Raw genomic sequence first — 57671 nt, 5'->3', positions numbered from 1 at the left:
ATTGTAATGATCCGTCGCCACCCGCCATAACTAATACATCGATGCGCAGTGATTTAAGTTGTTTAGCAATCAACTCATATTCGGGTCGAATCAGTTTCCGCGTGGTGCGTCCTGATTGCATCACAGGAATTGACGTGATGGCGTAATCCACCAAATCACGCTGCGTTATTTCCTGATGGCGATTTTCTAACAAGCCTGGAATACCGCCATTAAATAACACCATATCCGCTTGTGTCATACGTGATATTTGAAACACAAAGTTATTTATTCCGGTTACATCGCCACCGCTGATCACCATGCCAATTCTCATTGTCATCACTCCCTATGCTGCGCGTCTGACACTCATTCTTCCGGTGAACGACTTTTCTATTTGCAATAGAGATCACACTTTTGCCATGAATTTAATAAGCGACAACGTTGACACAGGTATTTATTGGCTATTTTTTGTGATGTACATCACATCTGGTTTCTTTCAGTTAATTATAAAAAACCATATAAATCATTGAGTTATATTTATTTTATACCTCAAATCGTTGTTGTCCCTTTATCGCCATTCCCCCCTTAATTTCTTTCGATCTGAATTGTGATTACCCGCGCATTTTTATCGGTTCAGAGACTTTTTCCCACGATAGATAAAGGGATAATGATTCAGTGCGTTATTTCTGGATGAGTGCCGTGGAATGATTGACGTGGCGCCGTTCAGGCGCTCCAATAACGCGGTAAATAAATGACAAAGAAGAGAAAACATGACCACCTCGCAGGAGATGTTGCGTCAGCTCGCTGGCATAGTGGGCGACAAGCAGGTATTAACTGATGCCGATAATAAAGCTTGGTACACCAAAGGATTTCGTGTTGGACGCGGAGAGGCTTTGGCGGTGCTGCTGCCACAAACCTTGCCGCAGTTGTGGCAAACACTCGAAATATGTGTGGCACATAACGCCATTATTTTGATGCAGGCTTCGAATACCGGCGTGACGGGCGGTTCGACGCCCGATGGCAACGATTACGATCGTGAAGTGGTGATCATCAGTACCCGGCAGCTTAAAGGTGTGCACGTCATCGACCAGGCACGCCAGGTCATCGCCTTCCCTGGCACCACTTTGACCGAACTGGAGCAGACGCTACAACCGCTGGGCCGTGAGCCGCATTCGGTGATCGGTTCCAGCTGTATTGGCGCTTCGGTGGTTGGGGGTATCTGTAATAATTCTGGCGGTTCGCTGATTCGTCGAGGTCCCGCGTTTACCGAGAAATCACTGTTTGCGCGCATTCACGACGACGGGCGCTTAGAGATGGTCAATCATCTTGGCATTGATTTGGGTGACTCACCGGAAGCCATGCTTAAAAATCTTACCGAGCAACAGTATCAAACCGGTGAGCATGTCGATTGGCAGGGAAAAATTTGGGCTGATGATTATGCTGACCGACTGCGTGACATCACGGCTGACTCCCCTTCGCGCTTTAACGGCGATCTGCGTTATCTCCATGACAGCTCCGGCAGCGCAGGCAAGGTAGTGGTCTTCGCGGTACGCTTGCCGACCTTTGAAGCCAGTGCCGGTAGCGACACTTTCTATATTGGCACCCATGATGAACGTGAGTTGGTGGCGCTGCGCCGTTTTCTGCTTAGCCAGATGAGCGAGTTACCTTTACAGGCTGAATATATCCATCGCAATGCCTTTGATCTGACAGTGCGTTACGCCAAACATATGTATTTGGCGATTCGCAAACTCGGGCCGCAGGCGATCCCCAAAATGATGGCCAACAAAGCGAAATGGGATGTACGTGTCAGCCATGTGCCTTTCCTGCCTCGCAATTTTGTTGATCGGACGCTGCAATTCTTTAACCAGCTAAGCCCCAGCTTTGTCGCACCGCGCATCATGGATTACCGCAGCGAGTACGAACATCATTTGATGATTAAAGTCGATGTGCAGCAGACCGGTGAGTTGCAAAGCTTATTGCAGCAATTTTTTGCTGAACACAACGGTGGTTTTTTCCATTGCAATGCTCGCGAAGCCGCTGATGCTTTTCTGGTCCGTTTTGGCGTGGGTGGTTGTACCATCTCCTATTGCGATGCGTTGGGGTATAACCCAAATGAGCGTCTGGTCGCCTTTGATGTCGCGCTTCGCCGTAATGATGATGTTTGGCGTCTGGTGCTTCCCGCAGATTTGGCTGCGCAAGTGCAGGTCGATTCTTGCTGTGGGCATTTCTTCTGCTATGTGAACCATCAGGATTATGTGCTGAAGGAAGGCGTTGATGCGAAGGCGTTTAAGGAAGCCGTGAAAGTTTATCTGGAGCAGCGCGGGGCGAAATATCCCGCTGAGCATAACGTGGGGCATCTGTATCAGGCGTCGTGCGAGCATGTGGAACACTGGAAGCAGTTGGACCCGACGAACAGTTGCAATCCCGGCGTGGGCAAGACCAGCAAGAAGAAGTATTGGGCTTAACGACTGACGTCGGTCGCTGTGAGGGCGTGATGCCGGATGTGAGTTAAGACCTTGCTTGGATGAGGCTGCCATTTTTTCAAAGATGGCGGTCTTTTCTTGTGCACGTTCTAGTGCGGGCCCCAGCACCTCTGCTGCTGCCGGGCCGTTCAGGTAAGGCTACCATTTCTTTTTGCGCGATTGAGCATGTTGGTGCGGGCCGCAGCACCTCTGCTGCTGCCGGGCCGTCCTCGCGCCGCTGCGCGGTGCCTTCGGCTGCAACGTCGTGCCGGACGGACCGTTCGGGTAAGGCATCCAGGCCAACCCGAACTGCCTGTCGCATCCATGCGACAGGCTCCTGGCACAACGTCTCCGCCTCAGCGCTGCGAATAGCCCTTGCAGCATCAGAGGCGCTGTGGCCTCAAACACTGTGCCCTTTGTGGCAGTAAAAGCGCTATCGTCTGAATCATCGCGTCCTTTGTAGCAGTAAAAACGCTATCGCCTGAGCCATCTCGCCCTTTGTAGCATTCAAAACGCTATCGTCTGAGTCATCGCGTCCTTTGTAGCAGTAAAAGCGCTATCGCCTGAGCCATCGCGCCCTTTCCAACAGCGTAAACGGAGATTCGCAAGCAGGCTGGGGCCGCTCTGGGGATGGCATTTCGCAGCGCTGAACGGAATGAGGAAGCCAGGAGAGCCAGCATGGATGCTGGCGAAAGGTGCAGCCGGGACAGGGAAAGTCCCGTCTGCGCCGGTCCGTCAGGCTGACGAGTGAAGTGAAGGTACCGCGTCAGCGGCGCGAGGACCGCCAGCCCCAGAGCGGCACCAGACTGCGTTATTACCTGCACCACCAGTCCATGAGCGGCGCCAGACTGCGTTATTACCTGCACCACCAGTCCATGAGCGGCGCCAGACCAGGTTATCAGCCCCTAAGCGCTGAACCTACGGTTACTGGGTGCAGTTTTATAGGAGATACATTGATGCGCGACATTTAAAACCTATTTCGCGTAAGCCTCAGTCGAAATCGTCAGTGTCACGTCGTCACTGACGGCGGGTACAAACTTATCCAGCTTGAAATCCGAACGCTTAATCACCCCGGTCGCATCAAAACCAATCGCCTGTTTTTTAACCATCGGGTGCATACCCTGTTGATTCAATGTGGCATGCAGGGTGACAGGTTTAGTGATGCCTTTCAGCGTCAGGTTTCCTTCTACATCAAATTTGTTATCACCCTTCGCGACCACTTTGGTGCTATGGAACACAGCTGAAGGATATTTCGCTGTGTCAAAGTACTCAGCACCGAGAAACTCTTGGGTTAGTTTTGGTACATGGCTATCAATCTGGGTGATCGGCAGCGTGACATCAACACGTGATTGTTCTGGGTGATCCTTATCAAAGACGATTGAACCTTTGCTGCTTGGGATATCCGCGGTGGGATGAGAAAAACCAAAATGCGTCCAGGTCACGATCACTGAGGTGTGAGCTGGGTCGAGGTCATAATGCATAGCTGCAGCCTGTGAAGCAGGCGCATACAGAGCGGCAGCAGTCAGTAATGGCAGTACCAAGCGGGTAACGTTTTTCACTCAGAGTTCCTTTTAGAACGGGATAATCTCTTGAGTGTGGCGAATTAGTTGGCTGAGGAATAGTGAAGAGATTTGCGCGTGACTTTCAAATATATTCAAAAATATCAATGAGTCATGATTACGCTTAGTGAAAGTTTCACGACTTTTCTATCGCAACAACGATCCGCCAGCGGCGGCGCTCACGCAGTAGTCTGGTATGAAGCTGCTGAATGCTGGTCAGAGTCAAGGAAGCAACTGCATTACGATTGAGATTCGGCAGCCCTTGTTGCTGACGCAATCCCTGCGTCGCCGCCTCGGCGTTGTCTTTGGGTTCGCATTGTTCGAGCAAGGTCATCTGCCACGCCGCAAGGGTTTGTGGCGTGACCGAAGCCACTTCTGCAACCATCTCTCGCATAAAGCGTTTGCAGTGCCCTAGCAAAACTCGCCAAGGGATTTGCGGCGACTGCAGTGCCAGTAGCAGCCCATCAACATCGGCAACCCGCTGATACCGTGCTGAAACCACATAACCAATTTGTTGATCAACGCGCAACCGCTGGAAAAATCGCGGCTCAAGCAATAACGACAGTGCGCGCAGTGCCGCTAAATTGATGTCATCTGCCTGTGGCAACGGAATAAACAACAGCAGCGCCCGATCGCTCCCTTGGCAGCTAACAGACGTGATGCCGTGTTGTAGCCGAGGCGGTTGAGCGTGGGTGGCCAAACCTGGCGAAAAGTCACTTAACAGATACTCCACTCGCTGATGTAACGGAGTCTGGTCACCGCACCAAGCGGCCAACCAGTCACCATCAGCAACGGGAGCAATGAACTGGGTAGGCAGCGCAGCCAGTAATTGACGAATCACGATGGTTTGAGCAGAAGCCACGGGGTTGAGTTGGCCCTCATCATGCAAAGCCTTCAGCGCCGAATGCACCGTCATTAATGCTGATGTATCACTTACAGGAAGGTTAAGCACCAGTTGCCAGATACCCTGCTTCTGTTGCCAACTACCACTGCCACCCGCATGGCGCAATGCTGCCAACACTGGACGCAGCCGTGCCTGAATCGCCTGCGCATGTTGATCGCTCAAGGTGTGATAAAAACGCCGGGCGCAACAGTAAGGTTTCAACGTGCTGGAGTGCTGAAAAACGTGGCAACGCCATCGCAACAGGTGGCAAAGAAGGCAAATCAACAGATTGCGACAGGGGATAGAAACTGAAAGCCGCCGTTGTCTGGGAGGCTAAGCATTGCGGAATCCCGTTTTTACGTAACAGCGTGAATCCTTGCGTCTCGACGCGTTCTGCATTGAGTAGCTGCTGCTGTGTCAACAAACGCGAGCACGGAACCTGTACTAATCCCGCCACAAACTCCTTGAAATGTGCTGGCACAGACTCTGCTGGCGCAAAGCCCAGCGCGCGGCCGCGCAGTTGTTCCAGCGGGGCCAGTCGTGCAAAGTCTTGCCGTGCCAACTGCGCATAATGCTGTTGTTGAACCGCATTAGATGCCCCTATGGCTTTCAAATGCTGCCAGAAGAGATCTTCAATGCGGCGGGCTTGTTCGGCACTGATTTTCGCTGCGCTGAAACGCAGTGCGAGCCAGCCGTGCTGCGCATCCTGCCACAGCCATTGCCCATGCAGCGTATCGCACAATCCAGCCTCTCGCAGCACTGCCAGCAAGCTTCCAGGTGCTTCATCCAGCCAAAACACACTCAGCAGCGTGACATTGTCACGAAGTAATGACGCATCCCCGGTTAACCTCAGTGAGATCCAAAAACTCTCATCACCCGGCAACTGCAATTGCACGTCGTCTACGAACGAGGTGGGAAATACAGGAGCGGCTAAATCCTTGGAGGGTTCAGGCGAGATAAAACGCTCAGCAATTTGCGCCAACTCATCGAGCGATTGCGGGCCTTGTAGCCACAGCTCAATGCCATTCGCACGATAATAGCGATGATGAAAATGACGCAGTGCCGCCTGCAGTAAAGTGACATTGTCACCAAAAGCAGCGGCATTACCCACCCGGAAACGCTGAAAAGGTTCACCCAACGTATCCACTAAGGCCGCTTCACTTAGCGTATCCGCATGGTGTCGCAGTAATTGAAACTCCGCATCGATTACCGCCACTTCCTGCATGATCGCCTGCTGGCTGAGCAGCGGAGCAGTGATCATGTCGCTCAAGCGCTGCACACCTCCCGCTAACGCCTTCGCCGGCAGTTGGAAAAAGAAGGCACTGGTGCTGAGCTGGGTCGTAGCATTGACTTGCCCGCCTTGCTGCTGCACCCACGGCATTAAGCGATCGTGCTCTTTGAAACGCTCGCTGCCACAAAACAGCAGATGCTCCAGCAAATGCGCCAGACCCGGCCAGCGATCTGGCTCGTCCAGGCTCCCCGCGCGGACGCGGACCAGCGCCGCGGCGTCTCGTGCATCAGGCTGATGATACAAATGGCAGTGTATTCCGTTAGCCAACACAAGACGGCGCGAGGTCATCAAGTCACCCGCTGTTTGAAGATCAGTTCAGAGTTGGTGCGATTACGGAACTGTAGCTGTTCAATTTTGATATCGCTGCAGGTCGCTTCACGTCGCGCTTCCAGGATTTTACCGTGATGCTCGGATTTACTGCAGACGGGATCGGTATTGTCCGCATTCCCTGTCAGCATAAAGGCCTGGCAGCGGCAGCCGCCGAAATCCTTCTCTTTTTCATCGCAAGAACGGCACGGCTCTGGCATCCAGTCATAGCCGCGATAGCGGTTAAAACCAAAGGAGTTGTACCAGATATCCTCCAGGCTATGCTCCAGCACGGATGGGAACGCGATCGGCAGCTGACGTGCACTGTGGCATGGCAGCGCATTGCCTTCTGGCGTCACACTCAGGAAGATTGAACCCCAACCGCCCATGCAGGGCTTTGGACGCTCTTCATAATAATCGGGCGTAACAAACAGCAGATTGGCGAGGTTGCCGCTTTCACTCATGCGCTCGCGATATTGCGCCACCACGGCTTCTGCATTGGCTATCTGTTCCCGCGTCGGCAGTAAGCCCTTGCGATTCACATGCGCCCAGCCATAAAACTGACAGGTCGCCAGCTCAACGTCGTCAGCTTCCAGCTCGATACACAGATCGATAATTTTATCGATCTGGTCGATATTGTGGCGATGCAGGACGAAATTAAGCACCATCGGGTAGCCATGGGCTTTGACCGCTTTTGCCATTTCAAGCTTCTGTTGGAAGGCTTTTTTCGAACCGGCAAGCGCAGCGTTCAGCGTCTCGTCGCTGGCCTGGAAGCTAATTTGAATATGATCGAGCCCTGCGTCCGCAAAAGCATCCAGTTTCTTCGCCGTCAGACCAATACCAGAGGTGATCAGGTTGGTATAGAAACCAAGATCGCGTGCTGCGCGAATCAACTCTGGCAGATCTTTACGAGTCAGAGGTTCGCCGCCAGAAAAGCCCAACTGCACACTGCCCATCGCGCGCGCCTGGCGGAAAACGTCGATCCACTGTTCCGTGGTCAGCTCTTTCTCTTGCTGAGCGAAGTCGAGCGGATTTGAACAGTACGGACACTGCAGCGGACAGCGATAAGTTAATTCAGCCAGCAGCCACAGCGGTGCCGTGGTGGTTTTATTCGGGTTCACGACATTGGATCCATTTCTGTTCAATAGCAGATTGCAGGAACTCTTTCACGTCATCATCCACGCCACCCGCTTCTGGAAAACGGTTGTTGAGGATGGTGATGATGGCGGCCACATCTTGCTTGCCGGTCACCAGTTCCAAAATCGCCGTGGCCGTTTCATTCAGCTTCGCCATGCCTTCAGGATAAAGCACAACATGGCTCTCTTGTGCCGGTTCCCACTGCATACGATAACCACGGCGAAAAGCAGGAATGAGATTATCTTTCATGATGTTATACCAATCTTGTACTGTGCCAGGATACCTGATCGGTAACCGTGTGGTAAGGCGGACGCTGCAAAGTGTAGGCCATGGTCATGGCATCCAGCAGGGTCCAGAGAATATCGAGTTTAAACTGCAGAATCTCCAGCATCCGATTCTGCTGTTCAGCAGTGGTAAACACTTCCAGCGCCAGCGCCAGGCCGTGCTCAACATCGCGATTTGCCTGGCTCAAGCGGCTGCGGAAATAGAAGTAGCCCTCTTCCTTGATCCACGGATAGTGTTGCGGCCAACTATCAAGGCGTGACTGGTGAATCTGCGGTGCAAACAGTTCGGTTAAAGAGCTGCATGCGGCTTCCTGCCAGTTAGCGCGACGCGCAAAATTCACGTAGGCATCCACGGCAAAACGCACGCCAGGCAGCACCAGTTTTTCTGACAACAGCACCTCGCGGTCCAATCCTACCGCTTCTCCCAGCTGCAACCAGGCTTCGATGCCCCCTTCCTGACCGTTGCTGCCGTCGTGGTCAAGAATACGCTGTACCCATTTGCGACGCGTAGCTGGGTCAGGGCAATTTGCCATGATGGCCGCATCTTTCAACGGAATATTGGTCTGGTAATAAAAACGGTTCGCAACCCATCCCTGAATCTGTTCACGGGTCGCTTCACCCTTGTGCATGGCGATGTGGTAAGGATGATGAATATGATAAAACGCGCCTTTGGCACGCAGCGCCTGCTCGAACTCTTGCGGCGATAAGGCTTCGGTAATGATCACGATGCGTTCTCCTGCAACTGAATCGCCATACCGTCCCAGCTCACTTCTATGCCCTGCTGCATCAAATACTGACGCTGCGGCGACTGTTCATTGAGAATCGGATTGGTGTTGTTAATGTGAATCAAGATTTTTCGTTTTGCCGGCAGCGATGCCAGCAAAGCCATCAAACCATGCTCTTCTGCCAGGGCCAGATGCCCCATCGCTTTGCCGGTGTTTTTACCGACACCGGTCGCTAATAATTCGTCGTCCTGCCAGACGGTGCCGTCAATCAGCAGACAATCGGCTTTTTGGAGCCAAGGCATGATCACTGCATCAGGCTCACCTAAGCCTGGCGCATACAACAGCGTTTGCCCGTTCGCCGTGTTCTCAATAAACAGCGCCACGTTATGGCCCGGCAAGGGCCGGTCGCGGTACGGCGAATAAGGTGGCGCATTGCTGAGGATCGGGATGGCAGTAAACTGCAAGTCACGGCACACATCCACGCGGAAAGGCGCTAATGGTGTCAACGCATGATGTTGTAGCCCGCCATTCCAGTGCTGCAACATGGTAAAAATCGGGAAGCCGCTGGTGAGGTCGGCGTGGACCTCTGGTGTGCACCACACTTGATGTGGGCAACCTTCACGTAGGCTGAGTAAACCCGTGGTGTGATCGATCTGGCTGTCGGTCAGAATAATGCTGCCAATTGCCGTGCCGCGCAGCACTCCTTTCTTGATCAGCTCTGGCGTATGAGCAATCTGCTGGCTGATGTCAGGGGAAGCGTTACATAAAACCCAATCTTCGCCATTGTCACTGACAATAATGGAGGATTGCGTGCGCGCTTGTGCCTGGATCGTGCCATTTCGCAGGCCACTGCAATTGGTGCAGTTACAGTTCCACTGCGGAAAGCCGCCACCGGCCGCTGAACCGAGAACTTTAATAAACATGTGAGATAACCAGAAAGTAAAAATAAAATGCCCGCGCGAATGGCGGGCAGAAAGTCTTAGCGGTTGGAGATGTACAGAGTCACTTCCAGGCCCAGACGCAGGTCAACAAACTCAGGTTTTTTCCACATAATATTCTTCCTCTAAACATAAAACGCAGAGCAGGCTCTGCTGGAAATGCTTGCCCAGGGAACGAATTCCCTGACTGCAAGGCACGACGCGGGCTGATGTTGCGCCAATGTAGCAGGCATATCAACCCTGATTCGGTAAGGGAATTGTGCTAATCCTGCCAAATTTGTTGCAGGACTCGCTGCCAATTCCCCCAAGTTATCTGCTCAATCACAGACTGATCATAGCCGAGCGATGCGAGCATCACACACAGCCGAGGTAGCCCGGACACATCTTTCAATTCATCTGGCACGCTGATGCCATCAAAGTCCGAACCAAATGCTACATTTTCGACACCCATTATTTCAATTAAATGTTCCAAATGTTTAACAATTTCGATCAACGGCGTATCGCTGTCGCGCTTACCATCCGCGCGTAAAAAAGCGTTACCAAAATTCACACCTACAATTCCGCCGCTATGACGAATAGCGCGCAGTTGATCGTCGGTGAGATTGCGAGGCTGGGCGCAGAGGACATGTGCGTTAGAGTGACTGGCGACCAGCGGCGCGTTTGAAAGGCGGGCTGTGTCCCAAAAAGCCTTTTCATTCATGTGGGAAACGTCAATCATCATGCAATGATGGTTAGCGGCGACGATGAGTTTTTTACCTGCATCAGTCAGGCCTGCTCCCGTATCTGGAGAGTGAGGAAAACTGCCTTTCACCCCTTCGCCAAAGATGTTGGGCAAGTTCCAGAAGGGGCCAATGCTACGAACGCCTGCCTGATAAAAGGCCGCCAGGGCTTCGCCTTCGGCATCAAATCCATCGGCACCTTCAATGTGCGCCACCATGGCTAACACACCATCACGACGGCAAGCTGCGATATCACTGGCTGACAGGCACAAACGCGCCCGCCCCTCAGACTCTGCCACCAGCGCTTTAAGAATATCGAGCTGTTGCCAGAGGATATCCAAAGGTTTCCACTGCTCATGTGCGCGCTGGGGTGCCACTTCATTGATGTAAGGCTGTGGGGGGACAAACATCGCAAATAGTCCGCCGGCGAAACCACCCTGCTGCATGCGCGGATAATCGAGGTGCCCTTTCTCAATCCCCGCGAAAAAAGCTTCCGCTGGCGCATCACGATGATGCAGCCACAGGTTGAGTAACAGGTCGTTATGACCATCGAAGGTTTTGAATAACATAGACGATTCAGATAAAGACAACATGGGCACTATGCTACGCGCGCCCTGTGGTTAATCCAAACATTGGGGCACAAAGCGTTACTTCTGCGCCACATTCAGGCCTTGGTAAAAGGTGGGTTTCACATCGAGATGCTGCTGAATCAGCCCCTTTTTTTGATAAAAGTCGGCCGTTTCTTGCTGTTGTCCAATCGTAGCATCATCAATGCTTTGCCAGTGGGACTGGCGACGTGAGAAGGATTTCGCCGCCGCTTCTTTCGGAAAACCGATAATCTTCGCCAGCGTGGTGGAGTATTCATCCACATGGCTGTTCGCCCAGCGATCGGCGGCAGCTAATCGATTAACGTAATCCTGAAGCGCAGCACGCTTGCCCGCATCGTTGAGCGCTGCATCCGTTGCCGCGAGGAAACTGTTGCCACTGGAAAGCCCCACGCCATTGACTAAAACACGTCCGGTGTGTGTCACTTCTGCCAATGCGGTATAAGGATCCCAGGTTGACCACGCGTCTACTGAACCGTTTGCCAGTGCAATACGCGCATCCGCCGGCGTCAGGAAGCGCCACTTCACCTCTTTGTCACTGATACCGGCTTTTTCCAGTGCTTTCAGCGCCTCAAAGTGACCGATAGAGCCACGTCCAGTTGCGATATTTTTCCCTTTAAGGTCGGCCACAGTGGTGATCGGTGAATCAGGGCTGACCAGCACCGCCAGGCCTTCGGGGGTGGATTTACTCACCGCCACGGCTTTCACCTGAGAACCGGCTGCCAGTGAAAACAGCAGTGGCGCATCCCCGATAATACCGGCATCGACCGCCCCCGCATTCAGAGCTTCAGCAAGCGGGGCCGCAGCTGGGAACTCTGCCCATTCGATTTTATAGTTGAGGTTGTTTAACTGCTGTGCCGCCTCCATTTCGGCGTGCATATTTCCTTTTTGATCGGCAATACGCAGTGTGATGGTTTCAGCGGCACTGACACCGCTTGCTGACAGAATCAAAATAGCTAAAGCTGCTCTTTTCATTGTGATTTCTCTTCTCGCGCAAAAACCCCAGACTACCTTGTAGCGATCAAAGTCCAGATGCTGATTTCATCTGAGAAATGCCGTTCCATGCATAAGCCCTCCCTCAGCGAGCAAATTGTTATTCTTTTGGTGCAGCGCGACTTATCGCGCTTACCGGATGCGATACGGCTGGCTGATACGTGAAGTATTGCGCCGCCAGCGGCAGGAGCAAGGGGACGTTTTAGCCTCATCTGTCAGTTATGCAGCAAGTGTTGTCAGTTATGCGTGAGCAGAGTACAGCGGCATGGTCCAGACTGAAGGCAGACCTATAAGGAGAACCTCATGCTGAACCAACCTGCTGAAAAATACTGTCCCTATCCGGTGATTGACTTGCCTGAACGTCAGTGGCCTTCACGCCAACTGACCAAAGCCCCACGCTGGCTCTCGACGGACCTGCGTGACGGTAACCAAGCGTTGGCAACACCGATGGACAGTGCCCGCAAGCTGGAGTTTTGGCAGCTGTTACTGCGTTGCGGTTTCAAGGAAATTGAAGTCGCTTTTCCTGCCGCCTCGCAAACCGACTTCGATTTTGTTCGTTTGCTGATTGAACAAAACCACATTCCGCAAGATGTCGCTATTCAGGTACTGACCCAGGCGCGTAGCGACCTGATTGACCGTACCTTTGAGGCACTGCGCGGCGCGCCCCGCGCGATCATTCATATGTACAACGCTACGGCGCCACTGTTCCGTGAACGTGTTTTCCGTCAGAGCAAAGCTGAGATCATTGAGTTAGCCTGTGCCGGTGCGCGACAGATTCGCGCTCAGTGTGAAGCACAAGCGGACACTGCCTGGACCTTCCAGTACTCGCCAGAAACCTTCTGCTTTACTGAACCGGAATTCGCGCTGGAGATTTGCGAAGCGGTAGCGGCCATTTGGCAGCCTGGACCGGAGCGTCCGATGATCATCAATCTGCCCGCTACGGTGGAAGTGAACACGCCGAACGTTTACGCCGACCAAATTGAGTACTTCTGCCGTCATTTTAGCCAGCGATCACAAGTGGCGATTTGTGTACATCCCCACAACGATCGCGGCACGGGCGTTGCCTGCGCGGAGTTGGCGATTCTGGCCGGAGCAGACCGCGTTGAGGGGTGTTTGTTTGGTAACGGTGAACGCACCGGTAATGTCGATATCGTGACGCTGGCGCTGAATTTATATACCCAAGGCGTAGCGCCGGAACTCGATTTCAGTGATATCCAGCAGGTGCTGGAAGTGGTGACGCGTTGTAATCAGTTGCCGGTCCATCCGCGCCATCCGTATGCCGGGGAACTGGTGTTTACTGCCTTCTCCGGTTCGCATCAGGATGCAATACGTAAAGGATTTGCTGAGCGTAATGAGCGCCAGGAAGCCATTTGGCAGATGCCCTATCTGCCGCTTGATCCGTTGGATATCGGTTGCAGCTATGAAGCGGTGATCCGCGTCAATAGCCAATCCGGCAAAGGGGGCGCCGCCTGGCTACTGGAGCAGAATCACGGGCTGCAATTACCGCGTGGATTGCAGCAGGACTTCAGTCGCATCGTGCAGCAGCAAACCGACAGCCATGGTCAGGAGATGACACACCACGCCTTATGGCAGCTTTTCTGTCAGCACTACGGCCTAACGCAACCTTCGCGTCGCCTCCTCGAGGCGGAGAGCCACAGCGATGAGAAAGGTGAAACGCGTTTCAAAGCGCGCCTGCAGGATGGCGGGCAGCAACTGACGCTGGAAGGCAAAGGCAATGGGCTGCTGTCAGCCGCGGTGGCCGCCCTACGCCAACGTTATGACCTGGCGATCACCATCGAGGATTATCACGAACACACGCTGGGTAAGCGCAGTGACAGTCGTTCGGTGACCTACATCAGTTGCCTCAATGCACGCGGCGAGCGGGCCTGGGGGGTGGGAATCGATAACGATGTTACGCGGGCGTCATTGCAGGCATTAGTTAACGCAGCCCACGCTTTTCTGCCGCTGGAAAGTAGTTCGCTGGCGTAACGCCGAGTACGCGACGAAACATCGCACTGAAGGCGCTCGGGCTGTCGTAACCCAAGTCGAGCGCTACTGTCAGCACCGATTCACCCTGGGCTAGCCGCGCGAGTGCCACACTGAGACGTGCGCGGCGCACCCAATCGCTAAACTGTAGCCCGGTCTCGCGTGTGAAATGGCGCGCTAGTGTGCGTTCAGCCACACAGAGATGGCTGGCCGCACGCGCCAGCGTCCACTCTTCGCCCGGTGCCTGCTGAATGCGCTGGCACAGCGTGCGCAACCGCTCGCTCTCTGGCCATGCCAGACCAAACGGCAGCACATCCATCACACGGATTTCATCGAGGATGAGTTCATAAATGCGCTCTGCTCGGCTGCCAGAGCCATACTGTTCGGGCAGCGCCAGCGCACTCACAATCAACTCACGCAGCAAAGGTGAAACCTGCACCACCTGACAGCTGGCGGGCAGATCAGCGCGCGCCAAGGGGTCCACAAACACCGTTCGTGCAGCCACCGTCCCCACAATATGCAGCGCGTGTTGCGTACCCGCCGGCAACCAGACTCCACGGCTGGGTGGGACAATCCAACTTCCTTGTAGCGTTTCTACTCTCACCACTCCGCTCAGGGTATGGATCAGTTGCGCGCAGTCGTGGTGATGCCACGGCTCAGCTTCGCCATGCGCATAATCGTGCGCGTAAGGCACCAGTGGACGATGGCTGAAATCGAAGTTGAGCCGCTTGCTCATTTCAACGTTTCAAATACTGATATACGGCAGCCAGATCTTGTTCACCGTAACCGGCATCCACTGCTTGCTGCCAAACATCGACGATATTTTCCAGCGCAGGTAATTTAGTCTCACCTGCCGCATCCAGCGCCAGTTTTGCGTCTTTCAATGCCCAGACCAGATGCATCTGCGGGGTAAAATCACCGCTAGCAATCATGCCGAGTTTTACTTTGGCATAGGGTGCGGCTAACGGACCGCCATCCAATACTTTCCACAAATCATCGGTGCTGAAACCAAATTGTTCCGCCAGGCGAGTACTCTCTGCCAAGCTCTGCATCAATCCAATCAGCCAACTGTTGACCACCAGCTTCATGCGCGAACTGGCACCGGCTTCGCCCAGCCATTGTGTGCCTTTACCGATCGCCGCAAATACTAGTTCTGCGGCTTGCGCCCTTGTTTGATCACCGCTGGCCATCACCAAAATTTGCGCATTTTCAGCAGGAGCTTTGGTACCGGACACCGGGGCATCAATAAACAGTACGTCAGGACGCGCTTTTTTAAGGTCAGCAATCAATGCATCAGTGGCTTCAACGCCAATGGTGCCCATTTGGCAAACGGTCGCGCCTTGCTTCAATGCGATACTCACCTCGGTCAAGGTCTGGCGCGTGGTGTCGCCGTCAGACAGCATAGCAATCACCACATCGGCACCCTCAACTGCCTGCACTGCGCTGTCGCTCAGTTGCAAACCTGCATCCAGCAAGTCTTCGCCTTTGGCACGTGTACGGTTCCAACCACGCACCACAAAATCTTTTTTCAGTAAATTGGCGGCAAAAGCGTGCCCCATTGCGCCTAATCCCAATACCGCCACTACCGGTTGCTGACTCATATTGACTCCCTTTTATGCATTCAGACAAAACAGTCAGACTGACAGAATTTCCTGCGCGCAGCCAGGCGAGAGGTGCTGCGCCGAAAGACATTTTTTAATCTCACATTGGGCAAGACACGTTGTGAATCAACATGCTTTTAAAACAACACAGGTGAGTTTCAAGCCATGAGGTTTGGATAATGATTCGCCAGGTCAATTTTATCATTGCAGTAATGGCTCAAGACTTCGTATTCATTGCCATTCGATTATTGGGAAAAGTTCGCATATGATAAATGGGAAACTAACACTCTATAAATAATTTCCGATGACATCAGAAAACCAAAGCTTAAAAGTCACTCGAGAGCGTGGAAGACCACGGGTCTTTGATATGGACGAAGTTTTAGATAAGGCAATGATAATATTCAGGAAGAAAGGTTATCACGCTTCATCAATAGCCGATTTGGGCGAAGCCATGAGTTTGACGGCGGGTAGTATATATAAAGCCTTTACTGATAAGCGCACCCTCTTTTTACGGGTCTTTGAACGCTACATTGCCATACGTAATGCCGATTTACGTCAGCGGTTGCAACATTTCCCAGATGGCAAATCGCGGATTGAGGAATTACTGCAATTTTATTTAGACTCGGCAGTTGAGATTGAAGGTCGTAGAGGTTGTTTGGTTGTCGGAAGTACAGTTGAATTGCAAACGCTGGATGAAGAACTGTCAGAATTAGTCAGACAGGCTGTGATGCGCAATCAAAACTTTCTCGTTTCGCTTATTACTGAAGGCCAGAAGGACGGATCTATTTCCTCTGAGTTGGATGCTGAAACAGCGGCCGGTCTATTGCTGTGCGTCGCATTCGGCATGCGTGTGGTGGGCAAAGTTCAAGATGTGACTAATGGGAAAAAACCATTACTATGGTGATGAAGGTTTTGGAGTAATTCATTTACCCTATTAGGAAATAATCATTTCCTAATTAAATTCAATCATTGCCCTTTCCGAATGCCTGAGACCCCTTAGAGGAATTGATATGTGCATCAACGATGTAGCGAAAATTCAAAGAACGGTTATGGAGAATAATGTGCCGACACCTACAGATATTTCAGAAGAGGAAGCCTTGGGACGAATTGTAGGCGAAATTTTGAGCGCAGGAAAAACACTCAGTCGTAAAACGCTTTGTTTTGAGTTGCTAAAAAAACTGGATGAGACTGAAGAATCATCAATTAAAAACCACTATGCAAAAATTTTTAAAAAATTGTTGTCCTGTTAACCTATAAATGAAAACTACATTCGCTTGATTGCTTTTAATCAATCTATTTTAAGCAATCATCTGTTTGTGCACCCGCCCCAATCTTGTATTCGATATAATCATGAACAAATGCTGCCGTTACGCTTATTAACTGCGTTTCTATATAAGAAACATCCCAATCAGTGATGAAACGCAGCAATAGGGAATAATCTGCTTTCCTCGGCGCCGAAAAAAAACAAAATCACCTCTTCATCAGATAAGGATTAATTATGTATTTAATCCATTATTAATGGCATGAGGATAATAAAAGATGAAAGACCCTATACAGCGCCGCATCCCGTCAGATTTGTCTCGCATTGAATTATTTGAACAGTGGCAAATAACTTACTGGACTCTCACTCTGCATACGACCCAAGAAAGGCTTACTCGGGCGTTACGAGAAGCGGGATCAGATACAGAAGATGTTCGTCGATGGCTCAAGGACCATCCTCCAGTCCGACAACCCAAGTCTCCTTGAGCAGATAGTCATCGCCATGACACTGGCAGAATATGCGCAAGAGGACAACATGAGCGCAGTTAGGTCACCATATTGCTTGCCAATATCTTAAGTAGCCACTGCGGTGCTTTGCGTTGTCCCTGAAAAGCCGACTGGCAACAAAATAACCACCAGCCGACCTCGTATGGCGATGAACATGTTATAGCCAGCCTACGCTCGGGGTTATGTAGGTCTAATTAACGCATTTATTTAATATAATGCGTGAAAATGTAATACCATTTATCGACAAAACTATTAACATATGCGCGATTAATGTTCCCTTTGGTTCATTCCACGTCTTTTATACGGTCTTTCATAATGAAAATTGCTTTACTGCGACAGGCACCGTTGCTGATGCTGCCTGCATTATTCCCCCTGCATTTGATGGCAGCGGATAATGCCAGCAATACCATGGTGGTGAGCGCCGCACCTGCTGGTTCCGGCTTGTCTGAGTTGGATACACCTGCGGCGGTCAGCGTAGTCTCCGGTGATGATATGCGCCATGCTGCGCCACGCGTGAATCTTTCCGAGAACCTGACCAGCGTACCGGGATTGCAGATCCAGAACCGCCAGAACTACGCCCAGGATCTGCAAATTTCCGTACGCGGCTTCGGCTCGCGATCGACCTTTGGCCTGCGCGGTATACGCATGTATGTGGACGGCATTCCTGCCACCATGCCTGATGGACAGGGACAAACCTCGAATATTGATATCGGCTCCATCGATCATATCGAAGTGCTGCGCGGTCCATTTTCGGCGCTGTATGGCAACTCTTCTGGCGGCGTGATTAACGTCGACACCCAAACCGGTCAACAGCCGACTACCCTGGAAGCCAGTACCTGGTACGGCAGCTTTGGCAGCTGGCGAAATAGCGTCAAGGCCAGCGGTGCGACCGGTGACGGTACGCATGCGGGTGACGTAAATTACACGGTATCTGCTTCACGCTTCACGACGCATGGCTATCGCGACCACAGTTCCGCGCAGAAAAACCTCGGCAACGCCAAGCTGGGCGTGCGTATTGATGATGTCAGTACCCTGACACTGCTGTTCAACAGCGTGCATGTCGATGCGCAAGATCCCGGTGGATTGACGGAAGCTCAGTGGAAAGATAATCCGCGTCAGGTTGCCAGTAACGTGACGCTGTATAACGCGCGCAAGACCGTTGACCAAACGCAGGCTGGCTTACATTATCAGCGCCAGATGAGTGAGAACGATGACCTCAGCGTGATGCTGTACGCCGGTGAACGCGAAACGACGCAGTACCAATCCATTCCAAGGGCAACGCAGCTCGCTGCGGGTTATCCCGGTGGTGTGATTTCTCTGGCGCGTCATTATCAAGGCATTGACTCGCGCTGGACCCATCGCGATACCCTGTTCACCCTCCCTGTAACGCTCACTGCCGGTCTCGACTATGAAACTATGACCGAGAAGCGTAAGGGCTATCAGAACTTTACCACCAGCAACGGTGTGACGGATTACGGCGTGCAGGGGGATATGCGTCGTAATGAACGCAACCTGATGTGGAACCTCGATCCTTATCTGCAAACCGCTTGGCAGTTCACCGATAAATGGTCACTGGATGCGGGCGTGCGTTTGAGCACGGTGAATTTCGATTCCAACGATTATTATGTGACGGCCACCGATCCTGACGACAGTGGCAATCGCCGCTATCACCGTTGGTTGCCTGCCGCATCACTGAAATATGCTATTGATAACAGCTGGAATGCCTATGTTTCTGCTGGTCGTGGCTTCGAAACACCGACCCTCAATGAGTTGTCCTATCGCTCAGCAGATCAGGCGGGCCTCAACCTGAACCTGAAACCCGCCACCAGCGATACCGTGGAACTGGGCACGAAAAAACGTATTGGCAACGGCCTGATTACCGCCGCGCTATTCCAGACCGATACCAAAAACGAAATCGTCTCCGACAGCAGCTTTGAAGGCCGCACCAGCTACAAAAATGCCGGTGAAACGCGTCGTCGTGGGTTGGAGCTGGGCTTGGATCAAGACTTCGGTTATGACTGGCACCTGAAAGCAGCCTGGACATTGCTGGACGCGCGCTTTCGTTCCAATGCCTGCGGTACCGAGAGCTGCGATGGCAACCGCATCCCTGGCATCGCGCGCAACATGGCGTATGCCGGATTAGCTTATGCGCCGGAACAAGGCTGGTATGCGGGCGGCGATGTGCGCTATATGAGTGATATCGCAGCGGACGATGAAAATGATGTCAAAGCGCCGTCTTACACGGTATTTGGTCTGAACTCCGGCTATAAGTGGCTGGTGCAGAACTGGACGCTGGATCTGTTCGGACGCGTCGACAACCTGTTTGATCGTAACTATGTGGGTTCCGTGATCGTGAATGAAAGCAACGGGCGCTATTACGAACCGGCACCGGGACGGAATTACAGCGTAGGGTTAACCGTAAGTTATGCATTTCAATAACTGACATCCCCCCAATAAAAAAGCCCTGCAAATCTCATCAGATTGCAGGGCTTTTTTTCAGCGCCGTTTAGGCATTGCGCACGCTAACCGCGCACGCCTTAAAGTCAAAATGACTTCAGCAGTGCCAGAACGTCTGCCGTTGAGCCGGTTTCACCCAAGCGTGGGAAGATGCGCTCAATGCTGTTTTTGTGCGTTTCTGCATTAAGGCAAGTCATTGCATCAGTTGCTAGCGTGACGTTGTAACCTAATTCGTAGGCTTGACGCGCAGTGGATTCCACCCCAATAGAGGTTGCGATTCCGCACACCACGACCTGAGTCACTCCGCGCTCTTGCAGTTGCGCATGCAAATCGGTGTTGTGGAAGCCACCCCATGTGGTTTTCGTCGCCGCGATTTCACCCGCTTTTAACGCCATTTCCGGTACCAGCACCGCCCAGTCGGCAGGCAGTTCACCACTGTGACGCGCTTGCTCATTACGACCCGGAGCGCCACCTGCCACGTTGACTTTGACAACCGGCAGGTTTTTAGCGTGAAACGCGTCAACCAGCTGTGCACAACGTTCAACAACAACATCCGCTGCTAATGGCGTCACAGGAAGACGGACAATCCCGTGCTGCAGGTCAATCACAATCAGGGCGGTTTTTGCGTCTAAGGTGGTTAAAGCCATGTTGATTCCTCTCAGGATTATTGGTCGGCAATACGTTGCAGTAAGGGAAGAGCGGCCAGTAAGATCTTTTGTTCTGCTGGATTGAGCGTAGTCGCCATGCTCTGTAGCAACCAGTCATCACGTTGTGCACGGTTCGCCGCAATCAGCGTGAGACAACTCTCTGTCGGCAAATAGCGAGTTTTGCGGCCATCCAGCGGGTCGGCTTCACCGATGACTAAACCCTGCGCCTGCAAACTGGCCACGGTCGCGCCCATTGATTGGCTGCGTACGCCTTCCAGATCGGCCAATTCGGTGACCGTCATGGCACCATCGCGCACAAGATAACCCAATACCGAGACTTGCGGCCAGGTCAGATCGGCAGGCGGAGCCGATTCCCGTAGGCGGCGCGCCAGTTTGCCATTGATGCTGCGTAAGGTCGCAGCCGCGCTATTCAGGTCACTCATGGCACCCTCTCCTTACTGATGAAGCGCGAGTATATAAATACGAAGGTAAACTGTGTAGTTTACCTTCGTATCAATTTGTAATTTTAGTGCAGTAGATAAGGTCAAACGCGCTGTAGGTAATGGATTAAACTGTGAAAACGCAGCGGCGTACTGAGGGGATTACGGTAACTGTGCGGTTTATCCGCCGCGAACTGATGGGCCTCACCCACTTGTAAGCGGCGCCAGGTGCCTTCTACGTTCAATAGCAGTTCCCCTTCCAACACCACCACTTGTTCGATCACACCATCTTCATGGGCTGAGGAATCACTTTGCGCCCCTCCCGCCAGAATCACTTCCAGTAAATCAAAACGTAATTGCGCATCGTAAGGGAGCAGCGGTTTAACCTGCATTTGCGCATTAGGCTGGCGAAAAGTTGCTGCAACACCAGGGGGCTGATCGCTCCCCTGGACAAAGAATGAGAAAGGCACGTTAAAACCGGTGGCGATCTTCCACAACGTGGCCACGGTAGGGCTCGACTCACCCCGCTCAATCTGACCGAGCATCGCTTTGCTGACGCCGGTGCGATCAGCCGCTAACGTCAGACTCCAGCCGTTAGCCTGGCGCAGCTGTTTCAGCGCTTGGCTCAGGTGTTGATGCAGATTTTCCATGGTGTCTCCTGACTAAGTCGCGCGCAGTGTACCACTTGTGCGTTATAACACACTCGTGCAATAGTGTGCGCTATAACGCACAAGCAGGATGTGACCTGATGATGACCGCCACTTCGCGTAGCGCTTTCTCCTTCCCTATGCTGGTCTCCGGCTTTATTGCCGTGCTGGTCGGCTACAGCAGCACCGCTGCACTGATATTCCAGGCCGCTCAGGCCGCAGGCGCATCGCCCGAGCAAATTGGCGGCTGGCTGTCGATGCTTGGCGTTGGCATGGGACTGGCGTCGTTTGGGTTGTCAGTGTGGACACGCATGCCCATTTTAGCGGCCTGGTCAACGCCAGGCGCGGCGTTGCTCGCCACCAGCGTACAGGGTTTAAGCCTCAATGAAGTGGTGGGCGTGTTCGTTGCGACCAACGCCTTGATCGTGTTGAGTGGCGTCACCGGATTGTTTGCACGCTTGATGAACCACATTCCGCAATCACTGGCCGCTGCCATGCTGGCCGGGATCTTGTTGCGCTTTGGCATGGGTACTTTCACTGGTTTACAGGGCAACTTTGCGTTGTGTGGCAGCATGTGTTTGGTATGGCTGCTCAGCCGCCGCTGGCTGCCCCGCTACGCGATCATTTTGGCGCTGGTCGCGGGTGTCTTGGTCGCATTAGGCCAGCAGGCGATTCATTTCCCGGCACACGCCTTAACCCTTAGCGTACCCGAATTCATTATGCCGCAGTTTAATCTGGCGGCGCTGATTGGCGTCGGCTTACCTTATTTCCTTGTGACCATGGCTTCACAAAACGCGCCAGGCATCGCGACGTTACAGGCACATGGCTATCAGGCACCCGTTTCAGCGCTCACTGGCTGGACCGGCTTTATCGCGCTGATCTTGTCACCCTTTGGCGGATTTTCGGTCTGCATCGCTGCCATTACCGCCGCGATTTGTATGGGTGAGGATGTCGATGCCGATCCTAAACGCCGCTGGATGGCCTCAGCCATTGCGGGCATCTTCTATTTACTCACCGGGTTTACCGGCGCGCTGATTGCCATCCTGTTGAGCGCCCTGCCGCAAGTGTTAATCGCGACATTAGCAGGCCTCGCGCTGCTGGCAACGCTCTCTGGCAGCCTGCAACGTGCGCTGTCTGAACCGCAGCACCGTGACAGCGCCATTGTTGCTTTTCTTATCACCGCCAGCGGCATCTCACTGTTGGGCATCGGTTCCGCTTTCTGGGGATTGATTGGCGGCATGATCACGCATTTAGTCCTCAGCCAGCGCGCTCGCGCTTAATATTTCAGCAACTCTCACTTACACGCGGGAAAAACGCCCTGTTTTTCCCCCTTTATCAGCCGTTTGATTCCTCTGCATTTGGCTTAAGATCACTACCATCGCCAAAACACACGATGTTCTGCTTCAGACAACCACCGATAAGGGCCCAACGAGTGGCAAAAACTTTTCTGCGCAGCGGCAATCTGGATACGGTACTGGCACTGGGTGAAAATGGTCAGCCAGTCTGGGCTTCAGCCCTGCAAATCCGAGAAACGCTGCGCCTGCGTCGCCAGACCACTCTGGCCAACTGCCTTGCCATTCCGCAAGCGAACGAGCGCGGGGATCGCCTCGACTGGTATTCCCCCTTTAACGGCAAAGTGAAATCCTGGCGTGCGGCCAGCGATCATGAACGGCAAAAAGCACTGGAGCTACTGACGCTCAATCAGCAGGACTTACAGGCCGCCAGCCTGCGTGCCCGCGATGCCGAAAATCCTGCCATGCGTCTGTTTGGTGCATTGCTGAGCAAAACGTTGCAGTTCCCCGATCAGCAATACGTTTATCTGGTCGATGGCAAACCCGTGATCACCTTCTGGGGTTTTGTCGATCCGCAAGCGCGTTCGCGCGATGACTCCCTGGCGTGCCTGCGCGACAGCCTCGAAGAGGATGTGCCTCCTCTGCTGCCTGAACCCCCGGCGGCGATTGTCGCTCCCGTGGTAGTGGCGCCGGTCATTGCCCCTTTGATTGAAGTGCCGCCCGTCGTCGCTGCGCCAGTGGAAGAACCCACCCCAGCAAAAGTTGAACCTGAGCCAGTCGCTCCGCCAGCCGAAGCGGAACTCGCCTCCGAACCGACACCACCGCCTGTACGCCGCCCTTCGGCATTGCGTCCCTTGGCGCTGCTGCTGCCGGTTGCTGCGGTGGCAGCCGCAGGCGTGGCCTTCTGGTTGCACAGTTCGTCACCACCACCGGCGTCTCCCGTGCCGGTTGCCGATGTGCCTGCGCCGATCTTCACTCCGCCAGCCGTGGTGGCCAAAGCAGAAAAACTCGCCGTCACTTTGCCTCAGAAAAGCGCCACGGTGGCTGCCGCCCCTGAACCTGCCGCCCCCCCTGCGCCAGCTGAAATTGTCGCTGAGCATACCGAACCGGCCAAGGCTGACGACCTGATAATGACCACCGAAGATGCACGTGTGGGTTCTGTGAAATTTATTAACGGCACCTGGCGCGTGACCTTACGCCAGACAAATCTGCCTACCGGCAAGCCGCCGAGCCTGCGTTATCAATTGCGTAACGGCAAAGGCACCGCAGTGATTACCCAAGGCGATAGCATTCGCTGTAAGGCGGATGTCACTGCTGCCATGACCACCGCCGGTACCATGGTGGTGCGCAGCCGTTACACCGCGACCTGCAGTGACAAGTCGCGCTATCGGATGCCGGAACTGGTGTGTAAAGCCGGTGATGGCATTGCCAGCTGTAATGCGCAATATGGCGCAGATCAGGTCTTCCCGTTGACGATTAAGCGTGAGAGTAAGTAACCATGTTGGCTCCCCTCATCGATGACAAACAAAAAATCACGCTGATTGAAGATAGCGGTGTGCAGTTTCTTGATTTTGGATTACGTCTGCCGGCGCTCAATGCGCGTCGTCAGTTTGTGCGTCAAACCGCAAATGGTCCATTGCTGCGCCTGAACGTAGACGGTAATAGCGGAAAATTCCTGCTCTATCCTGAAGATGGCGGCGCAGCCGAAGTCGTGCGTCCGGAATCCGATATCGCTTTGGCTGATTCGTTAATGCTGCTGGCGCACCAGTGGTTACCGCTGCCGGTCATGCGCTGCACCAGCGGTCGTCGCTTTATTGGCGGTCCGGATAACTGGGCTCGCCTACATCTTGCCCCACTGAGCCAACCTGACGCGGCGGGTAACACGCATCGCATCACGCTGGCCTTTGATACCCGTATCGTGCCCGAACCAGAGGGCGGCGAGCAGCACGGTTTAAGCAAGGCCGATGCGCAAAACGGCGTGAGCTTTGCCTTGGCCTGGCATAACTATGAGCTGGGTGAGTTTCTCGATCACACGTGGGTTGATGGTTGGCTGCGTGAAACCTTTGCCCAACAAGTGAATGCGCTGGAATCGCGCCGTGAGCAGGAACTGAATCAGGCACTGCGTGAATTCGAATATCAGGCGCACTATCTCAACCTGCTGGAACTGCTGGGTGAACAGCTTGATCTCGCAGAGATCTATATTCAGGCCACGTCACTGCAAACCCCGGCGGTGAATGTTGATATTATTCTTGATGTCGGCAACTCACACACCTGCGGCATTCTGGTGGAAGATCATGCTGAAGAGAGCAGCGGTCTGCGTCAGACTTATGAACTGCAACTGCGTGACCTCTCTGAACCGCATCAGGTCTACAACGAGCTGTTTGACAGCCGTCTCGAATTTGCTGAAACCCGCTTCGGTAAAGCTAACTTCTCCTTAGAGAGCGGCCGCGAAAACGCCTTTATGTGGCCGTCACTGACGCGCGTGGGCCGCGAAGCCAGCCGTCTGGCCCTGCTACGCGCGGGCACCGAAGGCAGCACCGGCCTTTCCAGTCCACGCCGCTATTTATGGGATGAAGCACGCTATCAGCCAGGCTGGCGTTTCAACGCCAACGGCAGCAGTGACGAGCCGCAAGCGACCGCCCTGCCTTTCACCCTGCTGCTAAATGATGAAGGCCAACCGTTACATGCACTGGCAGAAGACGATCGTCTGCCGGTGTTCTCTGCCAGCTACAGCCGCAGTTCGCTGATGACCTTTATGCTGTGTGAGCTGCTGGCGCAAGCGATGATGCAGATGAACAGCGTGGCACAGCGTCAGCGCATGCCGCAAAGCCAGGCACCGCGCCAATTGCGTCACGTGATCCTGACGCTGCCGTCAGCCATGCCAAAACCGGAGCGCGAAATTTTCCGTCGCCGCATGCAGGAAGCGATCGCGCTGGTGTGGAAAGCCGAAGGCTGGCATCCGGCAGAGGAAGATTTCAGCGCAGCGAGCCAGGCGAAAAGCCTGCGCCCGGTGCCGGATGTGCAGATGGAGTGGGATGAAGCCACCTGCGGCCAAATGGTCTGGCTGTTCAATGAAACCCAGGTGAACTTTGCCGGCCGTGCCGAGGATTTCTTCAGCAGCATGGCGCGCCCGGATCGCCCACGTGAAGCCGACGAAGTACCAGGCAAAAGCTTGCGCATCGCGTCGATTGATATTGGCGGCGGCACCACCGATCTCGCCATCACGCAATACCGTCTCGATGATGGCCAAGGCAATAACGTCAAAATCACTCCGCGCCTGCTGTTCCGTGAAGGTTTTAAAGTCGCGGGTGATGACATTCTGTTAGACGTGATCCAGTTATGGATTCTGCCTGCACTGCAACAGAGTCTGCAAAAAGCCGGATTGACGTTAGCCGAACCGCTGATGAACAAGCTGTTTGGCCATGATAGCCGCATGGATGGACAAGCGACCCTGCGCCAACAAGTCACCTTGCAGCTGTTTATTCCGCTGGCACAGGCGGTGCTAGAACGTTACGAAAACTGGGACCCGCTCGACAGCCACAGCGAGATTAACGCGCTGTTTGGCGAGCTGGTGCCGCAAAAACCCGCCAGCAGCGTGCTGGCCTTTGTGAACGGTGAAATTCAACGCACGCTGGGCGGTGAAAATCGCTTCGATCTGCTCGATGTGCCGTTGGTGGTCAGCATGGCGCAGCTGCACGGTGAATTCCTGCAACACCGGATGGCGATCATTCCTGCGCTGCGTGCCATGTGTGAAGTGGTATCACTTTACCAGTGTGACGTGCTGCTGCTGACCGGGCGTCCTTCACGCTTCCCTGGCATTCAGGCGCTGGTGCGCCATCTGCAACCGCTGCCGGGAAGTCGTATTCTGTCGCTGGAGGGCTATCACACTAGCGACTGGTATCCGTTCAATAAGCAAGGCCGCATCGATAACCCGAAATCTACTGCCGCCGTGGGCGCGATGCTGTGTCTACTGGCGCTCGATCTGCGTCTGAGCAGCTTCTGGTTCCGTGCCGGTGATTTCGAGCCTTACTCCACCATTCGCTATCTGGGCGTGTTGGATGAGAACGCCACGCTGAGCGATGACAACCTCTGTTACAGCGAGATCGATCTCGACAGCAGCGATTTTGCGCTGGATCGTAAAAGCAGCTTCCGTATTCGCGGCAACGTCTGCCTCGGTTTCCGTCAACTGGAAAACGATCGCTGGCCAGCCTCACCGCTCTACAGTCTGAGCATCACCGATCCACAGCTGGCGCGCAAAGTGGCGGGCGAAAGCGTGTTACGGATTAAGCTGGCAGTACAGCCGGGACCGGACAATTTTGGTCCGGAGCGCTTGATATTGAGCGATGCACGTATGGATGACGGCACGCGCGTGCCGCTGGATCAACTGAGTCTGAAACTGAATACGCTGTCTGCGACCGGCAATGCCAACGCGCAGTATTGGATTGACAGCGGGAGCGTCTGCAAACGATGAGAACAGCTAAGAAAACCACCTCGGTTACACCCGCCAAACGTCTCAGCATGATGCAGGAGACGCTCGACGGCGCACTCAACTGGATTGGAACCCATCAGGCACACGCCCCGCGTCTGGCGATGGAGGCCGATACGCTGCAACTGCAACTGCGGCGCGCGCGTGTTGAGAGCCATGCGCTGGCGCGCCAGTTGGCCCGTCCGGTGACGCTGGCACTTTTTGGCCAATCTCAGGCAGGCAAAGCCTGGTTGCTGAGTGAAATGGTTGGGGATGCCCAAGGCCAGTTGATCGCGCGTCTTGGCGACAAAGTGGTTAACTACTTCCAGAATGTCAATCCCGGCAATCTCGACTTTGCCATCGCGACCCGTTTCAGCCACCAGCGCGAGGCGCAATCCAGCGCCTGGCCGCTGGAGATGACCTTGCTCAGCGATGCTGAGCTGATTCGCCTGGTACTGGCATGCGCGAAAACCGAAGCGCAACCCGATACCGCCGTGATTGACGCCGCCCTGCAGCGTTTGCAACGTCATCGTCAGAATGAACCTGAACCCGGTCTCGACAGCGATGCGCTGATCACCTTATGGGCCTGGAGCCGCCGCCAGCATTGTCACGCAGAGGTGTTGGATCGCCACTATTGGCCGCAGGCGATTGAACTCGCCCCGTGGCTGAATGTGGACGACCGCGTGCAACTGTTCGCTTTGTTGTGGCCGAATCAAATCGCACTGAACGAACAGCTGCGTAATATGCTGCATCTGCGTCATCAGCTGCGCCAGGCGCCACGTCTGCTGGCACCTCTCAGCCTGCTGACGGATGACGCCTCTCTCCCGGCGGAGAAACTGATCGGCAACGATGCTGATTTACAGGAAATGATTGAGGTCTGCCCGATTATTGCCAACCGGATTGGTAAACCCCAGCCGGTACCGCTTGGCCTGCTGGCCCTGCTGGCGCTGGAGATCACCATTCCGCTCAGCTCAACGCCCCGCCAGGCGCTGTATGATGAAGCGGACATGCTGGAGCTACCCGCACCGGGATTGCCAGCCGATCAAGGCCAGCAAGACGATCTGTTGCAATTGCGCAAGCGTGACGCACTGCGCGCCACCCTACTGGAACAGAAGCGGGCCCTGTTACCGGGCTGGTATGCCGCACGTCAGGGCATCGATTTGATGCTGATTTGCACCGCAGCCAGCCAGCGCCAGGACACCGACATCGCCGTCAACGCGTTACGTGAGTGGCACATCCATCAAACCGTGGCGGCCAGTGGTGAAAAGCCTCGGCTGATTTGGGCGATTACCCCCCACGATGCGCGCTATCAACAACAGCAGATTAATGTTGATGAAGCAGTACAGCGTCAAATTGGCCAGCCGGGTCATAGCTGGGGATCAATGCTGGCACTTGATCGCGCCGGCGTTGACCGCATGGGCATCTGGTTGCAGGATGAAATGCAGCCCGAAGCACGTCGCGATCGCCTGGCGCAACAGTTAACCAGCCTGCAGCAGAAACTGGTGGAACGTTTACAGCCGTGGACGGAATCCACTGCTACCCCGGAACAAGCCGCACGCAAACAAGCGATTTCCGATACGCTGTTGAAATGTCTGCAACATCGCACGGGTCTGCACGGTGAACTGCTGGAGCGTTTACAGCCTTCACGTGAAGCGGTGCGCCAGCTGTGGCTGAGTCAAAGCAGTGCCAGCGTGACGCAGCACAGCGCTAAAACTGCCGCGGCCGATCAAAGCTATTTCGGTATCGGATTTGAATTTGATTTGTTCAAAGATGAACCTGTCGCACCTGCGGAACCACGCAACAACGGTCAGCGCGACCAGCAATTCCCGCAGCAGGTGTTTGCGCTGTGGCTAGAGCATCTGCGCCAGCTGCCGGAAAGCCGCAGCTTGCTGGCGCTGCTTAACGTTGATAAGCCGACGCTGGAAATGCTGGTGGAGGAACTGATTACCGCCAGTTTCCGACTCAATGTGTTGAGCAAACTGCAAAGCGCGCTGAACGAGCCGGATGCCCAAGCCAGCGCACACGAAGCGCGTACCGACCGCCAGGTTTCGCGCGCCATGACGGTGTTAGGCGATTTTGTCGCCTGGTTAGGCTTCTTACAGCGCCCGGAAAGCGAGCGCCCGGAAAGTCGTGTCAATCGTGGACAAACTATTTTTGCGCGACCACCCGCGCCGAGCGTGAGCTTTTCAACGGGGCAGCGTTTAACGCGTCTGTCTGCCGCACCGGCCAATCACACCGCGTATTACATCTATGACTGGCTGGTAGGTTTGAATTCGGTGATCGTGGAAAACAATGGCTACACCGGCGGTGGCGATTTACCGGCCAACGCACGCCAGATGTTGACGATTCTGCTGCTACCGTTACACGCTTAGCGTATCAGGCGCAGCTCGCCTTGCAGCTGCTGCGCCGCCTCTTCTAGTAACGCCAGCACTGGCGCAAACTCCACGTGATCCCTCGCCTGTTCGACATGGTATAAATGCAGTTGGGCGGGCAGTGCAATACCGCCTGTTAACCAATCCCACAACGCGTCCAGATTGTAGCCAAACTCTCCGCTGCAACCGCTTTGCGCCACAAACTCACGGTAAAACGCCTGACGATCTGCCAGCTGTGCGAAATCAAAAGAGAGCGTCAACATGCTTAGTTCACCTGTTTGAAGCTGCGATAGTGATCGGTGGTGATAAAGATCAGGCCATCAGAAGAGTAAAGCAGACGATCGGCGTCGCGGTGACCGCAGTCGTAATTCACATCGGCCTCAAACCACTTACGCCCTGCCTGCATCGGCAGCCGCTGTTCGCGATTGCTGAAGCGATCGCCGCCAATAGCGCGACCTGGCAGCACATCACAGAGATCGCCTTTGCTCGGATTCCAGCCCTGACGACGCGCTTCGCTTTTGGTGAGATACAGATCGGGTAATTGATGATGTTGCTGCAACCAGCGTGCCACGGTGTTGGCTTCCGTGCGTTGTGCAATATCGCTATGGCCTGCGGCGGTTTTGTGACTTAAATGCGGTTTCAGCCCGGCCCAAACGGCAACCAGTGCGAAGAGTAATCCAATCCAGAGTTTCTTTGACATAGTGACATCCTGAGGTGCAGGAGGCCGATGATAGCAGGATTATTGCGGAGAAGAACGCGGGCCAGCACAGCTGGCCCTGGCGGAGGTGTTACTGCATCACGCTTGAGGCAGGAACGGCATGACGACGCCATGCGCCTGGCGCTACGCCAAATTGACGTTTAAAACTGCGGTTGAAAGATTGCTGAGAATCAAACCCCAGTGAGATCGCCACATTGAGGATCGGTTCATTGGTGGTGGTTAAACGGTCCGCCGATTTTTTCAGTTTCTTGTTCCGGATGTACTCACCTAAAGGATAGCCGGTGTGTTCTTTGAACATACGCTGCAGGTGCCACTTAGAATAACCGGCACGCCCCGCTACGGTGTCCAGATCCAGACGTGCTTCAATGTTGTTATCAATCCAGTCGATTAGATCGTGAATAAATGCGTCGCTCATCATCCCATTTTCTCCCGTCGCCTTAACGAACAGTATCAGTATCAGTTGCAATTACATTTTAAGGGTGACTGACTATGACATTTAATGCAAGTTTTATTATTGCATTAAATGCCGCACTCGCTGTAGGGGCTTTCCCCCACTGAAACGAATTGATCAAAACAGCACATAAAGTGTATCAGATATTCTTGCAGATGCGGTTTGCAGAAGCCTACACTCATCGCGTTTTAATGCAATCTTAAAAGTTGCAGATTTTTCGTACATGTCCTTTCTTTTTTCACACCAAAGCGGAATAACAATAATGCATCTGCAAACATATGGGGTTCGTCGGGCGGTAAGCCTGTCAGGAGTGATGTTGCTGGGAAGCCTGCTGGCCGGTTGCGATCGTGGAGTGGCGCAAAATGCTCCACCCCCACCGCCCGAAGTGAGTGTCGCGCAGGTGGTTGAACAAAAAGTCAGCCAGTGGGATAGCTTCAATGGCCGTTTTGAAGCGGTGCAGAGTGTGCAACTGCGTCCTCGCGTCTCCGGCTACATCGATCAAGTGAACTATCGCGAAGGCGATGAGGTGAAGAAAGGCCAAGTGCTGTTCACCATTGATGACCGCACCTACCGCGCCACGCTGGAACAGGCGCAGGCTGAATTAGCCACTGCGCGCAGCCAGGCCTCGCTGGCACGCAGTGAATCGGCGCGTACTGATAAGCTGATTGGCACCAATGTTGTGTCACGCGAAGAGTGGGAGCAACGCCGCTCTGCTGCCAGCCAGGCGCAGGCCAGCGTGTTATCTGCGCAAGCCGCCGTGGATATGGCGCAGCTGAACCTCGACTTCACCCGCGTGACCGCCCCGATTGATGGCCGCGCCAGCCGCGCCATGATCACCACCGGTAACCTGGTTTCCTCGGGTGATAGTGCAAGTGTGCTGACCACCTTGGTGTCGCAGGATCGCATCTATGTCTACTTCGATGTCGATGAAGCCATTTACCTGCAGTATCAAGCGCTGGCGCGTCAGGGACAAAACCGCGGCGCACTGCCAGTGGAAATTGCCCTGACCGGTGAACAGGGTTATCCGCACCATGGCACCGTTGATTTTCTCGATAACCAACTGACCGCCAGCACCGGCACCATTCGCATGCGCGCCACGCTGGATAACCACGAACGTCAATTTACACCGGGCCTGTTTGCCCGCGTGCGCTTGCCAGGCAGTGCGGCCTTTAACGCCCTGTTGGTGGACGATAAAGCCGTGCTGACCGACCAGGATCGTAAATACGTCTACGTCGTCGATGCCCAAGGTAAAGCGGAACGCCGCGATATTCAGGCTGGCGAATTGGCCGATGGCTTACGCATTGTGCAGTCGGGTTTAAAACCGGGTGACAAGGTGATCGTCAATGGTCTGCAGAAAGTCTTCATGCCTGGCATGCCGGTGAAAGCTCAGCCGGTGGCAATGCGCTCCGCTCAATAACAATCGAGACTGCCTGTTATGGATTTCTCCCGCTTTTTTATCGACCGACCGATCTTTGCGGCGGTGCTGTCGATTTTGATTTTTACCACCGGACTGATCGCCATTCCGCTGCTGCCGATCAGTGAATATCCCAACGTGGTGCCGCCGAGCGTGCAGGTGCGCGCGGAATACCCTGGTGCCAACCCCAAAGTGATTGCAGATTCCGTGGCGACGCCGCTGGAAGAGGCGATTAACGGGGTCGAGAACATGATGTACATGAAGTCAGTCGCCGGTTCTGATGGCGTGCTGGTGACGACTGTGACCTTCCGCCCAGGTACCGATCCCGATCAAGCACAGGTACAGGTGCAGAACCGCGTGGCACAGGCGGAAGCTCGCCTGCCAGAAGAAGTGCGTCAGTTGGGTCTGACGACGCAGAAGATGTCACCGACGCTGACGCTGGTGGTGCACATGTTCTCGCCGAAAGGTAAGTATGACTCACTCTATCTGCGCAACTACGCCACCCTGAAGGTGAAAGATGAGCTGGCTCGCCTGCCGGGTGTCGGTCAGATTCAGATCTTTGGTGCCGGTGAGTACGCGATGCGCGTTTGGCTCGATCCCAATAAGGTGGCTGCTCGCGGTATGACGGCTTCCGATGTGGTGAGCGCCATGCAGGAGCAGAACGTGCAGGTTTCAGCCGGCCAATTGGGGGCTGAGCCGACGAAAAAAGCCAGCGATTTCCTGCTATCGATCAATACGCAAGGTCGTCTGGAGAATGAAGAGCAGTTTGGCAATATCATTCTGAAAACGGCTGACGACGGCACGCTGGTGCGCCTGCGTGACGTCGCACGTATTGAGATGGGATCCGGTAGCTATGCGCTGCGCTCTCAGCTAAATAACAAAGATGCCGTGGGCATTGGTATCTTCCAGGCACCGGGTGCCAACGCGATCGACTTGTCGAATGCGGTGCGTGACAAAATGGCCGAGCTGGCGACCCGTTTCCCGGACGATGTGCAGTGGGCCGCGCCTTACGATCCAACCGTGTTTGTACGTGACTCGATCCGTGCCGTGGTGCAAACGCTGTTTGAGGCAATTGTGCTGGTGGTGCTGGTCGTCATCCTGTTCTTGCAGACCTGGCGTGCGTCGATCATTCCACTGTTAGCCGTGCCGGTTTCCGTGGTGGGTACCTTCAGCGTGCTGTATCTGCTGGGCTTCTCGCTGAACACCCTCAGTTTGTTTGGGTTGGTGTTAGCGATCGGCATCGTGGTCGATGACGCCATCGTGGTGGTGGAGAACGTCGAACGAAATATCGCGATGGGCTTGTCACCAAAGGCAGCCGCACACCAGGCGATGCGCGAAGTTTCCGGCCCGATTATCGCCATTGCGCTCGTGCTGTGTGCCGTGTTCGTGCCGATGGCCTTCCTGTCAGGTGTGACCGGTCAGTTCTACAAACAGTTTGCTGTGACGATTGCTATCTCCACAGTGATTTCCGCCATCAACTCGTTGACCTTATCGCCAGCGCTGGCGGCCATGTTGTTGAAAGCCCATGATGCGCCGAAAGATATGCCGACGCGTCTGATTGACCGCTTGCTCGGCTGGGTCTTCCGTCCGTTTAACCGCTTCTTCCAGCGCAGTTCGGATGGCTATGAGTCAATGGTTGGCAAAACCCTGCGCCGTCGCGGAGCGGTGTTTGGTGTCTATGTGCTGCTGCTGGCAGGCGCGGGCTTTATGTTCCATACCGTGCCGGGTGGCTTTATCCCGACTCAGGATAAGTTGTATCTGATTGGCGGTGTGAAGATGCCAGAGGGTTCATCGCTGGCACGTACCGATGAAGTGATTCGCAAGATGAGCGAGATCGGTATGAACACCGAAGGCGTGGCCTATTCGGTTGCCTTCCCCGGCTTGAACGCGTTGCAGTTCACCAACACGCCGAATACCGGCACCGTGTTCTTTGGTCTGAAACCGTTTAATGAACGTACCCGCACCGCAGCGGAGATTAACGCCGAGATCAACGCGAAAATCTCCAAAATTCAGCAAGGCTTCGGCTTCTCGATTATGCCACCGCCGATTCTCGGTCTGGGCCAGGGATCGGGTTATTCGTTGTATGTGCAGGATCGCGCGGGCTTAGGCTACGGTGCATTGCAGACCGCCATCAATACCCTTTCCGGGGCGGTAATGCAGACACCCGGCATGATGTTCCCGATATCTTCTTATCAGGCCAACGTTCCGCAGTTGGATGTGCAAGTCGATCGTGATAAAGCCAAAGCGCAAGGTGTGTCACTGACCGACCTGTTCAGTACCTTGCAGGTGTATTTGGGTTCCTCGTACGTCAACGACTTCAACAAATTTGGTCGTACCTGGCGTGTGATGGCACAGGCAGACGGTGATTTCCGCAATAGCGTGCAGGATATTGCCAACCTGCGTACGCGTAACGATCGCGGTGAAATGGTGCCGATTGGCAGTATGGTAAATATCACTACCACTTACGGCCCCGATCCGGTGATTCGCTACAACGGCTATCCCGCAGCAGATTTGATTGGTGATGCCGATCCGCGCGTGCTCTCTTCAGCGCAAGCGATGGAGAAGCTGGAAGCAATGTCGCGCCAGGTGTTGCCAAACGGCATGAACATCGAATGGACCGACTTGAGCTACCAACAAGCGACACAAGGCAATACCGCGTTAATCGTGTTCCCGGTTGCGGTGCTATTAGCGTTCCTGGTGCTGGCGGCGCTGTACGAGAGCTGGACCCTGCCGCTGGCGGTGATCCTGATTGTACCGGTCACTATGCTGTCCGCTTTGGTGGGCGTATGGCTGACAGGTGGCGATAACAACGTGTTTGTGCAGGTAGGTTTGGTGGTTCTGATGGGGCTGGCGTGTAAGAACGCAATTCTGATCGTCGAGTTTGCTCGTGAGCTGGAGATGCAGGGCAAAGGCATTGTCGAATCGGCACTTGAAGCCTGTCGCCTGCGTTTGCGCCCGATCGTGATGACCTCCATCGCCTTTATCGCTGGTACTATTCCGCTGATTCTGGGTGAAGGTGCTGGTGCGGAAGTGCGCGGTGTGACCGGGATTACGGTGTTCTCCGGGATGCTGGGCGTCACGCTGTTCGGCCTGTTCCTGACACCGGTGTTCTATGTGACCTTGCGTAAGCTGGTGACACGTAAACAGCCGGATGCGGAAGTGCAGACGGTGTAGTTCAACCGAAGTTATAAAAATCCGGGCCTTAGCGCCCGGATTTTTTTTCCTGTGTCACCAGCAACAAAAAAGGCCGTCATAAATGACGACCTTCGAAGATATTACGTTGATGTAATGCGCTTTGCGACGCATCAGGGAAATTAGCGAGCTTTTTTGCAGAGCTCCGCCATATCGAGTTCGGGCACGATTTCACAGCTGCTGGTGTCGTGTTTCTTCAGTTCAGCCAGCGCATCTGCCACGGTGCGAGTTTCCAACACCTTCAGGGATGCTTCTTCGGCCTCTTCTGCAATCGACTTGAAGTACCAACACAAGTTGGCACTGACCAGGCAACGCGGTGCCACATCCGGGCGCGACGCCCAGAGTTTTTTATCTTCGATGACCGAGGTATAAATATCGCGCAGCGTAATCTCCGCGGCTGGACGACCAAGATGTATCGAACCGGTACGGCCAAGCGTAGAGACGATGATGCCATCGCGCGTTAACGGAACCATAAGTTTCCGAATGAAACTGGGGTTCGCTTCAAGACCATACGCCAGAATGGCACTGGTCGAGCGTTTATCCAGTTGCTCCGCCATCGCTACGCTCAAAACCATCTGCAAAGCTGTCGGGAAGCGGTAATCTAGCATTTCTGTATCCTGATTTGCGGTCTATCTTATTGTTTTCATACCGCGACAGTGAGTAATCAATGAGCAATAAATATAACAAACACTGTTGCTTTTTAGAAGCCAGCGACTGTGATCAAGGCACGTATTCATCATTTGATCAGGCAGAAGCGCACAGGCTGCTTAGTTTATCACTCTCTTTTAGGTTTGCGGTTGGTGTGCAGGCAATTTTTGCTTCAACACCCCCACCAGCACCACATTGGTTAACGCCAGCAGGCACAGCAACCATAAAGTGGCATTTGCGCCGAATTGCTGAAAAATATATCCCCCTACCAACGGCGTTAACGCTTGGCCAATCAAAGCCGGACGCGCCATGCGCCCGACCACAATAGCGTAAGCCTCTGGTTTGACCATTACCAGCGGTAAAGTTCCCCGCACTATGGCGCGCAGCCCATTTCCTGCGCCGTACAACACCATACTGACCAGCGCAAACTGTGGGTACAAGGTCAATAACAACAAACCGATGGCGACTAATCCTACCGAGAAAAAGGTCGTCCAGACCGGATGTCCGCGCTTAAAGGCGATATCGACAATCCGCGAACCCACCTGACAAGGACCGAGAATGGCACTAATGGCTAATGCTGCCGTTAAAGAGTGTCCACTCGCCTGAAGCAGGCTAATTAACTGCACCGAAATGGCGGTCATGATGACGGAAGCAAGGGTGAAAATGCTGCATAACAACCAAAACAGGTTGGGGGCTAATTCATCACGCCCCTGCCCTTTTTTCACTGCAGTTTTAACCATCGGTGAGGTGGGCGCGGGCAGCGCATATAAATAGGCAGGAAGTACTGCGAGACACAACAACCCGGCAATGGCGAAACAGGCCCCGCGCCAATCCAGCCAGTGAATCAGCAACGCAGTGCCTGGCCATACCAGCGAAGTACAAAAACCAGAAATCAGCGTTATTCCGGTTATCGCCCCGCGCGCCTGGCCGCCGTAAAGTGTCCCTAGCGTGGCAAACAAGGAATCATACAAGCCCATTGCCATACCGATGCCAATGATCAACCAGGCAAAAAGAAACAGCAGCAGCTGGTGGCTCAGTCCCATGATCACCAGACCGAGCGCCATTACCACGCCGCTTGACGCCAGCAACACGCGGCCATATGAGCCGGAAATCAGTCGTCCGCTTAACGGTGCCAGCAATCCTGATATCAGAATTCCCAACGACAGTGCACCGTAGACCCACTGCTGTGACCAGCCGGTCTCTGCCACGATGGGATTCGCCATCACCGCCATCAGATAAAATGACCCGCCCCAGGAGAGGATTTGCACTAATCCTAAGGTGACGATGGCAGGAACGGCAGGTTTAGGGTGATGCTCCACGACAATTTTCCGTTAGCAGACAAAGCGTTGTTATAACACGTTCATCCTACTGGAAAAATGCTTGTGTGCCCTGCTTCGCGAATTGACATTTTCAGAGTGGAAGATCGGCACCAGATGGGGTAACTTGTACGGTATGTTGTAACTATGGAGTGTAATATGCCTCGCTATGACTTAGTTGCCGACCTGCACGAGTGCGTTAACGCGCTGGAATTAGGTCTCAGCACGCTGCGCCAGCAGGTGGAACAGCAACCGTTACTGATTGCGCGTGCTTTTAGCCTGCCCGAAATTGAGAAAGGCCATGAGAATGATGAGATTGAACGTATCGCAGTGACGCAACATCTTGGTCAAAAAGCACGCGACATGGCGCTTGCCCACTACTGCCGTCTGTTTATGCAGCATCAGTCAGATAAGCTGAGCACTAAATCCGCGGTGCGTTTGCCGGGTGCGATCTGCATCGAAGCCGATGAAACCGCCACTGAGCAGATCCGCCAACAGGTGGCCGATATCAATGCCCTCAAGCTGCGGCTTGAGCACTTGATCACCGTAGAGTCAGGTTTGCCAAGTGAAGCGCGCTTTGAGTTTGTTCACCAGCATCTGCGTGGATTGATTACGCTGAATGCCTATCGTAGCGTGACCTTGCTACAGGCGCCGGATAGCCTGCGTTTTGGCTGGGCCAACAAAAATATTATCAAAAATCTGACGCGGGAAGCCGTGGTTGAGCAGCTCGAACGCAGCCTCAAGGCAAACCGCGCGCAAGCGCCGTGGACGCGTGAGCAGTGGGCGGAAAAAGTGCAGCAGGAGTTAGAAATGATTCTGTCCCTGCCCGCTGATGCCAAGCTTAAGATCAAACGTCCAGTGAAGGTGCAACCCATTGCCCGCGTCTGGCGCGCCAATGAGAAAAAACAGGTGCAGCTCGCCTGCCCTTCACCGTTGCTGGTGCTGTGTCGCGACAAGACGCAGGTGCCGATTTTGGGTGAGTTACTGGATTACGATGCCGATAACGTCGCACATCGCTACAAACCGCTGGCACAGCCGTTGCATCTGGTGATCCCACGATTGCATCTGTGGAGCGACCGCTTGTAAAAGGCAAAAAAAACAGCGCGATGTATCGCGCTGTTTTCTAAGTTGACTTAAGGCCTGCCAACTACTGTTTCATGCTACCCACCATCTCTTCTGGACGAACCCACTCGTCAAACTGCTCTTCCGTCAGGTAACCGAGTTTCAACGCCGAACCTTTCAGCGTCAGCCCCTCTTTATGGGCTTTTTTGGCGATTTCCGCAGCTTTGTCATAACCAATATGGGTATTCAGCGCCGTCACCAACATCAGAGATTCGTTGAGCAGTTGATCGATACGCTCACGTACCGGCTCAATGCCAACCGCGCAATGATGGTTAAAGCTGTCCATGCCGTCGGCCAGCAGGCGAATGGATTGCAGGAAGTTGTGGATCACCATCGGACGGAACACATTCAACTCGAAGTTGCCGGATGCGCCACCAATATTCACTGCCACATCATTGCCCATCACCTGGCAGCACAGCATGGTCAGCGCTTCACACTGGGTTGGGTTCACTTTACCTGGCATGATCGAGCTGCCCGGCTCATTCTCTGGAATCGCCAACTCGCCAATACCACAGCGTGGGCCCGATGCCAGCCAGCGTACGTCATTGGCAATCTTCATCAGTGAAGCCGCCAGCCCTTTCAATGCACCGTGCGCATGCACCAGCGCATCACAGGTCGCCAACGCTTCAAACTTGTTAGGCGCAGTGACGAAAGGCTGCTGAGTCAGATCGGCCAACGCTTTAGCCACACGAACAGCGTATTCAGGATGGGTGTTCAGACCGGTGCCCACCGCGGTGCCGCCGAGCGCCAGTTCGGCCACATGCGGAATGCTGTGTTCGATATGCTTGAGGTTATGTTCCAGCATCGCCACCCAGCCAGAAATCTCTTGGCCCAAGGTCAAAGGTGTGGCGTCTTGCAAGTGAGTACGGCCAATTTTGACGATGTCTTTAAACGCTTCGGACTTCTCGCTCAGCGTCTTTTTCAATACATGAATCTGCGGAATCAGCTGCTCCCGCACGGCGATGACCGCGGCCACGTGCATGGCGGTGGGGAACACGTCGTTGGAGCTTTGGCTCTTATTGACATCATCGTTTGGGTGAACCAAACGTGACATACCACGCTCGCCGCCAAGAATTTCACTGGCACGATTAGCCAGCACTTCATTCATGTTCATGTTGGTCTGGGTACCGGAACCGGTCTGCCAGATCGCCAGCGGAAACTCTTCACTGTGTTTATCAGCCAGCACTTCGTCAGCCGCTTTCAGAATGGCTTCTGCACGTTCAGCCGGTAGCAGGCCGAGATCGCGGTTCACCTGTGCTGCTGCACGTTTAGTCAACGCCAAAGCATGTACTAATGCGACGGGCATCTTCTCGGTTGAGATACGGAAATGCTCCAGCGAACGCTGGGTTTGTGCCCCCCACAACTTATCTGCCGGTACTTCGATCGGTCCCATTGAATCTTTTTCAATGCGATTCGCTGCCATGACTACGTCTCCTTAGCTCAGATTTTTGAGGTTTCCGCCCAGGTCGTCTTCCCGCGACGCCGTTGAGCGAGCAAGATTGTCACATACAAGAAATTAACATTATGCGAGCCCATCGCGCTTATTGCACTTGTTGATGTATTTTCTATGGCACTTTCTGCTTTAATAAGCCTATTTACTTACGGTTATTAAGGGTAAACGATGCAAAAATTGAACAATTCGCTGCAAAATTACGCTTGGGGCAGCAAAACTGCACTGACCGAACTCTATGGCATTGCGAATTCGCAAGGATTGCCGATGGCTGAGCTGTGGATGGGCGCGCACCCTAAAAGTCCTTCGACGGTAGACATTAACGGCGAATCCCGCTCCCTGCGCGATGTGATTAATGATGATCAGGCCAGTGTACTCGGCAACGCGTGGCGCATCGCTTCGGCGAGCTGCCGTTCCTGTTCAAAGTTTTATGCGCCGATCAAGCCCTCTCCATTCAAGTGCATCCGAGTAAAGCAGCGGCTGAAGAAGGCTTTGCCCGCGAAAATGCCGCCGGTATTCCGTTGAGCGCCGCCGAGCGTAATTATAAAGACGCCAACCACAAACCTGAGTTGGTTTATGCCCTTACGCCCTTCCAGGCAATGAATGGCTTCCGGGAGATGCACGAGTTGGTCTCGCTGCTTGAACCGGTCGCGGGGGCACATCCTCAGATTGCCCACTTCCTGGAAAATGCCAATGAAGCCAACCTCGCCAAGCTGTTCGCTACCCTGCTGTCATTAAAAGATGACATGAAATCGCGTGCGCTTGGCGTACTGAAGTCAGCATTGAATTCCCGTGGAGGTGAGCCTTGGCAGACGGTAAAAAGCATCGCCGCGGATTATCCCGACGATAACGGCCTGTTTTCCCCGCTGCTGCTGAATGTGATTACCTTGCAGCCTGGCGAGGCAATGTTCCTGTTTGCCGAAACACCGCATGCTTACCTGAAAGGCGTGGCGCTGGAAGTGATGGCAAACTCTGACAACGTGTTGCGCGCGGGCTTGACGCCGAAGTTTATCGATATTCCTGAACTGCTGGCCAACCTGAAGTTCCAAGCAAAACCGGCTGCGACCTTACTGACACAACCGCAGCAGGATGGCGCGACACTTAACTTTCCGATCCCGGTCGACGATTTCGCCTTTGCTATCCACGCGCTATCTGCCAAGCCGCAAGCGCTGGCACAGCAGAGTGCCGCGCTACTGTTCTGCATCGAAGGCCAGGCGGTGATTGAGAAGTCTGGTGAACTGCTGGTGCTGAAACCGGGCGAGTCCTGCTTTGTTGCTGCGAACGAATCGCCGGTCAACGCGGCAGGCACCGGACGTTTAGCGCGGGTATTCAACGCCTTCAACTGATCCGGCTGACGCTTCCAGCATTAACTGCTATTCTTTCAAACTATTACTTTAAAACGCCTGCGGGCGTTTTTCTTCACTCGCCGCCTCTGAACAGCGGCGTGCGGACCCAAGGATAAGGACGACTCAGCGATGAAAAAGACCAAGGTAGCCGTAGGTGTAATTGTAGCGATCGGCGTAATTTGGACAGGCGCTTCCTGGTTTACCGGCAAGCAGTTGGAAAGCCATATGGACCAGATGTTGCAAAATGCCAATACGCAGTTGAACGCCTATGCGCCGAACGCTCGCCTGACGCTCAGCTATCAGGATTACCAGCGCGGCATCTTCAGCAGCAAAACCAAACTGGTGATTCAGGCCAGCTCACAGACTGAAGACAATCCGCTGCTGAAGCCGGGTCAAAGCATCGTGCTGAACGAAACTATCGATCACGGCCCCTTCCCGTTTGCCCAGTTGAAGCGTGGCAGCCTGATCCCAAGCATGGCGTCCGTGCATACCGAACTGGAAAACACCGATGCGGTGAAGAAACTGTTTGAACTCACCAACGGTAAATCGCTGGTGACCGCTGACACTCGCGTGGGTTACAGCGGTGCTACCGACACTGTGCTGGATCTGCTGGCGGTGGATTATAACAACGCGCAGACCGGTGATCGTCTTGCCACAAACGGCGGAACCCTCGAAATCAGCGCGGACAGCAAAGGCGATAAAGTCAGCCTGAATGGCGACTTTTCCAGCATTGCCGTTACCAGCAAAAACCAGGTTGAGCAGCCGGTACTGTTCACGATTAATGGCTTGAAGCTGAAGGGTGATACTCATCTCAGCCCAGAAGGTGTGCGCGTGGGCGATCAGTCCATCAGCCTGGATAAACTCGACGCCAGCATTAACGGTCAGGAAGGTTTGTCATTGCAGAAGCTGGACACCAAATCCTCCTTCGATAATAAAGACGGCAAAATCGGCGGCGATCTAAATATGAACGTCGGCAACATCAGCCTGCAGAAGCAACCGTTCGGCGAAGCTAAGCTGGCGATGAAGTTTGCGCAGTTTGATGCGCAGGCGGTGAAAACCTTCTCGGACAGCTACAACGCGCAAATGCAGGCACTGTTGAACCAGCCCGGCCTGGTTGAAGATCCCGTACGTTATCAGGCTAGCGTGCAAACTATCCTGAAAAACAATCTGCCGACGCTGCTTAAAGGTGCCCCTACCGTCAGCATTGCACCCTTGAGCTGGAAAAACGACAAAGGCGAAAGCACCTTTAACCTGAATATCGGTTTCAACGATCCCGCCACGGTAACCGGTGAAGCCCAGAACTTGGGTGCCGCCGTTGACCGCGTGCTGAAAACTTTGGATGGCAAACTGAATATCAACATGCCGATGGCGACCGAGGCGATGCGCCACGTGGGCCTCGCTGAAGGCTATCAGAGCGACGATGCCCAGAAGCTAGCGGATCAGCAGGTGAAAGGTTTGGCAGCGATGGGCCAGATGTTCCGCCTCACGCAGCAGCAGGATGACAATATCACCACCAGCCTGCAGTACGGCAACGGTCAGGTGACGATGAATGGCGACAAGATGTCGCTGGAGCAGTTCCTGTCGCGCTATATGCTGGGCGCGCAAACCAGCGAAGGCATGCCGGAGTAAGCACAGGATGCAGCGCCGAACCGGCGCTGCTTTCTGGCTGCACCTGAATACACCCTTTCCATCACGCTTCTTCTATCCCCCTCGCACCAACAGTGGCGGCACAATCAAGGTTTGTACTTCGGCTTCCGGCTGCGCCAGGCGCTGCAAAATACGCTCTGCGGCACGCCTTCCCACATCACGCGCTTCGCTACTGACAAACGTTAGTGATGAATCATACGACTCACGTTGTGGATCGTCATTGAAACCGACCAGCGCCAACTTTTGCGTAAAGTAGCTGTCCACTGCATCTTCGCCCAGGGAGCGTCCGCTGTGGATGGCACCAAAATAACAGCCCAGCGTAGTGCTGGCGTTATGGGCAATGATGGCGGTGATACGCGGGTGGTGATGTAACAGATCTTGCGTTAACGTCGAGACGCTTTGCTGCCTTTCGTCACACTCAATAATCCAGTCCGGGCGAAACGGTAAGCCGTATTGCAACAAGGTGGCACAATAGCCGCCAATCCTTTCAGCGCGCGTTAACGAGGAACCTAATCCGCCGACCCACGCAATGCGCTGATGTCCCTGACGAATCAGATATTCTGTGGCGATACGCGCAGCCTGGCTGTTGTCTGGACGCAAGGAATCGACTTTATCGAGGCTGCTGGCCCGCGCGGCGCAAATCAAGGCAATTTGCTGTTCGTGTGCCTGCGCCACCAACATTTCCGCCTGCGCCACGGCGCCGCCCAATACGATGCCATCGGCACCCTGCGCCACCAATGAATCGAAACAGCGCTGCAGATTTTGCCCGTGCTGACCACTTTGCGTCAGCACCAGTACTTTACCCTGCTGCTCCAGCACTTCGCTCAAGCCTGCGGTCATCGCGGCATAGAACGGCTGACTCAGGTCACGCACGATCAGGCCAATGACCCCGCTTTCGCCGCCGCGCAAAATCGATGCCGAACGGTTGCGTACATACCCCAGTTGTTCGATCGCCTGGTTAACGCGCTCCGCAGTGGCAGAGGAGATACGCCCTTTGCCGGACAGTACCAGTGAAACGGTGGAGACTGAGACCCCGGCAGTCTGCGCTACATCGTGAATGGTGGTTTTTTGCTGGGACATCGCGTTCCGTTTCCAACAACTGATGAAGAAACAAAGAGGTAAAACGTTACACTGATTAGCGCAAAAATAAAGCCTGGGATTAGTCACGCTTTGTGATTATAGCCACAAAATTGCTTGGTAAAACGTTTTATCATTCTTTACCACTTTGATCGCTTGTCATTTTTTAGCCAGGAGAGACTATGTCCGCCAGCCGCCCCAAAATGTCACTTTGGGAATTTTTCCAGAGTTTGGGTAAAACCTTTATGTTGCCCGTTGCCCTGCTGTCGTTTTGCGGCATCTTGCTTGGCATTGGCAGTTCACTGAGCAGCCACGATGTGCTGACGCTGATCCCCATGCTCGATCAGCCTTTCCTGCAATATCTGTTCATCTGGATGGCGAAGCTCGGCTCCTTTGCCTTTAGCTATTTGCCGGTGATGTTCGCGATTGCGATTCCACTGGGCATGGCGCGCGAAAACAAGGGCGTCGCGGCGTTTGCCGGTTTTGTCGGTTACGCGGTGCTTAACCTGAGCGTCAACTTCTGGCTTAACATCAATGGCATTCTGCCCACCACCGATGCGGCGGTGCTGAAAGCCAACAACGTACAAAATATTCTTGGCATTCAATCGATCGATACCGGCATTCTTGGCGCGGTGATCGTCGGCGTGGTGGTGTTCTGGCTGCATGAACGCTTCCACAACATTCGTCTGCCGGATGCACTGGCCTTCTTCGGTGGCACACGCTTTGTGCCGATCGTCACTACCGTCGTCATGGGCTTACTCGGTTTAGTGGTGCCGCTGATTTGGCCATTCTTTGCCCGTGCGATCACCGGCTTGGGTTGGATGATCAACAGCGCCGGTGAATTTGGCCCGATGATCTTCGGCACCGGCGAACGTTTGCTGCTGCCCTTTGGTTTACAACATATTCTGGTCGCCATCATTCGTTTCACCGATGCGGGCGGAACCCTGGACGTGTGCGGCAAGAGCGTCAGTGGTGCGTTGACCATCTTCCAAGCTCAGTTAGCCTGCCCAGAGACCCATGGCTTTGCCGAAAGCGCGACCCGCTTCCTGTCGCAAGGGAAAATGCCTGCCTTCCTCGGCGGCCTGCCCGGTGCTGCACTGGCAATTTACCACTGTGCCCGCCCTGAAAATCGCCATAAAATTAAAGGCCTGCTGATTTCTGGTGTAGTGGCTTGTGTAGTCGGTGGTACCACCGAACCGATTGAATTCCTGTTCCTGTTTGTGGCGCCGGTGCTGTATCTGATCCACGCCCTGCTGACCGGTTTAGGTTTCACCGTGATGGCCATCCTCGGCGTGACCATCGGTAATACCGACGGCAACGTCATCGATTTCTTCGTGTTTGGCGTACTGCACGGCCTCTCCACCAAATGGTATTGGGTGCCCGTCATTGCTGCGGTGTGGTTTGTGGGTTACTACGCGATCTTCCGCTTTGCCATTACCCGCTTCAATATCAAAACACCAGGTCGCGAAGCCGAAACCAGCAGCGTTGAGCAGCAGGTGAGCCGCGCGGGCGTGGGTAAATCAGGCTACAACACACCGGCCATTCTGGCGGCCTTGGGCGGCATTGATAACATCACGTCACTGGATAACTGCCTGACGCGCCTGCGTCTGTCGATTGCCGACATGAGTAAAGTGGATGATGCCTTGCTCAAAGCCAATGGCGCCATCGGCGTGGTGCATCTGAATAAAACCAGTCTGCAAGTGGTGATAGGCCCGCAAGTGCAGTCAGTCAAGGATGAAATGGCACACCTGATGAGTGCAACGGCATCATGATGAAGCCTTTCGATTTTGATCATGTGGTGGATCGCCACGGTAGCTGGTGTACGCAGTGGGACTTTGTTGCCGATCGTTTTGGGGTAGCTGACCTGCTGCCCTTCACGATTTCGGATATGGATTTCGCCACTGCGCCCTGCATTATTGATGCGCTGCAACAGCGTGTGGATCATGGCGTATTGGGCTACAGCCGCTGGCAGCACGATGATTTTCTCTCGGCGATTCAACACTGGATGGGCAGCCGTTTTGCCACAGAAGTTGATTCGTCATCACTGGTCTACGGCCCGTCAGTGATTTACATGGTGGCGCAGATGCTGCGCCACTGGACGCAGCCCGGTGACGAGGTATTAATTCATACCCCAGCCTACGATGCGTTCTACAACACCCTTCGCGGCAATCATCGCCGCGTACTGGAACTGCCGTTACAGCGTCAGGGAAACCAATGGCAATGCGATTGGGATCAGTTAGAGACGTTACTGGCGCGGCCACAGTGCAAAGTGATGTTACTGTGTAGCCCACACAATCCCACTGGCAAAGTCTGGCAGTTGCAGGAGTTGCAGTTGATGGCGGCGCTGTGTGAACGTCACGGTGTGAAAGTGATCAGCGATGAGATCCATATGGATATGGTGTTGGACGAGGAACGCCACACGCCGTGGAGTGAAGTGGCGCAATCCCCATGGGCACTGTTCAGCTCCGCCTCAAAAAGTTTCAATATCCCAGCGCTGACCGGTGCATGGGGAATCATCCCCGATGAGACCGATCGTCAGGCATGGTTCCACGCGCTGAAACAGCAGGATGGCTTATCATCACCCGCGGTAATGGCGGTGGCAGCGACGATTGCCGCCTACCGTGATGGTGCGCCCTGGCTTGATGCCCTACGCGCGTATTTACAGAAGAATATGCAGCATATCGCCCAACGCTTGAATGATGCGTTTCCAGCACTTAACTGGGCGCCGCCCGCTGCCACCTATCTGGCGTGGATAGACCTCAATCCACTCGGCATTGATGAACAGGCTCTGCAACAGCAGTTGATCCATCATCACAAGGTGGCGATCATGCCGGGCTCGACCTACGGTGAAGCCAGCAGAGGTTATTTGCGACTGAACGCCGGTTGCCCGCGGATCAAATTGGACGATGGGCTAGACCGACTGCTCGCTGCCCTAAAAGCCTATTGAGTTTCGGTGGATGCTGATTAATTCAGCATCCATTTCACGCATTGCGCAAATCACTGGCACTGTTGCGCAAGTTGTTTTTATAATGCTCTGCACTTTATGAAACTTTTGCGAGTGCGACATGATTGACCTGAAACTCCCCCTGACTGACATCCATCGCCACCTTGATGGCAACATCCGCGCACAAACCATCCTTGATTTAGGTCGCCAGTTTAATCTCGCGTTGCCTGCCAACTCGCTCGACGATCTGCGCCCGCATGTGCAAGTCTCCGCCAATGAGCCAGACCTGGTGAGCTTCCTGCAGAAACTGGATTGGGGCGTGAAAGTCCTTGGCGATCTCGATGCCTGCCGCCGTATCGCACTGGAAAACGTGGAAGACGCTGCACGTGCTGGCATTCACTACGCTGAACTGCGCTTCTCGCCGGGCTATATGGCGATGACCCATCAATTACCGATTGCGGGTGTGGTAGAAGCCGTGATTGATGGCGTGCGCGCTGGCGTAAAACAGTACGGCGTCGATGTGAACCTGATTGGCATCATGAGCCGCACCTTCGGTGACGAAGCATGCCTGCGTGAGCTGGAGGGCTTGTTAGCCCATCGCGATGGCATTACGGCGGTAGACTTAGCCGGTGATGAACTCGGCTTCCCTGGCAGTGAGTTCCTTAGCCATTTCAATCGTGCTCGTGACGCCGGTTTCCGCATCACGGTTCATGCGGGTGAAGCGGCTGGCCCAGAGAGCATCTGGCAGGCGATTCGCGAGTTGGGTGCTGAACGTATCGGTCATGGCGTGAAAGCGATTGAAGACCGTGCGCTAATGGACTTCCTCGCTGAGCAGCGTATTGGTGTTGAATCCTGCATGACGTCAAACATTCAGACCAGCACCGTGGCCTCGCTGGAAAGCCATCCACTGAAAGCCTTCCTGCAACACGGCATTCTCGCCACCATCAATACCGATGACCCCGCGGTTCAGGGCGTAGAGCTGGCGCATGAGTATGAGATTGCTGCTCCGCAGGCAGGATTGACGGCAGAAGAGATGCGCCAGGCGCAGGACAATGGCGTCACCATCGCGTTCCTCAGTGATGCCGAGAAAGCCGCGCTGCGTCAGCGTGTGGCGGGATAAGCGCTTTAAAAAATAAGGTGCGCATAAATGCGCACCCTACGATTAAGAGGCATCGTGCCAATTAATGCGCACCCTACGATTAACGGGCATCGTGCCAATCAATGCGCACCCTACGATCAAGGGGCATCGTGCCAATTAATGCACACCGATGATTCCCTCCATAGCGACAATGATACCTTTTACTTCAGCGACATGGTCTGACGCTTCTCGGCAGACTGCAGACCCAGCTCAATCAGTTCCATCACCTGAATTGCCTCTTCAGCTTGCACCGGGTTTGCACCAGTACCGGCAACCGCATCACGAATGGCCGCGTAATAAGCCGGATAGTTACCTGGCAACGTCAGTAACTCTTTCTCCACCATCACGTCACCTTCGGCGAGCGTCAGCGTACCGTTGCGCATGTCATAACCCCAGTCTTCACGCGGTGGACGCTCGCCCGCTTTCAAGCGATCTTCCTGCGGATCAAGGCCATATTTCACATAGCTGCCTCGGGTGCCGTGTACCACGAAACGGGCAGATTCCGCCGCCGCCAGCATGCTGGCGTGCAACACCACGCGGCGGGTTGGATAGGTCAGCACTGCGTGGAAGTAATCAGTGGTTTGCGCGCCTGGACGCAGTTCAGCCATATCGACGTTGATGGCGACCGGCGCACCAAATAGCTGCAGCGCCTGATCCAACACGTGCGGGCCCAAATCAAACCAGATACCGCTGCCTGGCCCTTTCATTTCACGCCAACGCTGACGAACTTCCGGGCGGAAGCGGTCAAAATGGGATTCGAGATAACGTACCTCACCCAGCGTGCCGTCAGCCAGCAGGGTTTTCAACGTCAGGAAATCGCTGTCCCAACGACGATTGTGGAACACGGAAAGCAGTAACCCTTTGGCCTTCGCTAGCGCATCCAGCTCACGTGCTTGTGACAACGTCACGGTAAACGGTTTATCGACCACCACATGCTTGCCCGCATTGAGAGCCGCTTTAGCCAGTGGGAAATGGGTATCGTTCGGGGTCGGAATTACAATCAGTTGCAGAGTCGGGTCGTCCAGCAAAGCCTGGGGATCAGCCACCACCTGCACCGAAGGCCAGTCAGCGTGCACTTTCGTGGCATCGCTGCTGGAGATCGCGGCCAGTTCAACGCCAGACGTGCCGGCGATCAAAGGTGCGTGGAAGGTTTTGCTGGCAAAACCGTAGCCCATCAGGCCGACACGTAATTTATCGCTCATTCTCATTCCTCTTGTTCGTTACCTCACTGATTTAAGACGAATCAGCGGGTAAGAACAAGGCGGAATCACCTGAAATTCAGGAGATAGCACTCCGTGCAGGTTGCCAGCTCTCCTGTGCCACTAAGGCATCGTGCGCATCCTGACTACGGCGACGAAAATCACTCGGGCTAACGCCGACACGTTTACGGAATACGCGAGAGAAATAGAGCTGATCGTCATAGCCCACTTCACGGCCAACAGAGGCAATCGGCTCTTGGGTGGTTTGCAGCAGCAGTTTAGCGCGAATCACCCGCTGATCCTCGCGCCAGCGCAGCAAATTGATACCCATTTGTTCCCGGAACAAATGCGCCAGCCGTGAGGGTGAGAGACACACATGCCGTGCGACATCTTCAATTTTTACTTCACTCGCCAGATGATTGGTGACGTATTGGCAGGCTTCGATCACGCGTGGGTCGCGGATTTGCTGATGGCTGCGCGGATCTTCTTCCACGGCTCGCAACAATAAGCGCTCAAGCAAATTCATCGCCAACTCTTCTGCAAAACGACGGCCCGAATTGTGGGTTTGTTCAATGCTGGCAAACAAACGATCAAATTCTGCACGCTGTGCTTCAGACAGCCGTAAACGTCCTACCCCTTGGCTCTCATCCTGCCACTGAAGCCAATCGGTCCAATAGGCACGTGGGCGGAAATACACCCAGCGATGAAACCAGCAGGGACTGTCTGGAGAACGACCATAATAGTGCGGTGTTTTAGGCTGGAACAGCAACAGATCGCCTGGCTCGCAGTCAAACGCCGACTCTCCATCAAACACGCGACCGCGGCCTTTGATTGTCAGGTTGAGAATGTAACCTTTCATACCGTGCGGTCGGTCAATAAAGAAGTCCAGTTGATCGTTGGCATTGATCGGTGTCAGTCCCGCTACCAGCCAGGCATTGAACGGATAGCCGGGCAATAACGGGTTCTGCTGCTCACACGGGGGTTCACGGTGGTACATAATGCCCTCACTGTCACCTGTTAAAGCCTAACGGGCGACCTTCAGGCCGCCCCACCATAGTCCGAAATCAGACAGCTTTATTTTTCTGTTTGTAGCGGTCAAAAATCACCGCCGCTAACAGTATCAGACCGCGTACCACATACTGTGAGAACGGCGAGATATTCAATAAATTCATCGCATTCTCAACGGTGCCAAGAATCAACACCCCCGCGACCACATAGGAAATCTTGCCGATGCCCCCTTTCAGCGATACGCCACCCAGTACACAAGCCGAGATCACAATCAATTCATAGCCCAACGATGTCATCGGTTGGCCGCTGGTCATACGTGAGGCCAAGATAATGCCAGCAGCAGCAGAGACCAGACCTGACAGAATAAAGATGATGATGCGGGTTCTCACCACCGGCACGCCCGCCAGTCGAGCTGCCTCCTCATTGCCCCCGATCGCCAGCGTATTACGACCAAAGGTGGTTTTATTCAGCAGAAAACCGAAGATGACCATTGTCGCAATGGTGAGCCAAATCGGTGCGGGCACACCCAACCAGTTGGCATAGCCGAGGGTGAAGAAGCGTTCGTCTTCAATACCCACCGCTTTACCGTCAGAGAAGATATAGGCCAGTCCGCGCACAATCTGCATCGTCGCCAATGTAGTGATCAGCGCATTGATTTTCAGTCGGGCAATCACAAAGCCGTTGATAAAACCCGTGGCCATGCCGAGCACCAGACCGGCTGCCACGCCGATCCACAGACTTTCCGTCATGTTGATCACCACGGCTGTCACCACGCCTGCGCAGGCAATCACTGAGGCCACTGACAGGTCAAAATCACCGGAAGCGAGGCAGAACAGCATCCCGCAGGCCACCATGCCCGACATCGACATCGCCAGACCCAGGCCTTTCATATTGATCAGTGAGCCAAAGTTCGGCACGAAAATAGCACAGACAATAAACAGCAGTGCGAACACCACCAGCATGCCGAAGTTGTCCCAAATCCGCCCCAGTTGCAGCCCTTGGCGCTGCGTCGGTGGCGTGTTGGAAGTGGTAGATGAAGCCATTATTGCTCTCCTTTACATCAGGCCACGGCGGCCGCTTGAGTGGTTTTCGGCATTGCCAGGCTCAGCGTTTGCTGCTCCGTGGCCGCGTCGTGTGTCAGTTCTCCGGCAATCTCCCCTTCACGCATCACGATGATGCGGTCGGCCAAGCCCATCACTTCAGGCAGATCGCTTGAGGCAAACAGCACCGCGATCCCTTGGTTTGCCAGTTGATAAATCAGGTTATAGATCTCGTGCTTGGCGCCCACATCAATGCCGCGTGTCGGTTCATCTAACAGAATCACGTTCATCTTTTCTGACAACCAACGACCTAAAATCGCTTTTTGCTGATTACCGCCAGACAGGTTCATGATCAGTTGTTGCGGCCCCGGCGTTTTGATATTCAATGAACGGATGTGGCTATCCGCGTTTTTGGCTTCCCAACCCGGTTTGATCAGGCAACCGGCGGTGAGATTGTGGCGGCGGGCACTGATGTTGATGTTGTCACGCACCGAGTGCACCGGAATAATGCCTTCTGATTTGCGGTCTTCTGGGCAGAGCATGATGCCCGCGCGAATGGCATCTATTGGCTGGCGAATATTGAGCGTTTTACCATCCAACGTCACCGTGCCTGCACGCAGTTTAGTGGCGCCCAAAAAGCCCTTTCATTAATTCGCTGCGCCCGGCACCGACCAGCCCAAACAGACCAACAATTTCACCCGCTCTGACCGTGAGCGAAATCGGCATGCGTACGCCCTTCGCTTCGACCTGATCCAGCTGTAAACGCACCTTGCCCAAGGTGCGGGGTGCATAGCCGTAGATATCGCCGATATTGCGCCCCACCATGGCCTGCACCAAATCGTCGTGATGGGTGTTTTTCATGTCGCTGAAGGTGCGCACGTAGCGGCCGTCTTTGAACACGGTGATGGCATCACTCAGGGCAAAGATCTCTTCCATACGATGTGACACATACAGCACGGTACGACCCTGGTCACGCAGTTGGCGGATAACGCGGAACAGGTGCTCAATTTCACGCGCTGACAGCGAACTGGTGGGCTCATCAAAAGCGATGATGCGCGCATTGCGTGCCAGCGCTTTGGCGATCTCCACCATCTGCCACTGGCCCAGCGACAGATATTTCAGCGGCATGTCTGGATCGATATTCATGCCGAGGTTTTTGAGCTGCAAATCGGCTTCATAGCGCAACAGTTTGCGATTCACTAATCCGTGCTTATGCGGTAACTGGCCGAGATAGATGTTTTCGGCCACGCTCATTTCCGGCACCAAATGCAGTTCCTGGTAAATAATCGCCACGCCCGCATCGAGGGCTTCAACCGTGTTGCCGAAAGCCTTCACCTCGCCTTTGATGCGAATTTCACCGCCACTTGGCTGATAGCTGCCGCTGAGGATTTTCAACAGCGTCGATTTGCCCGCGCCGTTTTCGCCCATCAAGGCGTGCACTTCGCCCGCACGGCACTGAAATGAGATGTCCTGCAGCGCTTTTACGCCGGGGAAAGTTTTGCTAATGCCATGAAAAGAGAGAAAAGCAGAATCAGTGCGATTCATGGAAACTCCTGAGCTTCAATATTGCTTTTGGAATCGCCGATTACGGCAATCATCCCAGGTGCGCATAAATGCGCACCCGACAAAACGCACCTTTCGACGTAGGGTCGCCATTAATGGCGACCGCTGTATAAGGTACAACCGCCTGAAAAATGACGACTTACATCAGCCCTTTCTTCGCTAACTCGGTCTTGAAGTTGTCACGGGTAATCAGCACCACATCGGTTACCTCGGTGAATTTTGGTGGTTCTTCACCTTTGGTCACCCAGTTGTAAAGCAGCTGGCTGCTCTTATAACCGTGCACATCCGGGCTTGGCAGCAGTGAACCGTAGAAGCCGGTGGCAGAACCTTTCGACAACTCGCTCACCGCATCGACGCCGTTAATGCCGATGCCGATCACGTCTGGCGCTTTGAAGCCTGGCCTTCGGTGGCGCGTACACCACCCAGCACGGTGTTGTCATTCATGCCGACAATCAGCCAGTGCTTCACTTCAGGATGCTGCACCAACAGCGAGTTGCCGGCGTCGAACGCACCGGGGATATCGTTAGATTTGGTCGGGACCTGATAGATTTGTTTCTCAGGGAAGCCCGCTGCTTTCAGCGCGTCCATGGATCCACCGGTACGACGACGAGCGGTATCCAATTCGTTGGCGGTAATGGCCATCACGCCGGTCTCTTTGGCATCCCAACCGCGCTTCTGCATCTCTTTATAGAGTTCTTGCCCCTGACGTTCGCCAATCTTGGTCGCGGCCATCATGACCAGCGGCACCGTGTCCATGGGCTTACCTTTAGCCGTCACGAACTGGTCATCCACGGCGATCACTTTCAGGCCATAACTCCGTGCCTTCGCCACAATCGCGGAACCCAATTTTGGATCCGGCGTACAGATGACGAAGCCTTTGGCGCCACTCGCGGCCAGGCTGTCGATGGCGTTCAACGTTTTTTCGCCATCCGGCACGGCGATCTTGATGACTTCAAAACCCAGATCCTTGCCAGCTTTATCGGCAAATTTCCATTCAGTCTGGAACCAGGGTTCTTCTGGTTGCTTAACGAGGAAACCCAGTTTCATCGTCTCGGCGATAGCGGATTGTGACATAACCGCGGCGAGACCTACCGCCGCCAGCGCTTTAGTGAATTTATGCATGATGCTCTCCGGCACAATGGTGTTTTATCGCTGTAAGGAACCAATCGGTGTAAACGCTACCAATTAGATTTCACGTTTGGGCACTGCGAAAAATCAGCGCGTTAGCTCAATGTTTGTTCAAAGGGTGTGCAAACGCTGGGCTAGTTGTAGCGGGAATAGAAAGGAAAAATGTAGAGCGGTATCACATCCTAAAACGATGACCAAATCCTCCATATATTCAGCGAAATTAACCAGTCATTAACTTTTGCTGCCGATCACACAATGCTGTCGATAGCAGAAAAGTACATGTTCTCAGCTGGCGATGACTAACCGCTTATCCCGCCACATTCCAGGATAGAGCCAGATAACTCACACAGGAGAATCCCAATGGGTGCTGGCGCCATAACAATTGGGCTGGATTTTGGCAGTGACTCGGTACGTGCTCTCGCCGTGGATTGCCGTAGTGGTAAAGAGCTGGAAAAAGCCGTGGTGAATTACCCGCGTTGGGCTAAGGGTGAGTTTTGTGACGCGCACACCAACCGCTTTCGCCACCATCCTCAAGACTATATTGATGCGCTTGAACAGGCGGTAGTCAGCGTAGTGCAAGCGTTATCACCCGACCAGCGCGCGGCTGTGGTGGGTATTGGTGTGGATTCCACCGGTTCAACCCCTGCGCCGATTGACCGAGAAGGCCAGGTGTTAGCGTTACGCCCAGAATTCGCCACCAACCCCAACGCCATGTTTGTGCTGTGGAAAGATCACACCGCGATTGAGGAAGCCGAAGAGATTAACCAGCTGTGCCGCAACGGACATTTCACTGATTACACTCGCTATATTGGCGGCGTGTACTCATCGGAGTGGTTCTGGGCCAAGATTCTGCACGTGTCACGCAGTGATTCAGCTGTGCGTGACGCGGCAGTGTCTTGGGTGGAACTGTGTGACTGGGTGCCCGCCTTATTGAGCGGGACTACCGCGCCTGCGCAATTGCGTCGTGGGCGCTGCGCTGCGGGTCACAAATCTTTGTGGCATCCCGAATGGGACGGTTTGCCGCCTGCGGATTTCTTCCGTGCCCTTGACCCAATGCTGGTTGAGCAGCTCGATTCCCCGCTGTTTACGGATACCTATACCGCTGATGTGCCGGTCGGAACCCTCTCTGCAGAGTGGTCCCAGCGTCTTGGCTTGTCACAGCAGGTGATTCTTTCTGGCGGCGCGTTTGACTGCCACATGGGCGCAGTTGGCGCAGGTGCTCAGCCCTACACTCTGGTGAAGGTGATTGGCACCTCCACCTGCGACATTCTGATTGCCGACAGCGAAAAGGTCGGTGACCGCGCCATTAAAGGCATCTGCGGTCAGGTGGATGGCAGCGTCGTGCCGGGTGCGATTGGATGTGAAGCCGGACAATCTGCTTTTGGCGATATCTACGCCTGGTTCAGTCGCTTGCTGGGTTGGCCACTGCAACAAGCCGTGGCGCGCCATCCCGAACTCCAGCCCCAACTGGATGAGATGCAGCAGGATTTAATCCGTTCGCTGACCGAAGCCTGGGCTGCCGACCCGCAACTTGACCATCTTCCGGTGGTGCTGGACTGGTTTAACGGCCGCCGCACGCCCGACGCCAATCAGCGTTTGAAAGGCGTAATTACCGATCTCAATCTCGGCACCGATGCACCCGCCCTGTTTGGTGGCTTAGTCGCGGCTACCGCCTTTGGCGCACGCGCCATTATGGAGTGCTTCGAGCAGCAACAGATTCCGGTGGAGAGCATTCTGACGCTGGGCGGCATCGCGCGGAAATCCCCCGCCATCATGCAGGCCTGCTGCGATGTAATGAATCGCCCACTGGATATTGTCGCTTCCGATGAATGCTGCGCGTTAGGTGCTGCCATTTTTGCCGCGGTCGCCGCTGAAGTGTATGCCGATGTCCCTGCCGCACAACAAGTGATGGCCAGCCCGATTGCCGTCACGCTTCAACCTAACAGCCTGCGCGTGGCGGGCTATCAACAACTTTATCAACGTTACCAAAACTGGTGTCGGGCTGCTGAACCGCAGTACGCCGCATCCGCTAAGTAAGGAGCAGGAAATGCAACAGAACGTTTGGTTTGTGATTGGTACACAGCATCTCTACGGAGCGGAAACCCTGCGCCAGGTGGAACATCATGCGCGCCAGGTGATGGATGGCTTGAATCAGGCGGGAACATTGCCGGTGCCACTGGTGTTGAAACCGCTGGTGAAATCGCCGGATGAGGCACTGGCTCTGTGCCGCGAAGCCAACCACGACACGCAATGCGCCGGGATCATTACCTGGCTGCACACCTTCTCTCCGGCCAAGATGTGGATTGGTGGGTTAAGCATCCTGAATAAACCGCTGCTGCAATTCCATACCCAGTTCAACGCGGAAATTCCGTGGGACAGCATGGATATGGACTTTATGAACCTGAACCAAACTGCGCACGGCGGCCGTGAGTTCGGCTTTATAGGCGCGCGCATGGGGCTGCAGCATAGCGTGGTCACCGGCCACTGGCAGGATAAGACCAGCCAGCAGCGTATCGGTCGTTGGATCAATGCGGCGCTGGCAAAACAGGCGAGCCAGCAGCTGAAGGTGGCGCGCTTTGGCGACAATATGCGTGAAGTGGCCGTCACTGAAGGCGATAAAGTCGCTGCCCAGATTCAGTTTGGCTATTCAGTGAACGGCTGGGGCGTCGGCGATTTGGTGGAAGTGGTGAACAGCGTCAGCGATGGCGAAGTAAATGCGCTGATCGATGAGTATGAAAGCCAATATCTGTTTAGCGATGCGGCGGCGGTTAATGGCGAGAAACGCCAGAACGTTCTGGATGCGGCGCGCATCGAATTGGGTCTGAAGCGCTTCCTGGATGATGAAGGTTGCAAAGCGTTCACCACTAACTTCCAGACGTTGCACGGCATGACGCAATTGCCCGGCTTGGCGGTACAGCGTCTGATGGGCCAGGGATATGGTTTTGCCGGTGAAGGCGACTGGAAAACGGCCGCCCTGCTGCACATCCTGAAAGTCCAAGCGGGTAACCGCGCCGGCGGCACCTCCTTTATGGAGGATTACACCTATCACTTCTCACCGGGCAACGATTTGGTGCTGGGTTCCCATATGCTGGAAGTGTGCCCTTCGATTGCGAAAGAACCGAAGCCATTGATCGATGTTCAGTTCCTGGGCATTGGTGGCAAAGCCGATCCTGCGCGTATGATCTTCTCGACACCAGCTGGTCGTGCGGTGAACGCCAGCGTGATCGATATGGGTGACCGCTTCCGTTTGCTGGTGAACGTCGTCGATGCCATCGAACAACCGAAACCCCTGCCGAAGTTGCCGGTTGCACGTGCGTTGTGGCGTGCTCAGCCTTCACTGGCAACCGCATCTGAAGCCTGGATTCTGGCAGGCGGCGCGCACCATACAGTGTTCAGTCAGGCGTTGGATCTCGATGATATGTACTTGTACGGCGAGTTGAATGGCATTGAAGTGCTGGTGATTGATGAAGAGACACGTTTACCGGCGTTCAAAGATGCGTTGCGCTGGAATGAAGCGTATTACCGTTTGGCACGCTGATGGTTTGAGTTGTTGATTAAAGCCGCGATGATTCGCGGCTTTTTTGTCAACAGAAGGGATCTGTCGGGGCTAAAGCCGTAATGCCGCTCACTTAAGCCAATGCGTGCGTGTTTAAACCGGTACGCATGAATGCGTACCCTACGAAAACCGCACCGAACGGTGTAGGGGCGCCATTTATGG

Annotated in this window: 44 protein-coding genes and 4 pseudogenes (1 of these 48 running past the window's edge); 20 read left to right on the top strand and 28 right to left on the bottom strand. The window is 54.3% G+C overall.

Translation table 11 applies throughout. From position 1 onward, the window contains the following. Nucleotides 1-310, bottom strand: the 5' end (the start) of a protein-coding gene (locus tag HA51_RS16770; protein WP_084935751.1) for a 6-phosphofructokinase. 671 nt of this gene lie to the left of the window's left edge; the window shows 310 of its 981 coding nt (coding positions 1-310); its start codon is at nt 308-310; its stop codon lies off the left edge, out of view. Nucleotides 311-746: 436 nt separating this feature from the next. Between HA51_RS16770 and dld the strand changes: the two genes are divergently transcribed. After that, nucleotides 747-2441 carry a D-lactate dehydrogenase gene (gene dld, locus HA51_RS16765; protein ID WP_084935750.1) on the top strand — a complete coding sequence of 565 codons (1695 nt, stop codon included), beginning with the start codon at nt 747-749 and terminating at the stop codon, nt 2439-2441. A gap of 971 nt (nt 2442-3412) precedes the next feature. Here dld and HA51_RS16755 read toward each other — a convergent pair. From HA51_RS16755 to HA51_RS16715, 10 genes are all read right to left on the bottom strand, one after another. Then, nucleotides 3413-3997 (bottom strand): YceI family protein, encoded by a 585-nt coding sequence (locus HA51_RS16755; RefSeq protein WP_084935749.1) that lies wholly within the window; start codon nt 3995-3997, stop codon nt 3413-3415. A 136-nt stretch (nt 3998-4133) separates the two neighbouring features. Continuing rightward, nucleotides 4134-5063: a hypothetical protein gene (locus HA51_RS27560; protein ID WP_245840232.1), complete on the bottom strand. Its 930-nt coding sequence runs from the start codon at nt 5061-5063 to the stop codon at nt 4134-4136. Then, complete coding sequence (pqqF, locus tag HA51_RS27555) at nt 4981-6459, bottom strand: pyrroloquinoline quinone biosynthesis protein PqqF (protein ID WP_245840231.1); 1479 nt, start codon at nt 6457-6459, stop codon at nt 4981-4983. Before pqqF ends, HA51_RS27560 begins: the two co-directional genes overlap by 83 nt. Continuing rightward, entirely contained in the window at nt 6459-7598 is a 1140-nt protein-coding gene (pqqE, locus tag HA51_RS16745; RefSeq protein ID WP_084935748.1) for a pyrroloquinoline quinone biosynthesis protein PqqE, read from the bottom strand. Before pqqE ends, pqqF begins: the two co-directional genes overlap by 1 nt. Continuing rightward, entirely contained in the window at nt 7585-7863 is a 279-nt protein-coding gene (pqqD, locus tag HA51_RS16740; protein ID WP_084935747.1) for a pyrroloquinoline quinone biosynthesis peptide chaperone PqqD, read from the bottom strand. The genes pqqE and pqqD overlap by 14 nt, the downstream gene beginning before the upstream one ends. Before the next feature lie 4 nt (nt 7864-7867). Then, complete coding sequence (pqqC, locus tag HA51_RS16735; protein ID WP_084935746.1) at nt 7868-8623, bottom strand: pyrroloquinoline-quinone synthase PqqC; 756 nt, start codon at nt 8621-8623, stop codon at nt 7868-7870. Beyond that, nucleotides 8620-9546, bottom strand: a complete 927-nt coding sequence (pqqB, locus tag HA51_RS16730) for a pyrroloquinoline quinone biosynthesis protein PqqB (protein WP_084935745.1) — start codon at nt 9544-9546, stop codon at nt 8620-8622. Before pqqB ends, pqqC begins: the two co-directional genes overlap by 4 nt. Nucleotides 9547-9602: 56 nt before the next feature. Beyond that, a complete protein-coding gene (gene pqqA, locus HA51_RS16725) occupies nt 9603-9674 on the bottom strand; it encodes a pyrroloquinoline quinone precursor peptide PqqA (RefSeq protein ID WP_010617686.1) in 72 nt (23 codons plus the stop codon). 149 nt (nt 9675-9823) lie between these two features. After that, on the bottom strand, nt 9824-10849 hold the full coding sequence (locus tag HA51_RS16720; RefSeq protein WP_084935744.1) for a dipeptidase: 1026 nt from the start codon (nt 10847-10849) through the stop codon (nt 9824-9826). Between the two features lie 78 nt (nt 10850-10927). Continuing rightward, a complete protein-coding gene (locus HA51_RS16715) occupies nt 10928-11860 on the bottom strand; it encodes an ABC transporter substrate-binding protein (protein WP_084935743.1) in 933 nt (310 codons plus the stop codon). A 321-nt stretch (nt 11861-12181) separates the two neighbouring features. On the opposite strand from HA51_RS16715, the gene leuA reads away from it, so the two are divergent. Continuing rightward, nucleotides 12182-13867, top strand: coding sequence for a 2-isopropylmalate synthase (gene leuA, locus HA51_RS16710; protein WP_084935742.1), 1686 nt, complete (start codon nt 12182-12184; stop codon nt 13865-13867). Here leuA and HA51_RS16705 read toward each other — a convergent pair. Continuing rightward, nucleotides 13818-14600 (bottom strand): AraC family transcriptional regulator, encoded by a 783-nt coding sequence (locus HA51_RS16705; RefSeq protein WP_084935741.1) that lies wholly within the window; start codon nt 14598-14600, stop codon nt 13818-13820. The two genes, leuA and HA51_RS16705, sit on opposite strands and share 50 nt — an antisense overlap. A gap of 1 nt (nt 14601) precedes the next feature. Then, complete coding sequence (locus HA51_RS16700) at nt 14602-15465, bottom strand: NAD(P)-dependent oxidoreductase (protein ID WP_084935740.1); 864 nt, start codon at nt 15463-15465, stop codon at nt 14602-14604. 304 nt (nt 15466-15769) lie between these two features. Between HA51_RS16700 and HA51_RS16695 the strand changes: the two are divergent. The 4 genes and pseudogenes from HA51_RS16695 (at nt 15770) to pqqU (ending at nt 19671) form a co-directional block, all read left to right on the top strand. Next, nucleotides 15770-16386, top strand: a pseudogene (locus HA51_RS16695) (TetR/AcrR family transcriptional regulator). Nucleotides 16387-16475: 89 nt separating this feature from the next. After that, a complete protein-coding gene (locus HA51_RS16690; protein WP_084935739.1) occupies nt 16476-16715 on the top strand; it encodes a biofilm development regulator YmgB/AriR family protein in 240 nt (79 codons plus the stop codon). A gap of 289 nt (nt 16716-17004) precedes the next feature. After that, complete coding sequence (locus tag HA51_RS16685; protein ID WP_084935738.1) at nt 17005-17211, top strand: DUF3606 domain-containing protein; 207 nt, start codon at nt 17005-17007, stop codon at nt 17209-17211. 336 nt (nt 17212-17547) lie between these two features. Further along, nucleotides 17548-19671 carry a TonB-dependent receptor PqqU gene (gene pqqU / locus HA51_RS16680; RefSeq protein WP_211282958.1) on the top strand — a complete coding sequence of 708 codons (2124 nt, stop codon included), beginning with the start codon at nt 17548-17550 and terminating at the stop codon, nt 19669-19671. A gap of 104 nt (nt 19672-19775) precedes the next feature. On the opposite strand, the gene HA51_RS16675 is transcribed toward pqqU, so the two are convergent. The 3 genes from HA51_RS16675 to HA51_RS16665 all read right to left on the bottom strand — a co-directional run bounded on the left by HA51_RS16675 (nt 19776) and on the right by HA51_RS16665 (nt 21426). Continuing rightward, nucleotides 19776-20336 carry an isochorismatase family protein gene (locus HA51_RS16675; protein WP_084935737.1) on the bottom strand — a complete coding sequence of 187 codons (561 nt, stop codon included), beginning with the start codon at nt 20334-20336 and terminating at the stop codon, nt 19776-19778. A gap of 17 nt (nt 20337-20353) precedes the next feature. Then, a complete protein-coding gene (locus HA51_RS16670; RefSeq protein ID WP_084935736.1) occupies nt 20354-20779 on the bottom strand; it encodes a MarR family winged helix-turn-helix transcriptional regulator in 426 nt (141 codons plus the stop codon). Between the two features lie 101 nt (nt 20780-20880). Beyond that, a complete protein-coding gene (locus HA51_RS16665; protein ID WP_084935735.1) occupies nt 20881-21426 on the bottom strand; it encodes a helix-turn-helix domain-containing protein in 546 nt (181 codons plus the stop codon). A 98-nt stretch (nt 21427-21524) separates the two neighbouring features. Here HA51_RS16665 and HA51_RS16660 point away from each other — a divergent pair, with 98 nt between their 5' ends. From HA51_RS16660 to HA51_RS16645, 4 genes are all read left to right on the top strand, one after another. Next, complete coding sequence (locus tag HA51_RS16660; RefSeq protein ID WP_084935734.1) at nt 21525-22703, top strand: benzoate/H(+) symporter BenE family transporter; 1179 nt, start codon at nt 21525-21527, stop codon at nt 22701-22703. A gap of 152 nt (nt 22704-22855) precedes the next feature. Continuing rightward, a complete protein-coding gene (locus HA51_RS16655; protein ID WP_084935733.1) occupies nt 22856-24211 on the top strand; it encodes an SrfA family protein in 1356 nt (451 codons plus the stop codon). A gap of 2 nt (nt 24212-24213) precedes the next feature. Then, a complete protein-coding gene (locus HA51_RS16650; protein WP_084935732.1) occupies nt 24214-27186 on the top strand; it encodes a virulence factor SrfB in 2973 nt (990 codons plus the stop codon). Beyond that, nucleotides 27183-29552, top strand: coding sequence for a virulence factor SrfC family protein (locus tag HA51_RS16645; RefSeq protein WP_084935731.1), 2370 nt, complete (start codon nt 27183-27185; stop codon nt 29550-29552). The genes HA51_RS16650 and HA51_RS16645 overlap by 4 nt, the downstream gene beginning before the upstream one ends. Here HA51_RS16645 and HA51_RS16640 read toward each other — a convergent pair. From HA51_RS16640 to HA51_RS16630, 3 genes are all read right to left on the bottom strand, one after another. Further along, on the bottom strand, nt 29549-29815 hold the full coding sequence (locus tag HA51_RS16640) for a barstar family protein (RefSeq protein ID WP_084935730.1): 267 nt from the start codon (nt 29813-29815) through the stop codon (nt 29549-29551). The genes HA51_RS16645 and HA51_RS16640 overlap by 4 nt on opposite strands. Before the next feature lie 2 nt (nt 29816-29817). Further along, nucleotides 29818-30252: a ribonuclease domain-containing protein gene (locus HA51_RS16635; RefSeq protein WP_084935729.1), complete on the bottom strand. Its 435-nt coding sequence runs from the start codon at nt 30250-30252 to the stop codon at nt 29818-29820. Between the two features lie 88 nt (nt 30253-30340). Continuing rightward, on the bottom strand, nt 30341-30688 hold the full coding sequence (locus HA51_RS16630; RefSeq protein WP_084935728.1) for a helix-turn-helix domain-containing protein: 348 nt from the start codon (nt 30686-30688) through the stop codon (nt 30341-30343). A gap of 295 nt (nt 30689-30983) precedes the next feature. On the opposite strand from HA51_RS16630, the gene HA51_RS16625 reads away from it, so the two are divergent. Beyond that, entirely contained in the window at nt 30984-32138 is a 1155-nt protein-coding gene (locus HA51_RS16625; protein WP_084935727.1) for an efflux RND transporter periplasmic adaptor subunit, read from the top strand. 18 nt (nt 32139-32156) lie between these two features. Beyond that, the gene (gene oqxB / locus HA51_RS16620) at nt 32157-35309 is read left to right on the top strand and encodes a multidrug efflux RND transporter permease subunit OqxB (RefSeq protein ID WP_084935726.1); all 3153 of its coding nucleotides are present in this window, start codon (nt 32157-32159) and stop codon (nt 35307-35309) included. Nucleotides 35310-35449: 140 nt separating this feature from the next. On the opposite strand, the gene HA51_RS16615 is transcribed toward oqxB, so the two are convergent. After that, on the bottom strand, nt 35450-35935 hold the full coding sequence (locus HA51_RS16615) for an RrF2 family transcriptional regulator (RefSeq protein ID WP_084935725.1): 486 nt from the start codon (nt 35933-35935) through the stop codon (nt 35450-35452). 177 nt (nt 35936-36112) lie between these two features. Continuing rightward, nucleotides 36113-37294 (bottom strand): MFS transporter, encoded by a 1182-nt coding sequence (locus tag HA51_RS16610; protein ID WP_084935724.1) that lies wholly within the window; start codon nt 37292-37294, stop codon nt 36113-36115. A gap of 156 nt (nt 37295-37450) precedes the next feature. Between HA51_RS16610 and tus the strand changes: the two genes are divergently transcribed. Then, on the top strand, nt 37451-38377 hold the full coding sequence (gene tus / locus HA51_RS16605) for a DNA replication terminus site-binding protein (protein WP_084935723.1): 927 nt from the start codon (nt 37451-37453) through the stop codon (nt 38375-38377). A gap of 61 nt (nt 38378-38438) precedes the next feature. Here tus and fumC read toward each other — a convergent pair whose 3' ends face one another. Continuing rightward, the gene (fumC, locus tag HA51_RS16600) at nt 38439-39836 is read right to left on the bottom strand and encodes a class II fumarate hydratase (protein WP_034827360.1); all 1398 of its coding nucleotides are present in this window, start codon (nt 39834-39836) and stop codon (nt 38439-38441) included. Between the two features lie 198 nt (nt 39837-40034). Between fumC and manA the strand changes: the two are divergent. Beyond that, nucleotides 40035-41209: pseudogene (manA, locus tag HA51_RS16595) on the top strand (mannose-6-phosphate isomerase). Nucleotides 41210-41338: 129 nt separating this feature from the next. After that, nucleotides 41339-42838 (top strand): YdgA family protein, encoded by a 1500-nt coding sequence (locus HA51_RS16590; protein ID WP_084935722.1) that lies wholly within the window; start codon nt 41339-41341, stop codon nt 42836-42838. Between the two features lie 72 nt (nt 42839-42910). On the opposite strand, the gene malI is transcribed toward HA51_RS16590, so the two are convergent. After that, the gene (malI, locus tag HA51_RS16585; RefSeq protein WP_084935721.1) at nt 42911-43936 is read right to left on the bottom strand and encodes a Mal regulon transcriptional regulator MalI; all 1026 of its coding nucleotides are present in this window, start codon (nt 43934-43936) and stop codon (nt 42911-42913) included. 179 nt (nt 43937-44115) lie between these two features. On the opposite strand from malI, the gene malX reads away from it, so the two are divergent. The 3 genes from malX to add all read left to right on the top strand — a co-directional run bounded on the left by malX (nt 44116) and on the right by add (nt 47997). Beyond that, the gene (gene malX / locus HA51_RS16580; RefSeq protein WP_084935720.1) at nt 44116-45705 is read left to right on the top strand and encodes a maltose/glucose-specific PTS transporter subunit IIBC; all 1590 of its coding nucleotides are present in this window, start codon (nt 44116-44118) and stop codon (nt 45703-45705) included. After that, nucleotides 45702-46880 (top strand): MalY/PatB family protein, encoded by a 1179-nt coding sequence (locus tag HA51_RS16575; protein WP_084935719.1) that lies wholly within the window; start codon nt 45702-45704, stop codon nt 46878-46880. Before malX ends, HA51_RS16575 begins: the two co-directional genes overlap by 4 nt. 118 nt (nt 46881-46998) lie before the next feature. Further along, the gene (gene add / locus HA51_RS16570) at nt 46999-47997 is read left to right on the top strand and encodes an adenosine deaminase (RefSeq protein WP_084935718.1); all 999 of its coding nucleotides are present in this window, start codon (nt 46999-47001) and stop codon (nt 47995-47997) included. 179 nt (nt 47998-48176) lie between these two features. Here the strand turns inward: add and HA51_RS16565 are convergent, their stop codons facing one another. The 5 genes and pseudogenes from HA51_RS16565 to HA51_RS16545 form a co-directional block, all read right to left on the bottom strand. Then, nucleotides 48177-49217 (bottom strand): oxidoreductase, encoded by a 1041-nt coding sequence (locus tag HA51_RS16565; RefSeq protein ID WP_084935717.1) that lies wholly within the window; start codon nt 49215-49217, stop codon nt 48177-48179. A gap of 76 nt (nt 49218-49293) precedes the next feature. Further along, a complete protein-coding gene (gene araC / locus HA51_RS16560) occupies nt 49294-50211 on the bottom strand; it encodes an arabinose operon transcriptional regulator AraC (RefSeq protein ID WP_084935716.1) in 918 nt (305 codons plus the stop codon). Nucleotides 50212-50278: 67 nt separating this feature from the next. Next, the gene (gene araH / locus HA51_RS16555; RefSeq protein WP_084935715.1) at nt 50279-51265 is read right to left on the bottom strand and encodes an L-arabinose ABC transporter permease AraH; all 987 of its coding nucleotides are present in this window, start codon (nt 51263-51265) and stop codon (nt 50279-50281) included. A gap of 17 nt (nt 51266-51282) precedes the next feature. Further along, nucleotides 51283-52807: pseudogene (gene araG, locus HA51_RS16550) on the bottom strand (L-arabinose ABC transporter ATP-binding protein AraG). A gap of 157 nt (nt 52808-52964) precedes the next feature. Next, nucleotides 52965-53947 (bottom strand): annotated as a pseudogene (locus HA51_RS16545) (arabinose ABC transporter substrate-binding protein). 366 nt (nt 53948-54313) lie between these two features. Between HA51_RS16545 and HA51_RS16540 the strand changes: the two are divergent. After that, entirely contained in the window at nt 54314-55990 is a 1677-nt protein-coding gene (locus HA51_RS16540) for a ribulokinase (RefSeq protein WP_084935714.1), read from the top strand. A gap of 10 nt (nt 55991-56000) precedes the next feature. After that, nucleotides 56001-57491 (top strand): L-arabinose isomerase, encoded by a 1491-nt coding sequence (araA, locus tag HA51_RS16535; RefSeq protein ID WP_084935713.1) that lies wholly within the window; start codon nt 56001-56003, stop codon nt 57489-57491. Nucleotides 57492-57671: the final 180 nt, after the last annotated feature.

Source organism: Pantoea rwandensis (assembly GCF_002095475.1).
Taxonomy (GTDB): domain Bacteria; phylum Pseudomonadota; class Gammaproteobacteria; order Enterobacterales; family Enterobacteriaceae; genus Pantoea; species Pantoea rwandensis.
This window is presented reverse-complemented; position numbering and strand designations above follow the sequence as displayed.

Bases quoted from the DNA above. Each gene is read 5' to 3' on its own strand.
- dld (WP_084935750.1), top strand. From the start codon at position 747: ATGACCACCTCGCAGGAGATGTTGCGTCAGCTCGCTGGCATAGTGGGC.
- pqqF (WP_245840231.1), bottom strand. From the start codon at position 6,459: ATGACCTCGCGCCGTCTTGTGTTGGCTAACGGAATACACTGCCATTTG.
- pqqD (WP_084935747.1), bottom strand. From the start codon at position 7,863: ATGAAAGATAATCTCATTCCTGCTTTTCGCCGTGGTTATCGTATGCAG.
- pqqB (WP_084935745.1), bottom strand. From the start codon at position 9,546: ATGTTTATTAAAGTTCTCGGTTCAGCGGCCGGTGGCGGCTTTCCGCAG.
- HA51_RS16720 (WP_084935744.1), bottom strand. From the start codon at position 10,849: ATGTTATTCAAAACCTTCGATGGTCATAACGACCTGTTACTCAACCTG.
- HA51_RS16715 (WP_084935743.1), bottom strand. From the start codon at position 11,860: ATGAAAAGAGCAGCTTTAGCTATTTTGATTCTGTCAGCAAGCGGTGTC.
- leuA (WP_084935742.1), top strand. From the start codon at position 12,182: ATGCTGAACCAACCTGCTGAAAAATACTGTCCCTATCCGGTGATTGAC.
- HA51_RS16705 (WP_084935741.1), bottom strand. From the start codon at position 14,600: ATGAGCAAGCGGCTCAACTTCGATTTCAGCCATCGTCCACTGGTGCCT.
- HA51_RS16700 (WP_084935740.1), bottom strand. From the start codon at position 15,465: ATGAGTCAGCAACCGGTAGTGGCGGTATTGGGATTAGGCGCAATGGGG.
- HA51_RS16690 (WP_084935739.1), top strand. From the start codon at position 16,476: ATGTGCATCAACGATGTAGCGAAAATTCAAAGAACGGTTATGGAGAAT.
- HA51_RS16685 (WP_084935738.1), top strand. From the start codon at position 17,005: ATGAAAGACCCTATACAGCGCCGCATCCCGTCAGATTTGTCTCGCATT.
- pqqU (WP_211282958.1), top strand. From the start codon at position 17,548: ATGAAAATTGCTTTACTGCGACAGGCACCGTTGCTGATGCTGCCTGCA.
- HA51_RS16675 (WP_084935737.1), bottom strand. From the start codon at position 20,336: ATGGCTTTAACCACCTTAGACGCAAAAACCGCCCTGATTGTGATTGAC.
- HA51_RS16670 (WP_084935736.1), bottom strand. From the start codon at position 20,779: ATGAGTGACCTGAATAGCGCGGCTGCGACCTTACGCAGCATCAATGGC.
- HA51_RS16665 (WP_084935735.1), bottom strand. From the start codon at position 21,426: ATGGAAAATCTGCATCAACACCTGAGCCAAGCGCTGAAACAGCTGCGC.
- HA51_RS16660 (WP_084935734.1), top strand. From the start codon at position 21,525: ATGATGACCGCCACTTCGCGTAGCGCTTTCTCCTTCCCTATGCTGGTC.
- HA51_RS16650 (WP_084935732.1), top strand. From the start codon at position 24,214: ATGTTGGCTCCCCTCATCGATGACAAACAAAAAATCACGCTGATTGAA.
- HA51_RS16645 (WP_084935731.1), top strand. From the start codon at position 27,183: ATGAGAACAGCTAAGAAAACCACCTCGGTTACACCCGCCAAACGTCTC.
- HA51_RS16640 (WP_084935730.1), bottom strand. From the start codon at position 29,815: ATGTTGACGCTCTCTTTTGATTTCGCACAGCTGGCAGATCGTCAGGCG.
- HA51_RS16635 (WP_084935729.1), bottom strand. From the start codon at position 30,252: ATGTCAAAGAAACTCTGGATTGGATTACTCTTCGCACTGGTTGCCGTT.
- HA51_RS16630 (WP_084935728.1), bottom strand. From the start codon at position 30,688: ATGATGAGCGACGCATTTATTCACGATCTAATCGACTGGATTGATAAC.
- HA51_RS16625 (WP_084935727.1), top strand. From the start codon at position 30,984: ATGCATCTGCAAACATATGGGGTTCGTCGGGCGGTAAGCCTGTCAGGA.
- oqxB (WP_084935726.1), top strand. From the start codon at position 32,157: ATGGATTTCTCCCGCTTTTTTATCGACCGACCGATCTTTGCGGCGGTG.
- HA51_RS16615 (WP_084935725.1), bottom strand. From the start codon at position 35,935: ATGCTAGATTACCGCTTCCCGACAGCTTTGCAGATGGTTTTGAGCGTA.
- tus (WP_084935723.1), top strand. From the start codon at position 37,451: ATGCCTCGCTATGACTTAGTTGCCGACCTGCACGAGTGCGTTAACGCG.
- fumC (WP_034827360.1), bottom strand. From the start codon at position 39,836: ATGGCAGCGAATCGCATTGAAAAAGATTCAATGGGACCGATCGAAGTA.
- HA51_RS16590 (WP_084935722.1), top strand. From the start codon at position 41,339: ATGAAAAAGACCAAGGTAGCCGTAGGTGTAATTGTAGCGATCGGCGTA.
- malI (WP_084935721.1), bottom strand. From the start codon at position 43,936: ATGTCCCAGCAAAAAACCACCATTCACGATGTAGCGCAGACTGCCGGG.
- malX (WP_084935720.1), top strand. From the start codon at position 44,116: ATGTCCGCCAGCCGCCCCAAAATGTCACTTTGGGAATTTTTCCAGAGT.
- HA51_RS16575 (WP_084935719.1), top strand. From the start codon at position 45,702: ATGATGAAGCCTTTCGATTTTGATCATGTGGTGGATCGCCACGGTAGC.
- add (WP_084935718.1), top strand. From the start codon at position 46,999: ATGATTGACCTGAAACTCCCCCTGACTGACATCCATCGCCACCTTGAT.
- HA51_RS16565 (WP_084935717.1), bottom strand. From the start codon at position 49,217: ATGAGCGATAAATTACGTGTCGGCCTGATGGGCTACGGTTTTGCCAGC.
- araC (WP_084935716.1), bottom strand. From the start codon at position 50,211: ATGTACCACCGTGAACCCCCGTGTGAGCAGCAGAACCCGTTATTGCCC.
- araH (WP_084935715.1), bottom strand. From the start codon at position 51,265: ATGGCTTCATCTACCACTTCCAACACGCCACCGACGCAGCGCCAAGGG.
- HA51_RS16540 (WP_084935714.1), top strand. From the start codon at position 54,314: ATGGGTGCTGGCGCCATAACAATTGGGCTGGATTTTGGCAGTGACTCG.
- araA (WP_084935713.1), top strand. From the start codon at position 56,001: ATGCAACAGAACGTTTGGTTTGTGATTGGTACACAGCATCTCTACGGA.